The sequence below is a fragment of the Mycobacterium sp. genome (genome assembly GCF_035633495.1).
GTDB lineage: Bacteria > Actinomycetota > Actinomycetes > Mycobacteriales > Mycobacteriaceae > Mycobacterium.
In genome coordinates this window covers 1-57,671 of the sequence record NZ_DASQEU010000079.1, presented here as the reverse complement: position 1 = coordinate 57,671, position 57,671 = coordinate 1, and the positions used below count along the sequence as shown (strand labels likewise).

Annotated in this window: 46 protein-coding genes and 3 pseudogenes (1 of these 49 running past the window's edge); 18 read left to right on the top strand and 31 right to left on the bottom strand. The window is 67.8% G+C overall.

Translation table 11 applies throughout. The annotated features are described in order from the left end of the window. The 3 genes in view from VET27_RS12755 to VET27_RS12745 are tightly spaced (at most 51 nt apart) and all read left to right on the top strand, a layout consistent with a single transcriptional unit that may run on beyond the window. Positions 1-3,020, top strand: partial view of an arabinosyltransferase domain-containing protein gene (locus tag VET27_RS12755; protein WP_526518581.1) — the 3' portion only. It extends 262 nt beyond the left edge of the window; only the last 3,020 of its 3,282 coding nucleotides appear in the window; its start codon lies beyond the left edge, outside the window; its stop codon occupies positions 3,018-3,020. Positions 3,021-3,071: 51 nt separating this feature from the next. Further along, entirely contained in the window at positions 3,072-6,350 is a 3,279-nt protein-coding gene (locus tag VET27_RS12750; RefSeq protein WP_526518579.1) for an arabinosyltransferase domain-containing protein, read from the top strand. Positions 6,351-6,379: 29 nt separating this feature from the next. Further along, entirely contained in the window at positions 6,380-9,520 is a 3,141-nt protein-coding gene (locus VET27_RS12745) for an arabinosyltransferase domain-containing protein (RefSeq protein ID WP_526518635.1), read from the top strand. Between the two features lie 18 nt (positions 9,521-9,538). On the opposite strand, the gene VET27_RS12740 is transcribed toward VET27_RS12745, so the two are convergent. Genes VET27_RS12740 through VET27_RS12730 form a run of 3 tightly spaced genes read right to left on the bottom strand, consistent with a single transcriptional unit; the run spans position 9,539 to position 11,412 of the window. Beyond that, positions 9,539-10,540, bottom strand: coding sequence for a DUF4331 family protein (locus tag VET27_RS12740; RefSeq protein WP_526518577.1), 1,002 nt, complete (start codon positions 10,538-10,540; stop codon positions 9,539-9,541). A gap of 15 nt (positions 10,541-10,555) precedes the next feature. Then, positions 10,556-11,005 (bottom strand): RDD family protein, encoded by a 450-nt coding sequence (locus VET27_RS12735; protein WP_526518575.1) that lies wholly within the window; start codon positions 11,003-11,005, stop codon positions 10,556-10,558. Then, complete coding sequence (locus VET27_RS12730) at positions 11,002-11,412, bottom strand: hypothetical protein (protein WP_526518573.1); 411 nt, start codon at positions 11,410-11,412, stop codon at positions 11,002-11,004. The genes VET27_RS12735 and VET27_RS12730 overlap by 4 nt, the downstream gene beginning before the upstream one ends. Positions 11,413-11,434: 22 nt before the next feature. On the opposite strand from VET27_RS12730, the gene VET27_RS12725 reads away from it, so the two are divergent. Continuing rightward, the gene (locus VET27_RS12725) at positions 11,435-12,313 is read left to right on the top strand and encodes an MBL fold metallo-hydrolase (RefSeq protein ID WP_526518571.1); all 879 of its coding nucleotides are present in this window, start codon (positions 11,435-11,437) and stop codon (positions 12,311-12,313) included. 89 nt (positions 12,314-12,402) lie between these two features. On the opposite strand, the gene VET27_RS12720 is transcribed toward VET27_RS12725, so the two are convergent. The 13 genes from VET27_RS12720 to glf all read right to left on the bottom strand — a co-directional run bounded on the left by VET27_RS12720 (position 12,403) and on the right by glf (position 33,102). Further along, the gene (locus tag VET27_RS12720) at positions 12,403-13,977 is read right to left on the bottom strand and encodes an acyl-CoA carboxylase subunit beta (RefSeq protein WP_526518569.1); all 1,575 of its coding nucleotides are present in this window, start codon (positions 13,975-13,977) and stop codon (positions 12,403-12,405) included. Continuing rightward, positions 13,974-19,349 carry a polyketide synthase Pks13 gene (gene pks13 / locus VET27_RS12715; RefSeq protein WP_526518566.1) on the bottom strand — a complete coding sequence of 1,792 codons (5,376 nt, stop codon included), beginning with the start codon at positions 19,347-19,349 and terminating at the stop codon, positions 13,974-13,976. The genes VET27_RS12720 and pks13 overlap by 4 nt, the downstream gene beginning before the upstream one ends. Positions 19,350-19,405: 56 nt before the next feature. Next, positions 19,406-21,295 (bottom strand): long-chain-fatty-acid--AMP ligase FadD32, encoded by a 1,890-nt coding sequence (gene fadD32, locus VET27_RS12710; RefSeq protein WP_526518564.1) that lies wholly within the window; start codon positions 21,293-21,295, stop codon positions 19,406-19,408. Between the two features lie 234 nt (positions 21,296-21,529). Then, positions 21,530-22,543 carry a carboxylesterase Culp6 gene (gene culp6, locus VET27_RS12705; protein ID WP_526518562.1) on the bottom strand — a complete coding sequence of 338 codons (1,014 nt, stop codon included), beginning with the start codon at positions 22,541-22,543 and terminating at the stop codon, positions 21,530-21,532. A 19-nt stretch (positions 22,544-22,562) separates the two neighbouring features. Further along, a complete protein-coding gene (locus VET27_RS12700; protein ID WP_526518560.1) occupies positions 22,563-22,952 on the bottom strand; it encodes a DUF732 domain-containing protein in 390 nt (129 codons plus the stop codon). 140 nt (positions 22,953-23,092) lie between these two features. Continuing rightward, on the bottom strand, positions 23,093-23,983 hold the full coding sequence (locus VET27_RS12695) for an alpha/beta hydrolase (RefSeq protein ID WP_526518558.1): 891 nt from the start codon (positions 23,981-23,983) through the stop codon (positions 23,093-23,095). 166 nt (positions 23,984-24,149) lie between these two features. After that, positions 24,150-25,133, bottom strand: a complete 984-nt coding sequence (locus VET27_RS12690; protein WP_526518556.1) for an alpha/beta hydrolase — start codon at positions 25,131-25,133, stop codon at positions 24,150-24,152. A gap of 117 nt (positions 25,134-25,250) precedes the next feature. Further along, a complete protein-coding gene (locus VET27_RS12685) occupies positions 25,251-26,246 on the bottom strand; it encodes an alpha/beta hydrolase (RefSeq protein ID WP_526518632.1) in 996 nt (331 codons plus the stop codon). A 234-nt stretch (positions 26,247-26,480) separates the two neighbouring features. Beyond that, positions 26,481-28,454, bottom strand: coding sequence for a terminal beta-(1->2)-arabinofuranosyltransferase (gene aftB, locus VET27_RS12680; RefSeq protein ID WP_526518554.1), 1,974 nt, complete (start codon positions 28,452-28,454; stop codon positions 26,481-26,483). 16 nt (positions 28,455-28,470) lie between these two features. After that, positions 28,471-29,385, bottom strand: coding sequence for a decaprenyl-phosphate phosphoribosyltransferase (locus VET27_RS12675; protein ID WP_526518552.1), 915 nt, complete (start codon positions 29,383-29,385; stop codon positions 28,471-28,473). Beyond that, positions 29,382-29,921, bottom strand: coding sequence for a phosphatase PAP2 family protein (locus VET27_RS12670; protein WP_526518550.1), 540 nt, complete (start codon positions 29,919-29,921; stop codon positions 29,382-29,384). Before VET27_RS12670 ends, VET27_RS12675 begins: the two co-directional genes overlap by 4 nt. Next, positions 29,918-31,861: a glycosyltransferase family 2 protein gene (locus tag VET27_RS12665; RefSeq protein WP_526518548.1), complete on the bottom strand. Its 1,944-nt coding sequence runs from the start codon at positions 31,859-31,861 to the stop codon at positions 29,918-29,920. The genes VET27_RS12670 and VET27_RS12665 overlap by 4 nt, the downstream gene beginning before the upstream one ends. Continuing rightward, the gene (glf, locus tag VET27_RS12660; protein WP_526518545.1) at positions 31,861-33,102 is read right to left on the bottom strand and encodes a UDP-galactopyranose mutase; all 1,242 of its coding nucleotides are present in this window, start codon (positions 33,100-33,102) and stop codon (positions 31,861-31,863) included. Before glf ends, VET27_RS12665 begins: the two co-directional genes overlap by 1 nt. Before the next feature lie 213 nt (positions 33,103-33,315). Here glf and VET27_RS12655 point away from each other — a divergent pair, with 213 nt between their 5' ends. After that, positions 33,316-34,194 (top strand): hypothetical protein, encoded by an 879-nt coding sequence (locus VET27_RS12655; RefSeq protein ID WP_526518543.1) that lies wholly within the window; start codon positions 33,316-33,318, stop codon positions 34,192-34,194. A 186-nt stretch (positions 34,195-34,380) separates the two neighbouring features. After that, entirely contained in the window at positions 34,381-35,946 is a 1,566-nt protein-coding gene (locus VET27_RS12650; protein ID WP_526518630.1) for an N-acetylmuramoyl-L-alanine amidase, read from the top strand. A 7-nt stretch (positions 35,947-35,953) separates the two neighbouring features. On the opposite strand, the gene VET27_RS12645 is transcribed toward VET27_RS12650, so the two are convergent. From VET27_RS12645 to VET27_RS12635, 3 genes are read right to left on the bottom strand one after another with little or no spacing between them, the layout of a single operon-like run. Further along, positions 35,954-36,766, bottom strand: a complete 813-nt coding sequence (locus VET27_RS12645; RefSeq protein WP_526518541.1) for a Cof-type HAD-IIB family hydrolase — start codon at positions 36,764-36,766, stop codon at positions 35,954-35,956. Next, positions 36,766-37,512 carry a lysophospholipid acyltransferase family protein gene (locus VET27_RS12640; RefSeq protein ID WP_526518538.1) on the bottom strand — a complete coding sequence of 249 codons (747 nt, stop codon included), beginning with the start codon at positions 37,510-37,512 and terminating at the stop codon, positions 36,766-36,768. Before VET27_RS12640 ends, VET27_RS12645 begins: the two co-directional genes overlap by 1 nt. Positions 37,513-37,519: 7 nt before the next feature. Next, complete coding sequence (locus VET27_RS12635) at positions 37,520-38,299, bottom strand: lysophospholipid acyltransferase family protein (protein WP_526518536.1); 780 nt, start codon at positions 38,297-38,299, stop codon at positions 37,520-37,522. 128 nt (positions 38,300-38,427) lie between these two features. Between VET27_RS12635 and VET27_RS12630 the strand changes: the two genes are divergently transcribed. Together VET27_RS12630 and VET27_RS12625 are read left to right on the top strand one after the other, a co-directional pair. After that, positions 38,428-39,972 carry a Rieske 2Fe-2S domain-containing protein gene (locus VET27_RS12630; RefSeq protein ID WP_526518534.1) on the top strand — a complete coding sequence of 515 codons (1,545 nt, stop codon included), beginning with the start codon at positions 38,428-38,430 and terminating at the stop codon, positions 39,970-39,972. Positions 39,973-40,035: 63 nt separating this feature from the next. Then, a complete protein-coding gene (locus tag VET27_RS12625; protein WP_526518532.1) occupies positions 40,036-40,368 on the top strand; it encodes a hypothetical protein in 333 nt (110 codons plus the stop codon). On the opposite strand, the gene VET27_RS12620 is transcribed toward VET27_RS12625, so the two are convergent. From VET27_RS12620 to serS, 3 genes are read right to left on the bottom strand one after another with little or no spacing between them, the layout of a single operon-like run. Continuing rightward, positions 40,365-41,357, bottom strand: coding sequence for an MOSC domain-containing protein (locus VET27_RS12620; protein WP_526518530.1), 993 nt, complete (start codon positions 41,355-41,357; stop codon positions 40,365-40,367). The genes VET27_RS12625 and VET27_RS12620 overlap by 4 nt on opposite strands. A gap of 8 nt (positions 41,358-41,365) precedes the next feature. Then, positions 41,366-42,172 carry a DUF5718 family protein gene (locus VET27_RS12615; protein ID WP_526518628.1) on the bottom strand — a complete coding sequence of 269 codons (807 nt, stop codon included), beginning with the start codon at positions 42,170-42,172 and terminating at the stop codon, positions 41,366-41,368. A gap of 11 nt (positions 42,173-42,183) precedes the next feature. Then, positions 42,184-43,437, bottom strand: coding sequence for a serine--tRNA ligase (gene serS, locus VET27_RS12610; RefSeq protein ID WP_526518528.1), 1,254 nt, complete (start codon positions 43,435-43,437; stop codon positions 42,184-42,186). A 147-nt stretch (positions 43,438-43,584) separates the two neighbouring features. Here serS and VET27_RS12605 point away from each other — a divergent pair, with 147 nt between their 5' ends. The 3 genes from VET27_RS12605 to VET27_RS12595 all read left to right on the top strand — a co-directional run bounded on the left by VET27_RS12605 (position 43,585) and on the right by VET27_RS12595 (position 45,622). Beyond that, complete coding sequence (locus tag VET27_RS12605; RefSeq protein ID WP_526518526.1) at positions 43,585-45,006, top strand: septum formation family protein; 1,422 nt, start codon at positions 43,585-43,587, stop codon at positions 45,004-45,006. A gap of 9 nt (positions 45,007-45,015) precedes the next feature. Further along, the gene (locus VET27_RS12600; RefSeq protein ID WP_526518524.1) at positions 45,016-45,366 is read left to right on the top strand and encodes a metallopeptidase family protein; all 351 of its coding nucleotides are present in this window, start codon (positions 45,016-45,018) and stop codon (positions 45,364-45,366) included. Between the two features lie 64 nt (positions 45,367-45,430). Further along, positions 45,431-45,622 carry a hypothetical protein gene (locus VET27_RS12595; protein WP_526518522.1) on the top strand — a complete coding sequence of 64 codons (192 nt, stop codon included), beginning with the start codon at positions 45,431-45,433 and terminating at the stop codon, positions 45,620-45,622. 6 nt (positions 45,623-45,628) lie between these two features. Here the strand turns inward: VET27_RS12595 and VET27_RS12590 are convergent, their stop codons facing one another. Beyond that, positions 45,629-46,309: a histidine phosphatase family protein gene (locus VET27_RS12590; RefSeq protein WP_526518520.1), complete on the bottom strand. Its 681-nt coding sequence runs from the start codon at positions 46,307-46,309 to the stop codon at positions 45,629-45,631. Then, positions 46,306-47,250, bottom strand: coding sequence for a prephenate dehydratase (pheA, locus tag VET27_RS12585; protein WP_526518518.1), 945 nt, complete (start codon positions 47,248-47,250; stop codon positions 46,306-46,308). The genes VET27_RS12590 and pheA overlap by 4 nt, the downstream gene beginning before the upstream one ends. A 116-nt stretch (positions 47,251-47,366) precedes the next feature. On the opposite strand from pheA, the pseudogene VET27_RS12580 reads away from it, so the two are divergent. The 3 genes and pseudogenes from VET27_RS12580 to VET27_RS12570 all read left to right on the top strand — a co-directional run bounded on the left by VET27_RS12580 (position 47,367) and on the right by VET27_RS12570 (position 50,221). After that, positions 47,367-48,149 (top strand): annotated as a pseudogene (locus VET27_RS12580) (DUF2470 domain-containing protein). Positions 48,150-48,179: 30 nt separating this feature from the next. Continuing rightward, positions 48,180-48,950, top strand: coding sequence for a CPBP family intramembrane glutamic endopeptidase (locus tag VET27_RS12575; protein ID WP_526518516.1), 771 nt, complete (start codon positions 48,180-48,182; stop codon positions 48,948-48,950). Between the two features lie 41 nt (positions 48,951-48,991). After that, positions 48,992-50,221: an LCP family protein gene (locus VET27_RS12570; RefSeq protein ID WP_526518514.1), complete on the top strand. Its 1,230-nt coding sequence runs from the start codon at positions 48,992-48,994 to the stop codon at positions 50,219-50,221. Positions 50,222-50,230: 9 nt separating this feature from the next. On the opposite strand, the gene VET27_RS12565 is transcribed toward VET27_RS12570, so the two are convergent. From VET27_RS12565 to VET27_RS12555, 3 genes are read right to left on the bottom strand one after another with little or no spacing between them, the layout of a single operon-like run. Then, complete coding sequence (locus VET27_RS12565; RefSeq protein WP_526518512.1) at positions 50,231-51,067, bottom strand: glycerophosphodiester phosphodiesterase; 837 nt, start codon at positions 51,065-51,067, stop codon at positions 50,231-50,233. Between the two features lie 4 nt (positions 51,068-51,071). Next, complete coding sequence (locus VET27_RS12560; protein WP_526518510.1) at positions 51,072-52,145, bottom strand: DUF4328 domain-containing protein; 1,074 nt, start codon at positions 52,143-52,145, stop codon at positions 51,072-51,074. 19 nt (positions 52,146-52,164) lie between these two features. Then, complete coding sequence (locus tag VET27_RS12555) at positions 52,165-52,506, bottom strand: rhodanese-like domain-containing protein (RefSeq protein ID WP_526518508.1); 342 nt, start codon at positions 52,504-52,506, stop codon at positions 52,165-52,167. Positions 52,507-52,937: 431 nt separating this feature from the next. Here VET27_RS12555 and VET27_RS12550 point away from each other — a divergent pair, with 431 nt between their 5' ends. Continuing rightward, the gene (locus VET27_RS12550; RefSeq protein WP_526518506.1) at positions 52,938-53,093 is read left to right on the top strand and encodes a hypothetical protein; all 156 of its coding nucleotides are present in this window, start codon (positions 52,938-52,940) and stop codon (positions 53,091-53,093) included. 80 nt (positions 53,094-53,173) lie between these two features. Here the strand turns inward: VET27_RS12550 and sodN are convergent, their stop codons facing one another. Further along, positions 53,174-53,596 carry a superoxide dismutase, Ni gene (gene sodN, locus VET27_RS12545; protein WP_526518504.1) on the bottom strand — a complete coding sequence of 141 codons (423 nt, stop codon included), beginning with the start codon at positions 53,594-53,596 and terminating at the stop codon, positions 53,174-53,176. Positions 53,597-53,681: 85 nt separating this feature from the next. On the opposite strand from sodN, the pseudogene VET27_RS12540 reads away from it, so the two are divergent. The 3 genes and pseudogenes from VET27_RS12540 to VET27_RS12530 form a co-directional block, all read left to right on the top strand. After that, a pseudogene (locus VET27_RS12540) lies at positions 53,682-53,948 on the top strand (S26 family signal peptidase); the annotation flags it as partial. Between the two features lie 151 nt (positions 53,949-54,099). Next, complete coding sequence (locus tag VET27_RS12535; protein ID WP_526518502.1) at positions 54,100-54,633, top strand: peptidase; 534 nt, start codon at positions 54,100-54,102, stop codon at positions 54,631-54,633. A 566-nt stretch (positions 54,634-55,199) separates the two neighbouring features. Beyond that, a complete protein-coding gene (locus VET27_RS12530) occupies positions 55,200-55,598 on the top strand; it encodes a transcriptional regulator (protein ID WP_526518500.1) in 399 nt (132 codons plus the stop codon). A 60-nt stretch (positions 55,599-55,658) separates the two neighbouring features. Here the strand turns inward: VET27_RS12530 and VET27_RS12525 are convergent, their stop codons facing one another. From VET27_RS12525 to VET27_RS12515, 3 genes and pseudogenes are all read right to left on the bottom strand, one after another. Next, a complete protein-coding gene (locus tag VET27_RS12525; protein WP_526518498.1) occupies positions 55,659-56,783 on the bottom strand; it encodes a hypothetical protein in 1,125 nt (374 codons plus the stop codon). Beyond that, positions 56,780-57,268 carry an ImmA/IrrE family metallo-endopeptidase gene (locus tag VET27_RS12520; RefSeq protein ID WP_526518496.1) on the bottom strand — a complete coding sequence of 163 codons (489 nt, stop codon included), beginning with the start codon at positions 57,266-57,268 and terminating at the stop codon, positions 56,780-56,782. The genes VET27_RS12525 and VET27_RS12520 overlap by 4 nt, the downstream gene beginning before the upstream one ends. A gap of 63 nt (positions 57,269-57,331) precedes the next feature. Then, positions 57,332-57,671: pseudogene (locus tag VET27_RS12515) on the bottom strand (hypothetical protein); the annotation flags it as partial.

Sequence of the window (57,671 nt, the reverse complement as noted above, 5' to 3'; positions counted from 1 at the left end):
TCCCGTGTCGCGCCGCCGCGGGCCTAGTCGGTCCCGAGAACGCGAACCGCACCGTCCTGCTGTCCACCGTCCCCAAGCAGGCGCCCAAGGCCGTCGACCGCGGCCTGCTGATCGAGCGCGTCGGCGGAGACCTGCTCGTCATCGTGCGCAACACCCCGGTCGTGAGCGCTCCGCTGACCGAAGTGCTCAGCCCGGCCTGTCAACGGTTGACGTTCACCGCCCACGCCGACAAGGTGACCGGCGAGTTCGTCGGCCTCGTCGACGGGCCCGATGCAGAAGGGCGAGCCAAGCCCGGTGACCCGCTCAGAGGCGAGCGTGGCGGCTACGACTTCCGGCCCCAGATCGTCGGCGTCTTCACCGACCTCTCCGGGCCGGCGCCACCCGGCCTCCAATTCTCGGCCACCGTCGACTCCCGCTACAGCACCTCGCCGACGCTGCTGAAGCTGCTGGTGATGATCGTCGGGATCGCGATGACCGTCGTCGCACTCGGCGCGCTGCACGTCCTCGACACGGCCGACGGCATGAAACACCGACGGTTCCTTCCGCCGCGGTGGTGGTCGATGAAGCCGTTGGACGGCATCGTGACCGCAGTGCTGCTGTGGTGGCACTTCGTCGGCGCCAACACCTCCGACGACGGTTACATCCTGACCATGGCGCGGGTGTCCGAACACGCGGGCTACATGGCCAACTACTACCGCTGGTTCGGCACGCCGGAGGCGCCGTTCGGCTGGTACTACGACCTGCTCGCGATGTGGGCGCACGTCAGCACCGCGAGCGTCTGGGTGCGACTGCCCACCCTGCTGATGGCACTGGCGTGCTGGTGGGTGATCAGCCGCGAGGTCATCCCGCGACTCGGGCACGCGGTGAAGACCAGCCGGGTCGCGGCATGGACGGCCGCGGGGATGTTCCTGGCCTTCTGGTTGCCGCTCAACAACGGGCTGCGACCCGAACCGATCATCGCCCTGGGGATCCTGCTCACCTGGTGCTCGGTCGAACGCGGCGTCGCCACCAGCAGGCTGTTGCCGGTCGCGATCGCGATCATCATCGGTGCCCTGACCCTGTTCTCCGGACCGACCGGCATCGCTGCGGCCGGCGCCCTCCTCGTCGCCATCGGACCACTGAAAACGATTGTGGCGGCACATACTTCGCGATTCGGATACCTTGCGCTGCTCGCGCCGATCCTGGCCGCGGGCACCGTGACCATCTTCCTGATCTTCCGCGAACAGACGCTCACCAGCGAGGTCCAGGCCAGCGCGTTCAAGTCCGCCGTCGGCCCCAGCCTGGCCTGGTTCGACGAGCACATCCGGTACGAACGCCTGTTCATGGCCAGCCCCGACGGCTCGGTGGCCCGCCGCTTCGCCGTCCTCTCCCTGCTTCTCGCATTGGCCGTATCGGTGGCAATGTCGTTGCGCAAGGGACGCATTCCCGGGACAGCCTCGGGGCCGAGCCGCCGCATCATCGGCATCACGATCATTTCGTTCCTCGCGATGATGTTCACCCCGACGAAGTGGACACACCACTTCGGCGTCTTCGCGGGCCTCGCCGGATCCCTCGGCGCACTGGCCGCCGTCGCCGTCGGCGCCGCGGCCATGAAGTCCCGCCGCAACCGCACGATCTTCGCGGCCACGGTGCTGTTCATGACCGCCTTCTCGTTCGCCAGCGTGAACGGTTGGTGGTACGTCTCGAACTTCGGTGTGCCATGGTCGAATGAGTTCCCGCAGTACGAGTTCGGCTTCACCACGATCCTGCTGGGCATGGCCGTCGTCGCTCTGCTGGTGGCGGCGTGGTTGCATTTCGCCAACAGGGGAAGCACGCCGCCAAGCAAACCGCGCCGCTGGTCGCGAGTCGCGCAGGCGCCCTTGACGATCGCCGTGTGGGCGCTGGTGATCTTCGAGGTGGTGTCGCTGACCGTCGCGATGATCGGGCAATACCCGGCATGGACGGTCGGCCGGTCCAACCTCGAGGCGCTGGCGGGCAAGACCTGCGGGCTGGCCACCGACGTGCTGGTCGAGCAGGACCCCAACGCGGGCATGCTGAAGCCGGTCAGCGCCCCGGTCGGCAGCGCACTCGGCGCTGCCATGGCGCAAGGCTTCAATCCCAACGGAATTCCCGCCGACCTGTCGGCGGACCCCGTCACGGAGCCACAGGGCAGCGGCAACTTCGCCGACACCGACGGCTCGGTCGTCACAGGCAGCGAGCCGGGCACCGAGGGTGGTACCACCGCCGCCGCGGGCGTCAACGGCTCACGTGCGCGACTGCCGTACAACCTGAACCCCGCCACCACGCCCATCATGGGCAGCTGGCGTCCCGGCACGCAGCAGCCCGCCCAGCTGCGGTCCGCCTGGTACCGACTGCCGCCACGCGATCAGGCCGGGCCGCTGCTGGTGGTCACCGCCGCCGGACGGTTCGATCCCGGCGAGGTCGTCGTCCAGTGGGCGACCGACGAGCAGGCGACCAAGGGACAGTCCGGTGGCAGCGTCGGATTCGGCGACGTCGGCGCCGTCCCGGCGTGGCGGACCCTGCGCGTTCCCCTCAGCGCAATCCCGTCCGAGGCCACGCAGATCCGGCTCCTCGCATCCGACGAGGACCTGGCGCCACAGCACTGGATCGCCGTCACCCCGCCCCGCATCCCGCAGTTGCAGACGCTGCAGGACGTCGTCGGCTCGAAGGACCCCGTGCTGCTGGACTGGCTGGTCGGCCTGGCCTTCCCGTGTCAGCGCCCCTTCGGCCACCAGAACGGCGTCACCGAGGTACCCAAGTGGCGGATCCTGCCGGACCGCTTCGGGGCCGAGGCCAACTCGCCCGTCATGGACTACCTCGGCGGCGGCCCGCTGGGCATCACCGAACTCTTGGTGCGCGCCGAGCCGGTGCCCACCTATCTGAAGGACGACTGGTTCCGCGACTGGGGCGCACTGCAGAAGCTGATTCCCTGGTACCCCAACGCCCAACCGGCGCGCCTGGACCTCGGGACCGCCACACGCAGCGGGCTTTGGACGCCCGGACCATTGCGACTCAGCTGACGCCGCATGGCGACGCAGCGCACACGAGGTCGTCGCATAGCATCGAGCCTCGTGCCCGCCAGGACCGTTCGACTCGTCGCGATCATCGCGGGAGTCATCGGACTCCTCCTCTGCGCACTCACCCCGCTACTGCCCGTCAAACAGACGACGGCCGCCATCCTTTGGCCTCAGGGAGTGGGGCCCGACGGGCTGATCACCGACGTGACGGCTCCGCTGGTGTCCGGCGCACCGCTGGCGCTCGACGCCACCATCCCCTGCCAGGCGGTCTCGACGCTCCCCGCCGCGGGCGGCATCGTCCTGTCGACCATCCCGGACGGCGGCATCGACGCCGGTCGCAACGGCCTGTTCGTGCGGGCCACCGCCGACAGCGTCATCGTCGCGTTCCGTGACTCCGTGGCCGCCGTCGCCCCGCGCCGGGCCGTCAACACCGGTGCGTGCAGTTCGCTGCACGTCTGGGCCGACGTCGGCGGCGTCGGCGCGGACTTCGTCGGCATCCCCGGAGCCACCGGCACGTTGGCGCCGGAGAAGAAGCCTCAGGTGGCGGGTGTCTTCACCGATTTGAAGGTCGCCGTCCAACCCGAGCTGTCCGCCCGCATCGACGTCGATACCCGCTTCGTCACCGCACCCACCGCCCTGAAGACGGCGCTCATGGTGCTCGGCGTGCTGGCCACCATTGCGTCGATCGTGGCGCTGGCCGTCATGGACCGGCGCGTGGGCCGACGGGTACCCGGCGCGTGGCGCAGGTTCTGGCGCGTCGGGCTGGCGACCTGGCTGGCCGACGGCGCCGTCGTCGGCACCCTGCTCCTGTGGCACGTCGTCGGCGCCATCTCGTCGGATGACGGCTACAACCTCACCATCGCGCGCGTGGCCGGTGACGCGGGCTACGTCGCCAACTACTACCGGTACTTCGGGGCCTCGGAGGCGCCGTTCGACTGGTACCAGTCGGTGCTCGCGCACTTCGCCGCCGTCAGCACCGCGGGTGTTTGGATGCGCCTGCCCGCGCTGCTCGCCGGTTTGGCCACCTGGGTGCTGCTGAGTCGCTGGGTGCTCCCGCGGCTGGGCAGGCGGCTGGCGGTCAACCGCGTCGCGGTCTGGACCGGGGCTGCGGTGTTCCTGGCCAGTTGGCTGCCGTTCAACAACGGCCTGCGGCCCGAACCGCTGATCGCCTTCGGCGTGCTCGCGACGTGGGTGCTCGTCGAGTACTCGATCGGCGCCCGCCGGTTGTGGCCCGCGGCCGTCGCGATCATCGTCGCGATGTTCAGCGTGACACTGGCCCCGCAGGGCCTGATCGCGATCGCGCCACTGCTGGTCGGCGCGCGGGCCATCTACCGGATCACTCGCGACCGGAGCACCGGCGAGAACGGGGTCGGACTCCTTGCGCCCCTCACCGCCTTTGCCGCGTCGCTGTCGATGGTCTTCGTCATCGTCTTCCGCGACCAGACTCTGGCCACCGTCGCCGAGTCCGCGCGGATCAAGTACACCGTCGGCCCGACGATCTCCTGGTACCAGGAGTTCCTCCGCTACTACTTCCTCACCGTCGAGGACAGCGTCGACGGATCCCTCACGCGACGCTTCTCGGTGCTGGTCCTGCTGCTGTGCCTCTTCGGTCTGTTGGCGGTCATCATGCGTCGCGGCAGCCTGCCCGGCATGGTTACCGCCTCGGTCTGGCGCCTCATCGGAACGACGGCCATCGGGCTGCTCCTGCTGACGTTCACGCCGACCAAGTGGGCCGTGCAGTTCGGCGCGTTCGCCGGGCTCGGCGGCGCGCTCGGCGCGGTCACGGCCTTCACGTTCTCCCGCGTCGGACTGCACAGTCGACGCAACCTCGCGCTCTACGTCACCGCGCTGCTGTTCGTCCTCGCGTGGGCGACCTCGGGCATCAACGGCTGGTTCTACGTCGGCAACTACGGCGTGCCGTGGTTCGACAAGCAGCCGGTGATCGCCGGACAGCCGGTGACGTCGATGTTCCTGGTGCTGGCGATCGCGACCGGCCTGCTGGCCGGCTGGCTGCACTTCCGCATGGACTACACGGGGCACACCGAGGTCGAGAACACTCGCCGGAATCGCGTGCTGGCCTCTACCCCGCTGCTGGTGATGGCGACGTTGATGGTGCTCCTCGAGGTCGGCTCGATGATGAAGGGCGCGGCTGCCCGCTACCCCAACTACACCACCGCCACCGCCAACCTCGCCGCGATCACGTCCGGCCTCAGTTCCACCAGCTGCGCCATGGCCGACGACGTTCTCGTCGAAGCAGACCCGAATGCCGGCCTCCTGCAACCGGTTTCGGGCCAGCAGTTCGGACCTGACGGACCGCTCGGCGGAACGGACCCGCAGGGGTTCACCCCCAACGGCGTCAGCGACAGCCTTCTGCCACCCGAGCCCGTGACCGCCAACCCCGGAACCGTGAACTCCCCGGGATCGTCGGACAAGCCGAACGTCGGCATCGGCTTCTCGGCGGGCACCGGTGGTGGCTACGGCCCCGAGGGCGTCAACGGCTCGCGGGTGTTCCTGCCGTTCGGGCTCGACCCCGCACGCACCCCGGTGATGGGCAGCTACGACGAGAACACCGCAGCGGCCAAGGCCAGGTCGGCCTGGTACGAACTGCCACCCCGCACGCCGGACCGGCCATTGGTCACCGTCGCCGCCGCAGGCGCCATCTGGTCCACCGACGAGGAGGGCGAGTTCACCTACGGCCAGTCACTGAAACTGCAATGGGGCGTGCGCAACCCGGACGGCAGCTTCCGTGCGTTGGCTCTAGCGGAGCCTATCGACCCGTTGGTTCCGCAGCGGGCGTGGCGCAACCTGCGCTTCCCGCTGACCGCGGCCCCGCCGGAGGCCAACGTGGCCCGCATCGTCGCCGACGATCCGAACCTGTCCACCGACCAGTGGTTCGCGTTCACCGCACCGCGCGTCCCCGTGCTGCAGAGTGCAAGTGAGTACCTCGGCACGACGACACCGGTGCTCATGGACATCGCCACCGCCGCGAACTTCCCCTGCCAACGTCCGGCAACCCAACACCTCGGCATCGCCGAACTCCCCGACTACCGAATCCTGCCCAACGCCAAGCAGGTCGTCGCCTCGTCCAACCAATGGCAGTCCGCGGACGACGGCGGGCCCTTCCTCTTCATCCAAGCGCTGCTGCGCACGTCCACGATTCCGACGTACCTGAGCGGGGACTGGTACCGCGACTGGGGTTCGATCGAGCGTTACGACCGGATAGTGTCCGCGGCGGCCGCTCCCGACGTCACCGTCGACCAGGGCACCGCGACTGTTCTGGGCTGGACGCGTCGCGGCCCAATCCGCGCCCTGCCACTGGAGACGGACTCGTGACGACAGTGAGGACCACCCGGTGGGTGGCGATGATCGCCGGCCTCATCGGCTTCGTGCTGTCGGTCCTGACGCCCCTGTTGCCGGTCGTGCAGACCACCGCGACGCTGAACTGGCCGCAGGCCGGGCAGGTCGACAACGTCACCGCGCCGCTGATCACGCTGACGCCGGTCACCATGTCGGCCACCGTGCCGTGCGACGTCGTCAGGCAGATGCCGCCCGCCGGCGGACTGGTGCTCGGGACCGCGCCCGCCGACACCGAGGATGCGGCGCTCAACGCGCTGTTCGTCAACGTCACCAGCACGCGCGTCGACATAACCGACCGCAACGTCGTGGTGGCCAGCGTGCCGCGAGCCCAGGTGGCTTCGCCCCGGTGTGAGCGCATCGACATCGTCTCGGCGGAGTCCGGGACGTTCGCGACGTTCGTCGGTCTCACCGGTCCGGACGGCAAGGAACTGCGCACCGGATTCGCCGACCCCAACCTGCGGCCGAACTTCGTCGGCGTCTTCTCCGACCTGACCGGGCCTGCCCCGCAAGGACTCTCGCTATCGGTGACGATCGACACCCGCTTCACCACCAAGCCCACGGCGGTGAAGCTCGGCGCGATGCTGCTGGCCATGATCGCCACCGTCATCGCGCTCGTCGCCCTGTGGCGGCTCGACCAGCTCGACGGTAGGCGCATGCAGCGGGTGATCCCGTCGCGCTGGCGCACCTTCACGGCCACGGACGTCGTCGTGGTCGGCGGGTTCCTACTCTGGCACGTCATCGGCGCGAACTCGTCGGACGACGGCTACATCCTGCAGATGGCCCGCGTCGCCGACCGTGCGGGCTACATGTCCAACTACTTCCGCTGGTTCGGCAGCCCCGAGGATCCGTTCGGCTGGTTCTACAACGTGCTCGCCCTGATGACCCACGTCAGCGATGCCAGCATCTGGATGCGGTTGCCCGACTTGATCTGTGCACTGGTGTGCTGGCTGCTGCTGTCCCGCGAGGTGCTGCCCCGGCTCGGCCCGGCCGTGTCGTCGAGTCGCTCCGCGATGTGGGCCGCAGGCCTGGTCCTGATGGCGGCGTGGATGCCGTTCAACAACGGACTGCGACCCGAGGGCCAGATCGCCACCGGTGCGCTCATCACCTACGTGCTCATCGAGCGGGCGATCATCTCCGGTCGGCTGACGCCGGCCGCCCTGGCGATCGTCTCCGCCGCCTTCACGCTCGGCATCCAGCCGACTGGCCTCATCGCGGTCGCCGCGCTGCTGGCCGGCGGCCGTCCACTGCTGCGCATCCTGGTGCGCAGGCACCGCGTCGTCGGCATCTGGCCGCTCGTGCTGCCACTCCTGGCCGCCGGAGCCATCATCCTCACCGTCGTGTTCGCCGACCAGACGTTGGCAACGGTGTTGGAGGCCACCAGGATTCGCACGGCCATCGGCCCGAGCCAGGCGTGGTACACCGAGAACCTGCGCTACTACTACCTGATCCTGCCGACCGTCGACGGCTCGCTGTCGCGCCGCTTCGGCTTCCTCATCACGGCGATCTCGCTGTTCGCGTCGCTGTTCATCATGTTGCGGCGCGGGCGAGTTCCCGGCGTCGCCCGCGGCCCCGTGTGGCGGCTCGTCGGCATCATCTTCGGCACCATGTTCTTCCTGATGTTCACCCCGACCAAGTGGGTTCACCACTTCGGGCTGTTCGCCGCCGTCGGCGCGGCGATGGCGGCGGTCGCCACCGTGCTGGTGTCGCCGGTGGTGCTGCGTTCGGCACGCAACCGGATGGCGTTCACCGCCGGCGTGCTCTTCGTAATCGCGCTGACCTTCTCGAGCACCAACGGCTGGTGGTACGTCTCGAGTTACGGCGTCCCGTTCAACAACGCGTTGCCGAAGATCGGCGGCGTGACCGTCAGCAGCATCTTCTTCGCGCTGTTCGGCGTCGCCGCGCTGTGGGCGTTCTGGCTGCACTTCGCGCGCGACCGCACCGAGAGCAAGCTGGTGCGCCTCGTGACCGCAGCACCGATCCCGATCACCGCCGGCTTCATGGTCGTGGTGTTCGTCGCGTCGATGCTCGCGGGCGTGGTGCGGCAGTACCCGACCTACTCGAACGCGTCGTCCAACCTCGAGGCGCTGGTCGGCGGCTGCGGTCTGGCTGACGACGTGCTCGTCGAACCGGACACCAATGCGGGCTTCCTGGCACCACTACCGGGTGATTACGGGCCACTCGGCCCACTCGGCGGGGTCGGCGCAGTCGGGTTCACCGCCAACGGCGTGCCGGAACACATCGTCGCCGAAGCGATTCGAAACGACCTGCCGACACCGGGCAACGACTACGACTGGGATGCGCCGGTCAAGCTGATGACACCCGGGGTCAACTCCTCGACCGTCCCGCTGCCCTACGGGCTGGACCCCAAGCGCGTGCCACTGGCGGGCAGCTACCTGAGTGGCCCCGCCCAGCAGCAGAGCCGCCTGATCTCCGCGTGGTACCAACTGCCTGCTGCCGACGACGCCCATCCCCTGGTCGTCGTCACCGCCGCGGGCAGCGTCACCGGCAACAGCGTGTTCAACGGCCGCACCGAGGGCCAGTCCGTCGAGTTGGAGTACGCGCGACCGGGACCGGACGGCGCACCGGTCGCGGCAGGCCGCGTCTTGCCCTACGACCTCGGGCCGATCCCTTCGTGGCGCAATCTGCGTTTCGACCGCTCGCAGATACCGACGGACGCCACGGCCGTGCGTATCGTCGCCGAGGACCTGTCGCTGACGCCAGGCGAGTGGATCGCGGTCACCCCGCCGCGGGTCCCCGAGCTGAAGTCCGTCCAGCAGTACGTCGGCTCGGAGCAACCGGTGCTGATGGACTGGGCCGTCGGCCTCGCCTTCCCGTGCCAGCAGCCGATGCTGCACGCCAACGGCGTCACCGAGGTGCCGAAGTTCCGCATCACGCCCGACTACAACGCCAAGCGCAAGGACACCGACACCTGGCAGGACGGCGTCAACGGCGGCCTGCTCGGCATCAGCGACCTGCTGCTGCGGCAGAACGTGATGGCCACGTACCTGTCACACGACTGGGGCCGCGACTGGGGCTCGCTGCGCAAGTTCGACACCGTCGTCGATGCCCAGCAGGCGCAGATCGACCTGGGTACGGCGACACGCAGCGGGCTGTACTCGCCGGGCAAGATCCGCATCGAGCCCTAGGGCTACCTCCGCCGAAAGTCAGTGCGGCGTACCGAGATAGGGGAAGACGTCGAGGGTGTCAGTGTGCGGGCTCAGCCCGGTCGGCGGAATGTCACCCTTGGACAGGAAGCTTAGGCGGTAGTCGATCACGTCGTCGGTGAACACACGGCCGTTGGGGTACTTCGCGGGCTTCGACGGGTCGAACGTCAGCATGTCCGGCAGCGTGCCCTCCTCGTCGATCGCCGTGACCGCCTCCTCGTCCGAGTAGCCGCCGGTGTGGCCCATCAGATGGATGAACTGCCCGATCCAGCGCTCGCGGTCACCGATCGGCTCGCTGGCGTTGTACTCCTCCTTGGTCTCGTCGGTGTTGAAGAAGCTGCTGACCGACGGATGTCCAGCCCGGTCGACGTGCAACAGTTCCCCGTCGCGGCGCAGACTGCAGCGGCCCCAGATCCTGATGCCGGGGTCCGCTCCCAGGAAGGCGGTCGGCAGCTCGAGCACGATGGAGAACACGTTCGCCGTCGTATTGGAGTCAACGCCCGTCCACGGTGCGTCACCGGCCGCGTGCAGGGCGGTGAAGTTCCGCCCGCCCGAGGTGTCGAAGAGTTTCTTGATGCCGTCGAAGTCGAAGAAGAACGCGTCACTGCGCGCGCCCGCGAAGAACGTGAACTCCTCCGACGTCGCGATGGTCGGCGTCGGTCCGAACGAAACGTCGACCCCGCCGAAGATCCTCTCGCCCACGGCTTCCGGTTCCTCGGCTTCCTCGCCGACGGCCATGAACACGTCGACCGTCTGGCGGCCGTCCACGGGTGTGGAGAACACGTAGCTGAACGCGATGTCATTGCGCAGATCACCGTCGTTGTCGATCGCCAGGCGGTAGATGGCGTCGGGGTGCAGCGCGTCGGCGTTCGGGTTGGCGTTCAGGATCAGCACCGTGCGGGTGGGATCCGCCGGGGACTGGAAGGCATACAGGTCGCAGAGGTCCAGCCGCTGGTCGCCCAGCGGTGGCCCGAGACTCAATCCGGTGAAGTGGTTCGACATGTCATGATCAAACTCCTAAACGGGCCGCGCGTACACCACCCGGGTGCGCAGCACGACGTCCTGCACCGAACGGCGCTGCTTGTCGACGGCGACGAGTGCCAGCCCGACCGGGAAGACCACACACGCGACGGCACGCAGCACGGCCACGAGCAGCGACACCCGACTCGATTGTCGACCCACCACGCGCAGTCCCATCACCACGGCGCCGGCCGTGCAGCCGGAGGTGACCCAGCAACCGGCCAGATACAGCACCGCAACCGCGAACATCACCGTCGTCGAGAAGAAGACGCTGGGCGCCGGAAAGCGGAAGGCCGAGGGCTGCAGCATCAGTTGCGTCAAGGCCACCCCGAGGTAGAGGATCCCGACGATCGCGCCCGCCACGACCAGGTCGATGAGGGCGGCCACGCCCCTGCTGACGATCCCGGCGACCTCCAGGTCCGCGGGGTCGTGCCACTGACGGCTCAACTCGGCGCCTGATTGCGTCCGAGCATGCGGTCGACGAAGCCGGCCACCGCGTCGTCGGCGCGGTGGCCCTGGGTGCGGACGTCGGTCATGACCTCCGCGGTCACGGAGTTCGTCGATTCGCGGATGATCGCGGGCAGATCGACGCCATCGATGATCTCGTTGGCCAACCCGATGAGGTCGATACGGGCGATGATCGCGTCGATGTCGATCTCGGCGGCGATCGCGTCGACGTCCACCCGTTCGCGCACCAGGGCGGTCAGATCGATCTCGTCGAGGACGAGCCCCACCACCTGCGAGCCCACCGCCGACACCATCGCTCGGAGCTGCTCGACACCGGAGTCGACGCCGCGTCGCAGCGGGCCACCCACCACGGGCAACGCCTCGAGGAGCTTGAGCAGGTCAGGCACCTCCGCATCGTAGTGTCGACGCATGACCGACCGCATCAAGCTGGGCAACGCGACCGTCACCCGCGTCCTCGAGTGGGAGTTCGACGTCGGCACCGGTCTGTTCGCCGAGACTCCGCCGGAGGCGTGGCAGGACAACGCCGACCTCCTCGTCCCGACGTTCTACGACCCGGCCACCGGCCGGTGGCGGGTCGTCATGCAGAGCTGGGTGATCGACGTCGACGGGCTGACCGTCGTGGTCGACACGGGCGTCGGCAACGACCGTGACCGCCCACACATTCCGACGCTTTCGGGGCTGAGCACCGACTTCCTCGGCGCGCTGAGTCGGGCGGGCGTGGACCCCGGCGAGGTCGACGTCGTCGTCAACACGCATCTGCACACCGACCACGTGGGCTGGAACACCACACTCGTCGACGGCGAATGGGTGCCGACGTTCCCCAACGCGCGCTATCTGATTCCCGAAGCCGACTACCGCTTCTTCGCTCCCGACGGACCCGGCGCGTCGGAGGGGGCGCGAATCGTGCTCGCCGACAGCGTGTTTCCGATCGCGGATCAGATGGAGCTGTGGTCAGACGACCTTCAGCTCAGCGAGTCGCTCCGACTTCGCCCGGCTGCCGGACACACCCCGGGGTCGTCGGTGTTGTGGCTCGACGCGGGCAAGCCCACCGTCTTCGTCGGCGATCTGACGCACTGCCCCATCCAGATTCCGCGACCTGGGGACCCGTGCGGGTTCGACGTGGATTCGGCGGCCGCGGCGGTGACCCGGAGGCGGGTGTTCACCGAGGCGTCGCGTTCACGGGCCGTGGTCGTTCCGGCGCACTACCCGGGACACGGCGGGGCGACGCTGGTGGCCCGCGGCGACCGGTTCGAGGTCGACGACTGGCTGGAGTTCGCGTCGATCTAGGACAGAATCGCTCAGCGAACGTGCGCGTTGTCGGCTTTCGAACGGCGTGTCGCGGAGCAGACACGCACGCTCGCGGAGGAGGGGTGGGGCTAGATCGGGATCAGGCCGTGCTTGCGTTGCACGCGCTGAATCTGCTTGTCCCGCAACAGTCGCATGGCACTGCGCAGGTGCAACCGGGTCTGGTGGGGCTCGATGACCGCGTCGATGTAACCCCGCTCGGCGGCGATGTACGGGATCGCCAGATTCAGGTTGTAGCCCTCGATGAAGTCGGCCTTGATCTTCTGCACCTCGGGCGCCGTGGGATCGGGGAACCGCTTCACCAGTAACTGCGCCGCGCCGTCGGCACCGATCACCGCGATGCGCGCGGTCGGCCACGCGAAGTTCATGTCGGCCGTCAACTGCTTGGAACCCATCACCGCGTACGCGCCGCCGTAGGACTTGCGCACGGTGATGGTCACCTTCGGCACGTCGGCCTCGACGACGGAGTACAGGAACCGGCCGCCGCGCTTGATGATGCCGTTGCGCTCCTGCTCGACGCCGACCATGAACCCCGGGGTGTCGACGACGAAGACCAGAGGGATGTTGAACGAGTCGTTGAACCGCACGAAGCGCGCGGCCTTGTCCGACTCCTCGTTGTCGATGGCACCCGAGTTGTACATCGGCTGGTTGGCGACCACACCGACGGTATGCCCGTCGACGCGGGCGTAGCCGGTGATGATCGCCTGGCCCGCCTGGGCGGCAACGTCGAAGAAGTCGCCGTCGTCGAAGATCCGGAGCAGGATCTCGTGCATGTCGTAACCCATGTTGTCGGCGTCCGGCACGATCGCGTCGAGTTCAAGATCGTGCGGGGTGACCTCGGGTTCGAGTCCGGGGTTGACGATCGGCGCCGTGTCGAAGGTGTTGGGCGGCAGGAAGGTCAGGTAGTCGCGGACGTACTGGAAGGCCGCCTTCTCGTCCTCGACGACCTGGTGGATGTTGCCGTACTTGGCCTGGTAGTCGGCACCGCCGAGTTCGTCGAGTGACACGTCCTCACCGGTGACGTCCTTGATGACGTCGGGCCCGGTGACGAACATGTAGCCCTGATCGCGGACCGCGACGACGAGGTCGGTCTGGATCGGCGAATAGACCGCGCCGCCAGCGCACTTGCCGAGGATGATCGAGATCTGCGGCACCAGACCCGACAACAGCTCGTGACGACGGCCCAGCTCGGCGTACCACGCCAATGACGTTGCGGCGTCCTGGATGCGGGCGCCGCCCGAGTCGTTGATGCCGATGATCGGGCAGCCGACCATGGCGACCCACTCCATCAAGCGGGCGACCTTGCGGCCGAACATCTCTCCGACGGTCCCCTGAAACACCGTCTGGTCATGGCTGAACACGCCGACGGGCCGACCGTTGATCGTGGCGTGGCCGGTGACCACGCCGTCGCCGAAGATCGCGGTCGGATCACCCGGCGTCTTCGCCAGCGCGCCGATTTCGAAGAAGCTGCCGGGGTCGATCAGATCGTAGATGCGTGCGCGGGCGCTCGGAAGGCCCTTCTTGTCACGCTTGGCGACGGCCTTGTCTCCACCGGGCTCCTTGGCCAGCTCCAGCTTCTCGCGAAGTTCGGCCAGCTTCTCGGCGGTCGTGTGGGCACGGGTCGGTGCGAGGGCCTCTTCAGTCACGTCGCCTGCTTCTCCTTCTGGGCCAGCACGTCGGCTTCGATGCGGTTGATCGCCTCGCTCATGTGCGCGCCGACCTTCGCAATGTACGGCTCGTCGATCGCCTGGATGTGCTCGCCCCCGATGGCCACCACCTCGAGGTCGGACACGAATTCACTCCAGCCACCGTCGGGCTGGCGGACGGCGTAGCGCGGCTCGAACTTGATCGCGTCGTCGTGGTAGCGGTCGGCCATGTAGAGGGTGACGTGACCGTCGTACGGCTCGATCACCGCGGTGTCGATGGCACGGTTGTCCAGATACGACGTGCGCTGATGCTCGACGATCCCGCCGGGGATCTGCACGCCCGCGTCCCTCACCGCGTCCAGCACGAACTGCACCTGGCCCGCGTCGTCGAGCCCCTCCAGCTCCTCGTACGGGATCTCGGGGATCTCGACGTTGAACGTCTTCTGCGCGAACTCCGCGTACCGGTCCCAGCGCTTGCGGGTCTCCTCCTTGGTCTGCGGAACCTCCTCGCCCGCACGGACCGTGTCGATGAGCCCGACGAACTGCACGTCGGCGCCTGCCTGCTTGAGCCCGATGGCACAGGCGTACGCCAGCACGCCACCCAGCGACCAACCGGTCAGGACGAACGGCTTCCGTGCCCCTTCTCCCGTCGCTCCGCTCGTCCAGCCGTTGAGCTCGAGCAGCTTCGGCACGTACTGCGCGGCGCGCTCCTGGATGGTGCCCTCGACGCGCTCCAACCCGTACATCGGCGTGCTGGCGGGCAATCGCTTGAGCAGGGGTTCGTAGACCACCGTCGAGCCACCCGCGGCGTGGAACACGTAGACGGGCACCTCTTCGTCGGACTCCGCCTTGCGGATCGTCCGTACGAAGCCGTCGAGCTCGCCTGTTTCGAGGAACTCCCGCACCGTGGTCGCGAGCTCCTCGATGGTCTGCGCCTTCTTGACGTCCTCGGCCGTGATGGTGCCCTCGGCGCGCTCGGTCAGACGCTGCGCCATATTCTGCGCCTCGTCGTCGGACAGTGACAGCAGCGGGTTGAAGATGCCGCCGGGAGACTTGCCGGTGACGATCGCCCAGGTGGCGAAGGTGACCCGCTCGGCGGCATCACGCGGCGGCACGTCGGAGTTCAGCGCGTCGGCGAGGGCCTGCTGGTTGAGCACCTGCGCGGCGCCGGCCAGGTTCGGCGTCTTCGTCTCAGCCGCGGGCCCGGCAGGGTTGGTGGGCGGCGGCGGTGGCGGCGGGGGAACGCTCTCGGCAGGCGCATCCGCCTCGGCCGCCTTCTTGGCGAGCATCTCCTCGAGCTCGGCCACCGTCGTCGCCCCGCCCATCAGCTCGGCCTGGGCCGCGGCGATCTCCTCGTCGGTCTGCGTCTTCTGGACGTCCGCTAGTTCCTGAACCTCGTCCCGGTGCTCGATCGCGTACTCGATCAGCTTCTCGACGGCGTACAGGTTGGCGTCGCGCACCGCGGTCAACTGAATCGGCGGCAGGTCGAAGTCGTATTCGACGCGGTTCTTGATGCGGACGGCCATCAGCGAGTCGAGGCCCAGTTCGATGAGCGGCACCTCCCACGGCAGGTCCTCGGGCTCGTAGCCCATGGCGCTGCCGACGATCGTGCCCAAACGCTGGGCGATGGGCTCGCCGGACTCGGGTGACCACTTCGCAAAGGCCGCACCGAGATTCGCGCCTATGGTCAGGTTGTCACTCAGGATCGCGGCGTCATCATCGGACTCGTCGATCACCTGCGCGACGGGCACCGCCTCGGCGCTCACCGGGGACGCCGCGAGGGCAGCACCGGCGCCGACCGCGGTGGGCAGCGCAGTCGCCTGACCGGCGCGCGTCACGATGGCGTCGTACACCAGGGTGAACGACTCGTCGATGCGCGCGTGCACCTGAACCGTCGCACCACCGGGGTGCCGCGTCAGCGTCGTCACCAGCCGGGCATCGTCGGCCGGCACGGCGCGCTGCTCGTAGGCCGTCAGCTTGGCATCCGGAAGGACCACTGCCGCTGCGGCTTTCACCAACGCAGCCAGGTCGGTCGCACCGCGAGGGGCGTACTCCCAGACGTGGCGGCCGTCGGGCATCGCGACGTGCGTGCCCGGCAGAATGGTGGAGCCGTCAGCCGAGAACCGGACGTCGAGCCAGTGCGGCTTGCGCCGGAACTTGGTCGGCGGAATGTCGGCGTAGTCGGACGCGTCCGACGCGCGGGAGAACAGCGTGCGGAAGTCCAGATCGTGGCCGTGCACGAACAGCTGCGCCATGGCCGTGGCCATCGAGTCGACCTCGTCCTGCTTGCGCGCCAGCGTCGCGATCAGCTGCGCGTCGTGGAGTCCCGCCGATGCCGTCGTGAGCCCAACCTGCATGAGCGCCACGGGATTCGGCGCCAACTCCAGGAACGTCGTGTGGCCGTTGTCGACCGCGTTGCGGATGCCGTGCGTGAAGTACACGCTGTGGCGCAACCCCTTCTTCCAGTAGTCGACGCCGTGGATCGGCTCGCTACCCGCGCGGATGAAGCCACCCTCGTGGACGGTGGAGAAGTACGGGGTCTGCAACGGCAGCGCCTCGATGCCCTGCAACTCGGCCGCGAGCTCGCCGAGCAGCGGATCCATCTGCTGGGTGTGGCTGGCGCCCTTCGTCTGGAACTTGCGGGCGAACTTGCCCTCGGATTCCGCCCTGGCGATGATCGCGTCGACCTGCTCGGGTGGACCACCGATGACCGTCTGCGTCGGCGCCGCGTACACGCAGACCTCGAGGTCGGGGTAGTCGGAGAACACTCCTCTGATCTCGTCGGCGGAGTACTCGACGAGCGCCATCAGGCGGATGTACTCGCCGAACAGCATGGACTCGCCCTCACCCATCAGGTGGGCACGCGAGCAGATGGTGCGGGTGGCGTCGACGAGCGACAGGCCGCCGGAGAAGTAGGCCGCCGCCGCCTCGCCGAGCGACTGCCCAACGAGCGCAGCGGGTTTCGCACCGTGCGCCTTCAGCAGCTCACCGAGCGCGACCTGGATCGCGAAGATCACTGTCTGGGTGGTTTCGATGCCGTAGTCCTGGGAGTCGTCGAGGATCAGCTCGACGACGGAGTACCCGAGCTCGTCCTGCACCAGGGCGTCGACCTTGTTGATCCACTCGGCGAAGATCTCGTCGCGCAGGTACAGGCTCTTGCCCATCTTCCGGTGCTGCGCACCGAAGCCGGCCAGCACCCACACCGGTCCTCCTGCGACGGGGCCGTCCGCGGCCAGCACCAGCGGGGTCTGCTTGCCATCGGCCAACGCGCGGAGGCCCTTGACCGCCTCGTCGTGATCGTGGGCGAGCACCACGGCGCGGGACCGGCCGTGGTTGCGCCTGCTCAACGACCGGCCGATCGCCTCGAGCGACGACGCCCGACCCTCCGGACCGTCGATCCACTCGGCCAGCTCGGCGGCCGTGGCGCGCTTGCGCGAGGTCAGGAAGCCCGAAACCGCAAGCGGGACAAGTGGTTTGGTGGGTTCGGCCGACTCCGCAGAGTCCAATTCCTCGCGGGCGACCTCGAGCAGGCGCAGCGCCTCGTCGGTCAGGCCGGGCAGCTCGGGCTCGGCGTCGTCGGACGAAGCACTCGGCACGCCGTACTCGTCGTCGTCATCGTCATCGTCGACGAACTCGCCGTACTCGTCCATCCGCACGCCGCCGACGTACACGGCTTCGGACGCGGCGGACTTCACGGGCTCGGACTCGGGGGCGGGTTCCGGCTCGACGAGATCACTGGGAAGGACTTCGCGCACCACCAGGTGGGCGTTGGCGCCACCGAAGCCGAACCCCGACACTCCGGCGATTGCGTGGCCGCTGTAGCGCGGCCAGTCGGTCACGGTGTCGTTGACCTTGATGTGGATCTTCTCGAAGTCGATGTACGGGTTGGGCCCGGTGTAGTTGATCGACGGGGGCAGCTTGTCGTTCTTCAGCGAGAGCGCGACCTTGGCCAGACTGGCCGCACCCGCGGCCGACTCCAGGTGTCCCACATTGGACTTCACCGCGCCGAGCAAGGCGGGCTTGTCGGCGGCGCGACCCTTGCCGACGACGCGACCGAGCGCGTCGGCCTCGATCGGGTCACCGAGGATGGTGCCGGTGCCGTGGGCTTCCACGTAGTCGACGCTGCGCGGGTCGATGCCCGCATCCTTGTAGGCCTTGCGCAGCACCTCGGCCTGGGCGTCCGGGTTCGGCGCGAGCAGTCCGTTGGACCGCCCGTCGTGGTTGACCGCGCTGCCCGCGATCACGGCGATGATCTCGTCACCGTCGCGGCGGGCGTCGGCCACGCGCTTGAGCACCAGCATGCCGCCGCCCTCGGAGCGGGCGTAGCCGTCGGCGTCCTGCGAGAACGACTTGATCCGGCCGTCGGGTGCCAGCACCCCACCGACCTCGTCGAAGCCGACCGTGACCATCGGGGTGATGAGCGCGTTCACTCCGCCGGCGAGCACCACGTCGACGTCCCCCGCGCGCAGCGCCTTGACACCCTCGTGCACGGCCACCAATGACGACGAGCAGGCCGTGTCGATCGCCATCGACGGACCGCGGAAGTCGTAGAAGTACGAAACCCGGTTGGCGATGATCGAACTCGCGGTGCCGGTGATCGCGTAGGGGTGCGCGACCGCGGGGTCCGACACACTGAGCATGCTGTAGTCGTTCGTGGAGCTGCCGACGTACACGCCGACGCTGCCGCCGCGCAGGCTCGACGCGGGAATCCTGGCGTTCTCCAACGCTTCCCAGGTGAGCTCCAGGGCCATCCGCTGCTGCGGATCGACGTTGTCGGCCTCCATCTTCGACAGTGCGAAGAACTCGGCGTCGAAGCCCTTGATGTCCGTCAGGTAGCCGCCGCGGGTGCGCGCCTTGGCGACCCGCTCGGCGATCCGCGGCTCGCCGAGGAACTCCTCCCACCGGCCCTCGGGCAGGTCGGTGATGGCGTCGCGTCCCTCGAGCAGCGCCTGCCACATCTCGTCGGGGGTGTTCAGGTCGCCGGGGAACCGGGTGCCGATGCCCACGATCGCGATGTCGTCGACCTCGCGGGTGCGCGACCAGTCCTCGTCGCCGGTGTCGACCTCGTTGTCCTCGGGCTCGCCCTCGACGATCACCGTCGCCAGCGACTCGATGGTGGGATGCCGGAACGCGACGATAGCCGTCAGCGTGACACCAGTGAGGTCCTCGATGTCGCTCGCCATCGCGACGGCGTCACGCGACGAGAGGCCCAGCTCGACCATGGGAGCGGACTCGTCGATGGAGTCGGCGGCCTGCCCGGTGGCGTCGGCAATCCAGTTGCGCAGGTACTCCCGCAGTTCGGCGACGGTCTTGTCGGTGCGGGCCGGCCGGTCCTCGGGGGTGGGCTGCGAATTGTCTTCGGTGTCAGGCATGTTCACTTTGCTCTTCCGCCGCCGTGCGGCCTGGTTCGACGGATCGACCCGGCGGGTCAGTCCGTCTGGTCGGGGAACGCGTTCGCAATCTTTCCGCTGCGCAGGCTGTTGTCGAGATATGCCGCGCGGCAGGCACGACGACCGATCTTGCCGCTCGACGTACGGGGAATCGCGCCCGCGGGCGTCAGCAGGACGTCGCGCACGGTGACACCGTGCCGGACCGCGATGGCGGCACGGATCTCGTCCGCCACCGGTGCCAGGTCCATCTTGTTGGCGCCCGCCGCACGCTCGGCGACGATCACCAGTTGCTCGGAGGTGTCCTGCGGGTCGCGTTTGAGACCGGCGTGCGCGTTGTCGAACACGTCGTCGGGCAGCTGATTGGCAGGCACCGAGAACGCCGCGACGAAGCCGGTGCGCAGCGCCTTGCTGGCCTCCTGTGCCGAGTACTCGAGATCCTGCGGATAGTGGTTGCGGCCGTCGATGATCACCAGGTCCTTGACGCGACCCGTGATGTAAAGGTCGCCGTCGTAGAACGCGCCGTAGTCACCGGTGCGCACCCACGTGGCGTCGTCGGTCGCCCCCTCGGCGTGGGACGGGTTGGTCCTGGACTTCAGGATGTTCTGGAACGTCTCGACCGTCTCGGCCGGCCTGTTCCAGTAGCCGGTGCCCATGTTCGGACCGCTGATCCACACCTCACCGATCTGCCCGTCGGGCAACTCGGTGGCGGTTTCCGCGTCGACGATGGTGGCCCACTCGGACACGCCCACCTTGCCCGCGGAAGCCTGCGCGACGGCCGACGGCGCGTCCTCGGGGACCTCGACGAAGCGGTGCGCGTTCAGCTCGTCGCGGTCGACGTAGACGACCTTCGGCGGCTCGTTCGTCGGGGTGGTCGACACTAACAGGGTGGCCTCGGCCAGACCGTACGACGGCTTGATGGCCTTCGGGTTGAAGCCGAACGGGTTGAACGCCTCGTTGAAGCGGGCCACGGTAGCTGCGGAGATGGGCTCGCTGCCGTTGAGGACTGCCTTCACGTTCGACAGGTCCATCGGCGGCTCGCCGTCCCTGGGCACGCCACGGGCCGCGGCGTGGTCGAAGGCGAAGTTCGGCGCCACGGAGATGACACCGCCGGTGTCGTCGTCCTTGCGGGCCATCTCCCGGATCCACCGGCCCGGCCTGCGCACGAACGCGGCGGGCGTCATGAAGGTGATGTAGTGACCGACCACCGGCGGGATCATCGCCGTCACGAGGCCCATGTCGTGGAAGAACGGCAGCCAGGTGACGCCGCGGTCACCCTCGTCGCCACCGATGCCCTCGATGACCTGGACGATGTTGGTGGCCAGGTTCAGGTGGGTGATCTGGACCCCGGTCGGGATGCGGGTCGAGCCCGACGTGTACTGCAGGTACGCGATGGTGTCGTGGGTGACGTCCTCCTGCACCCAGGTGGCGCCGACGTCGTCGGGCACCGCGTCCACGGCGATGACGCGGGGACGCTCCTTGGCAGGCCGGGTGCGGAAGAACTTCCGCACCCCCTCGGCGGAGTCGGTGGTGGTCAGGATCGCGGTCGGTTGGCAGTCGTCCAGCACGGCGTGCAGCCGGCCGACGTGTCCGGGCTCGGCCGGGTCGAACAACGGGACCGCGATCCGGCCCGCGTACAGGACGCCGAAGAAGCCGACGAGGTAGTCCAGGTTCTGCGGGCACAGGATGGCGACGCGGTCACCCGGCTGAGTGACCTGCTGCAACCGGGCGCCGACCGCCTTGTTGCGGGCGCTGAAGTCGCGCCAGCCCAGGTTTCGCGCGACGCCGTCGCGTTCGGTGGAGAAGTCGATGAACTGGTATGCGAGATTGTCGCCGCGCACCTTCGCCCACTTCTCGACGTGCCGGACCAGGTTGCCATTGTCGGGAAACCTGATCAGGCCGTTCTTCAAGAACGGGTTGTGGAATCCCATTTCACACTCTCCTGTCGACGCCGATCCCGCCTCCAAGAACGGACGAGGCCAAACCTCAAGATCGTACCGGGGCGCGGCGGTCTGCTTCCGGACCAACTGCGCGTGGCACCTCACCGCGTTTCTGGGGCGAGCGTTCTTACTTTTCTCTTAATGTTAGGTGACCTTCTAGCAGAGGCCAAATCCGCGACGGCCGCGGGCCACACCCACCGCGGCCCAGCAAACGATGGCCGCAATTCATCCGTGTTTGGGGTGTGGTGCGTTGTCGATGACGCCCCGCGCCCATGCTTCCGTCCACTGCGTCGCCGTCTGGCCGTCGAGGTTCCAGAACTCCGGGGTGCTGTACAAGGCGTGCACCGGTTGACCCGCGCCTCCGCTGAGGACCTCCAACGTCTTTGGCAGGTTGACGATCGAGAAGGCGCCCTCCGGCGCCGAGCAGATCAGGTCACCCGTCCCGCAGATCTGATTCGTCCGGTCGTTGAGCGTGCCGAAGCCACCGGGCCGCGGCCCGCTCATCGTCAGACCGAGTGCCGACAGGGTCGGCACCTCCTGCAAAGTGATCTCGGCGCCCTGCCCGGCCGGGTTGGGACCGATGTCCTGCCCCACTGCGTCCTGCCTGCGCCCGTCGGCGATCAACGTCACGCCGAGGACCAGATCCGCGTCGACGGGACCACGGCCGTTGCCGATGTCGCTGGCGATGTCGCCCCCGATGACGGCGCCCTGCGAGAACCCGACGATCACGTAGCTCGTCAGCGGGCAGCGATTGTTCATGTCGGTCAACGCCTGGATCGCCGCTCTCGTCCCCTCGGTGCGGCTGTCGTTGTAGGACATCTGCTTGTCCGCCGAGAACGGATTGTGGAACTGCGCCGTGTACGGAACCGTGTACAGGGCCACCCGGTCCTCGCCGAACGCCTGGCGCAGCGGGTTCGTGACGTTCAGCAGCAGCGCGATCGGGAACTGCGTCGGATTGACGGGATCGAGTTGGGGCGACGACTCCCAGGTGCCGGGAATCGACAACACCATCACGTCCGCGCAGCTGGCGTCCTGAAACTCAGGCCGCGGCTTCTGGCCAGGCGTCGTCGCCCCGGTCGGAGGCTGCGCGGTCGGCGGCACGGCGCTGGGGGGCAGCGGTTCCGGCGCCCTCATGACGATCCATAGTCCGACGACGACGAGGCCGACCAGCACCGCCACCGCCCCGGCGGCAGTCAGGGCGAGAACGACGTGGCGCTTGCGTCGGCGAGTGGTGGCCATGAAGTGGGGAGGTCTCCTACTAGCAGAGTGTGTCGGTAGCGATGCGAATGTAGTCGGCGGTCGCGGCGTTGACCTGCCCGGCGGGTGCCGCCACCGACTCGCCGTACGAGTCCCTGACGTCACCGCGCACCATCGGCAGGACGAAGTCCCACACCACCTGGTCGCTGTGGTTGGCGGCCCGAGCCTGACACACGTACGAACCGATGCTCAAAGCCGACAGCTCACTCGACGGCTTCACGCCCGATCCGATCAGCGCGTCGAGGAATGAGCGCTGCGCCGGTGTGACCACCAACTCGGGCTCCTCACCCGGCTCCGCGGCCGGGGGCTCGGCGAAGGTCTGCGCGCTGGCGCCCGCCGCGGTGGTCTCCGACGGTGGCATGCCGATGGTTGCCAAGACGTCGTCGCCCATGCCACAACCACTGACCATCAATGCCGCGCAGGCCATCGCGGCGCTTGCCGTTCGCGGTCTGCAAAGGTGCACGCCTCCAAGGTACCGGCTGAGATCACCGGACCCTGGGAGGCGTTTGCTGAATCGGCGCTCGCGGGCGCCTATCTGATGGCGGCGACCAGGTCACCGGACATGGCGGCCAGCTGTGGACCCCAGCTGCCCCAGTCGTGCTGACCCGAGGTCGGGAAGTCGAAGTGCGCGTTGTGGCCGCCGACGGCGCGGTAGTGCTGATAGAAGGTGCGGTTGCTGCCGGCGGCCTGGTCGCAGTAGCCGATCATCGCGACCGGGTCGGTGCACTTCAACGCCGCCGGGCTGTAGACCCACAGCCGAGTGTTGTTGTCGACCAACAGCTGTACGTGGACGTCGGGGTCATGCCACTTCCAGCGGCCGAGCTGCGCCGCACCCCACATGGCTTGGGTGTTGACGCCGCCGTACTGCGCCATCCCGGCGGTGATGGCGCCGTTCAGTGCGGTCGCCGATGGGGTCAGGAAGCCCGACAGCGAGCCGGCGTAGCGGAACCGATCCGGGTGGAAGGTGGCCATCATCAAGGCGCCCGTGCCGCCCTGGGAGGCGCCTACGACGCCGTGCCCGTTGGGTGCCAGGCCCTTGTTCGCGGCAAGCCAGTCCGGCAACTCCTGGGACAGGAAAGTGTCCCACTGCCTGCCGCCGTCGGCCTCCCAGTTGGTGTACAGGGTGAAGGCGCCGCTGGCGGGCGCGACCACCGAGATGCCCTTGCCGGCCAGGGTGTTCATCGCGTTGCCCGCGGTCACCCAGTTGCTGACCGGATCGCCCGCGTTGAAGGCGTCCAGCAGGAACACGGCGTGCGGGCCACCGGCCTGGAAGGCGACCGGGATGTCACGGCCCATCGCCGCCGAGGGAACCATCAGGTACTCGACGCCGTCGGCCTTCGCGATGTGGGGGCTTGCCATCCACAGACCGACGGCCAGAGCCAGGGCGAACGTCGTTCGGAAGAGCGTCGAGAGCAGCCTCATACCCACCTCACCAATCTGTTGATCACCTGAGCGCCCGCCCGCCCGGGTCTCCGCGGAACGTAAGCAGCAACGTTTAGTGAATCACATCACGACGGCGGGCCGCGCCGGAAACGAACGACGGCGGCGACCCCCGAGGGGATCGCCGCCGCCTATCCATCGCTTTTTGCTACGCCGCGGGAACGGCGTTCAGGACACGCTGGATGTCCGGCTTCATCTGCTGAAGCTGCTGACCCCAGTAGCCCCAGTCGTGCGTTCCGCTTTCGGGGAAGTTGAACACGCCGTTGGTGCCGCCGGCAGCCAGGTAGTTCTGCTGGAACGTCTTGTTGGTACGCAGCGTGAAACTCTCGAGGAACTTGGCGGGCAGGTTGTTTCCGCCCAGCCCGCTCGGGGTGCCGTCGCCGCAGTAGATCCAGATGCGGGTGCCGTTGGCGACCAGCGTCGCCATGTTCACCATCGGGTCGTTGTACTTCCACGCCGGATCGGTCTCGGCGGGGCCCCACATGTCATCCGCCTTGTAGCCGCCCGCGTCACCCATCGAGGTGTTCACCAGACCGGGCCACCAACCCTCGGAGAGGTTCAGGAAGCCCGACAGAGAAGCCGCGTACTGGAACTGCCCCGGGTGGTGGATCGCCAGGGTCAGCGCTGCCGAACCGGCCATCGACAGGCCTACGGCCGCGGTGCGGGTCGAGTCGACGCCGTTGTTGGCCGCGAGGTACGCGGGCAGCTCGGACGTCAGGAACGTTTCCCACTTGTACGTCGAGCAGACGCCGGTCTTCTTGCTGCAGGCCGGCTTGTACCAGTCGCTGTAGAAGCTCGACTGACCGCCGACGGGCATGACCACCGAGAGACCCGAGCCGTTGTACCACTCGAACGCCGCGGTGTTGATGTCCCAACCGTTGAAGTCGTCCTGCGCACGGAGACCGTCGAGCATGTAGACGCCGGGCGAGTTCGGCCCGCCGCTCTGGAACTGGATCTTGATGTCCTTGCCCATGCCCGCAGACGGAACCATCAGGTACTCGACCGGAAGGCCCGGCTTCGAGAATGCCCCTGCTGTCGCCGAGCCTCCGACGACGCCAACCAGTCCCGACAGCGTCCCCGCCGCCAGGGCCGCGACCGCGAAGCGGCGCGCCATCTTCCCTACGAAACTCATGCTTGTATAGATCCCATCTGTTCGAATGCCGCACGACAGACGCGCTGCGTGCGGATGTAGTCAACCACACGCAGGAGTGATAGCTCTCTCCTGCGAGTGTCCTGCCTGGTCACCGACTCAGCCATTGAGTGTGGCAATCAGGTCGGGCTTGAGGGCCTGCAGCTGCTGACCCCAGTAAGCCCACGAATGGTTCCCCTCGGGTGGGAAGACGAACGTGGCATTGGTGCCACCTGCCTTGGCGTACTTCTCCTGGAAGCGCTTGTTGCTGTTGATGGCGAGCGATTCCAAGCTGTTGGCGTTGAACGACTGGCCGGGATCGACGTTCTCGTCGAGGGGGCCACCCCCGGGGGCGCAGTAGACCCACAGTCGCGTGCCGTTGGCGACGAAGCGGTCCACCTGCAGCACGGGATCGTTGCGCTTCCACGCCGAATCCCACGGCGGGCCCCACATGTTGTCCACGTTGTAACCGCCGGCATCGAGCATCGCGACCCGGATCGACTGCTTCATGAAGAGCGTCGACGGGTTGAGGAACCCCGAGAGCGACGCTGCGAAGCTGAACTGTGCGGGGTGATACGCCGACAGGATCAGTCCTGCGCCACCTGCCATCGACAGGCCGACGATGCCGTTGCCGGTTGGCGACACCTGCTTGGTGGACGCGAGGTACGACGGGAGTTCCCGGGTCAGGAACGTCTCCCATTTATAGGTATAGGTCTGGTCGTTGAAACTCGACGGTGAATACCAGTCGGTGTAGAAGCTGGACTCGCCGCCGACGGGCATGACCACGGCGACGCCCGACTGGTTGAACCACTCGAACGCAGGCGTGTTGATGTCCCAGCCGTTGAAGTCGTCCTGGGCGCGCAATCCGTCGAGGAGGTACACCGCCTTGCTCGGCGACGTGGCAACCGCGGTCGCGGGGACCGCCGGGGTGGCGGGGGCTGCCGGCGCGGGCGCCGGGGCAACTGCGGGCTGAAACTGGACGCGAACGCTGTGGCCCATCGCCGCGGAGTAGACGTCGAGATACTCGACGGGCAGGCCTTCGCGGGAGAACGCGGAAGCCGCCGGAGTTCCGCCCGAGACGTCGCCGATCGTCGTCATGGCGGGCAGCGACAACATCACGGCAAGCGCCACGACCGCGCGCCGGAGTCCGGGACTCGTGGCGCCGGGGCGCGTCATCATCCACATCGGTCGCACTCAACCATCCAATTTCGTATGTCCGGTGCCGCTGATCGGCGGTTTCCGTGGCACAGCACATGGCAAGCGTTGAACCTCGACTGCTTATCGCCTGAACGTGGCCTCAGCGTTACCAAAGCAGAAGAACCCGTTGGCAAACAAGTCCCGTGGGCTTGGTCACGGTCCCGTCGCGGGCAGGCCGGTGTACGGCGGCGCCTTCGTCGGCGGGGGCTGGAGGCCGCATCGTGCCAGCTCATAGAGCGGCACGCGGTCGATCCGATACTTCGTGAACTGCCATGCGTGAAGCACGTTGGAGGTGAAGCGTTTCAGCCCCAATGGGTCCCGCACCGAGCTGAGCATGGCCTCGGTCTCCGGACAGGTCAGCGCGACCTTGGCCTGTGACACCCAGTCCTCGTCGAGGTAGGGCGGAATGTAGGGCCGCTCGGGCAGGAACGGCCCCTCGGCCACCGCCCAGTCGGGGAACAGGTTCTTGTCGTGACCGATGCGGGCGTCCTCCAGTCGCGCGGTGTGCGCGGCCAGCGGGTTGGCCAGCCCGATCTGGTCGATGACCCGGACGTCGAGGCCGACGTTCATGCCGAGCATCCCAAGGTTGGTGAAGAACACCGTGTGGGGGCCGCGGCGCTGCTTCTCGGTGAGCGGAGGTTCACCGGGCGGCGGGGGTGGAGGCGGGATCGCGGGCACGACGTCCCACTGGTCGTAGTTGCCCGCCGGAAGCAGAAGAGCGCCTTCCGGGGTGTTGTCGATGGCCTCGATGACGGCGCGCATTCTCGGGTAGTCGAGGTAGTCCGCGGCCGTCAGCGGATGCGCGTGCCCCGTCGCCTGCGCGTAGAAGCGCCGTTCGTCGACGATGCCGGAGTACGTCACCCGGGTCGCGTCGGCACCGAGACCCGGCGAGTTCGCCGCCCACAGCGACCAGCCGACGACCGCCAGCCAGAACACCGCGGTCGCGCCTGCCAGCAGATAACCCGGACCGCGGACCGCCCGCATCCCGGACGGAAGCACGACGGGGATGACCGAGATCGGCGCGAGCAGACAGAACAACGGCGTCAACAGCACGCGGCCGTGCATGAAGTCGCCACCCTGACGGATCCAGTAGAGGGCCTGCAGCAGACCGCTCGCGAGCATGAACACCACGACGGCCGTTGGACTTTGGACGATGCCCGCCCATCGCCCACGACTAACGGTGACCGGACCGCGTTTGCGCCACAGCAGACTCCGGACGCCCAGCAGAAGTAAACCGAGGCCAGCGAGGAGGACCAGTGGCACCCACAGGAAATACGGCTGGTTGAAGTTGGTGAGGTAGACGAAACCCTGCGACCACTTGGAACCCGACGCGTCCTTGGCGACGGCGGTACCAGGGACGAGAAGCCCGTAGTACCCCATCCGGAACACCTGGTAGAGGACGGGCAGCAGGCCGCCCGCGACGACGATGAGGAGCCGCCGACGCCAGCCGCGCGCCGCGACGAGCATCATCACCAGGGCGAGTCCGCCGATCAGTGCCAGCTCCGGACGGACCAACACGCTGAGGCCTGCGACGAACGCCAGTACCCCTTCGAACGCTCGGCCCGTGGCGTTGCCGGGGGGCTCGTTCGGCGCGGACCGATTGACCCTGGGCGCTTGCGACCAGCACACCATCATCCACCAGAGCAGGCCGAGATAGGCCAGTACCAAACCGTTTTCGAGCCCCGACGTAGCGAAGTCGCGAGCAGGGGGAATCGCGATGTAGACGAGCGCACCCGCGGGAAGCAGCAGCGCCCGCCTGCCACGCAACCCCGGCGCGTAGAGGCGGCCGGTGCCCAGCATCACGAACACGACACCTGAAATGCTGAGCGTCAATGCCAGCGTCAACGCCACGTACTCGAGCTTCAGCGGACCGCCGATCCACGCGCCCAGGGTGACGAGGTACGTCCACACCGTCGACGTGTTGGCCTCTACCCGCTCGCCCGCGTTGAAGACGGGACCGTTACCCGCCAACAGGTTGCGCACGGTGCGCAGGACGATCAGACCATCGTCGGCGATCCACCTGCGCTGCCAGGCGCCCCAGGTGAACAAACCCCCGACCACCACCACGCTGAGCCAGAGGCTGATCCGCACGGTGGCGGTGAAGCGAAATGCCGGCCAGCGCGCCATGCGGCGCTTCAGCCCCTCAGCTGAAGTAGGCCGCTGCACAGACGCTTCCGATCCACGCCACGGCAAGCAACTGCAGCACGCGGTCGCGCAGCGCGATGTCCTCCGGTTCGCCTGCGAGTCCGCCGTCGACGTCCACGGCGTAGCGCAGGATCGCGATGGTGAACGGGATCATCGACACGGCGTACAACGAGCCGCCCGCCGTGCGGTCGCGCTCGAACGCCCACAGCCCGTAGCAGAGCACGACGGCCGTGGCCGACAGCGTCCAGACGAAGCGCAGATAGGTGCTGGTGTAGCTCTCCAGCGACTTGCGGATCTTCGCGCCGGTACGCTCGGCGAGGCGAAGCTCGGCGTACCGCTTGCCTGCTGCCATGAAGAGCGAGCCGAACGCCATGACGAGCAGGAACCACTGTGACAGTGGGATGTTCGCGGCGACGCCGCCGGCGATCGCCCGGATGAGGAAACCCGACGACACGATGCAGATGTCGAGCACCGCCTGATGCTTCAGGCCGAAGCAGTAGGCCATCTGCACCGCGATGTAGATGCCCATCACCAACGCCAGATTCGGCGAGACGTACCACGCGAGGCCCAGCGAGACGGCACCGAGTACCACCGCGAGGCCGTACGCCAGCGTGACGGGAACCACCCCCGCCGCGATCGGCCGGAAGCGCTTGGTGGGATGCGCGCGGTCGGCTTCGACGTCACGGGCGTCGTTGATCAGATAGACGCACGACGCCGCGAGACTGAACGCCACGAACGCGATCAGGACGTTGACGCCGTCGTGGAAGTCGAATCGGACGTCGCGTCCCAGCGCCGCCACCGGGGCCGCGAGCACGAGCAGGTTCTTCACCCACTGGCGTGGCCGGATCGCCTTGACGACGCCGGTGACGAGATTCTTGGGCGGTCCCGCCACCGGGGGCGCTTCTTCACTCATGCGGGCTCACCTGTCTCCTTCCGGTCCGCTCGATCGCCGATGGCGCCGACCGTCTTGGCCACGACGGCACCGACTACCACGCCAGCGAGCACGTCCGTCGGGTAGTGCACGCCGAGTACCAAGCGGGACAACGCCATCGGCGGCACCAAGACCCATGGCAGTGGGAGTCCCGTCGCGCGGGCCAGCAGAATCGAGGCGGCGGTGGTCGACGTCGCGTGCGCAGAAGGGAAACTCAGCCGGCTCGGCGTCGAGACGTTGACGGCGATGGACGGGTGATGCGGGCGTTCCCGCTTCACCACACGCTTGATGACGACCGCGCACGCATGGGCGACGAACGCACCGATGCCGGCGGTCAGCCAGACCCGCCGACGTCGTGGCTGCAGCAGCGCCCCGACTACAGACACCCCGACCCAGCCGGCACTGTGCTCGCCGAAGAGCGACAACGCACGCGCGCCAGGCAGTACGCCCGGGCGCCCGGTGAGGGTCGACTGCACGGCGACCAGTGCCGCATCCTCGCCACGCAGGGTCTCGGTCACCGGGAGGCTTCTGCGGGGGACGTCTGGGAGGGCATCAGGACGGTCTCCCACTTCTGCTTGCTGGTCAGCACGGGCAACGCGTCGCGATACACGCGCCGCATCTTGTTGAACTTCCGTGCGAGCGCAACGTGTTGCCGCAGTGAGGTTTTCAGGAGCGCGAACATCTTCGCACGGTCCCGCTGCCGGTACACGACACCGCGTCCGTCGGCCGTAGTGACCGTGACGCCGTCGACCTTGCAGAGCAGGAACCAGCGGGCGTCCTGCATGGCGACGTTGAGCTGCGGCCGCTCGTGATGCCCGCGGTCTTCCCTGCGGAGCTGGTGCAGCACACCGCGCCCGAGCCGAAGTCCGATGGCGGGCAACGAGACCGGCGGCTTGTGCACCTTCCGCCTGCCCGACGGGGGGGGCAGAGAGGTGGCACCGGGCAGCACGACCGCGTCGGGAAACTGCTCGCGCATCTTGCGCACGTCGGGCAGCGCACTCTCGAGGATCGAGAAGATGTGCTCTGGTCCTGCGAGGAAGTCGGCGATCGCGCGGTTCTGGATCGCCACGGTCGAATACTCAAGGCACAGAAGATGTTTGAATGTCGCTCTAAGAGAGCTTCCCAGTAGGCGGTTGAGCTTGCCGTCCCAGTGAATGGCGGCCACCACCAACCGGTTCCGCAGGTGGAAGTAGGCCTGCCAGTCGATGGCGTCGTCCTTGTCGCTCCACGCCATGTGCCAGATCGCGGTGCCGGGCATCGTCACGGTGCCGTACCCGTGCTCGGCGGCGCGCAGACCATAGTCGGCGTCGTCCCACTTGATGAAGAGCGGTAACGGCTGACCGAGCTCCTCGGCGACGGCACGCGGGATCATGCACATCCACCAGCCGTTGTAGTCGACGTCGATGCGACGGTGCAGTTCCCTGCTTCGCTTGTCCTCGTCGGCCAGCGGGAACTTGGCGAAGTCGTGGTCGTATTCGGTGTTGGGCGCGTTGGTCCACATGAAGTTGTCGCGGTTGACCACCTCACCCATCACGTGCAGATGACTCGGCTCCTGCAGGTTGAGCATCTGGCCGCCGATCAGCGTCGGCATCTTGGCGAATCGGTTGAGCGCCAGGGCGCGCAGGATCGAATCCGGCTCGATGCGGATGTCGTCGTCCATGAACAGGATCTGTTCGCAGTCAGTGTTCTTCAGCGCCTCGTACATCACCCGGCTGTAGCCACCGGAGCCGCCCAGGTTGGGCTGGTTGTGAATGGACAACCGGCCCTCGAGCGGTGCGGCGGCGGCAGCGAAGTCGGGGTGGTCGCGGGCCTTCCTGGTGCCCTGATCGGTGACGATGACCGCACCGATCACCTCGTCGACCAAGGGATCGGACGTCAGCGCGGCAAGGGCATTCACACAATCCGACGGCCGGTTGAAGGTCGGGATGCCGACGGCGACGTTGGCCCGACTCGGCGCGGGCTGCGGCGCGTACCAGCCCGCGCTGTGCAGCGTCACCTTGGTGTCGGTGGTCACGTCGAACCAGATCCAGCCGCCGTCCTCGAACGCGTCGAGTCCGATCTCGAACTCGGCGAAGGTGGGCGATGCCGAGTCGGCACTGCCGACCGCGCTGCCTCCCACCGTGATTCGCGCACCAGTGGCCTTGGAACGGTAAACGTCGACGCGCGCGCTGCCGGTCAGCTCGACGCGCAACACCACCGATTCCAGGATGGACCAACGACGCCAGTAACTGGCGGGGAAGGCGTTGAAGTACGTCGCGAACGACACTTCGGAATCGGCGCCGATCTCCAACTTGGTGCGGGTCGGAGCATGAGCCCGCCGCGCGTTGGTGCTCGACTCCTCGATGTAGAGCTTGCGGACGTCCAGCGGCTCACCGGGGCGGGGCAGGATGATGCGGGACAGCAGGCTGACCGCCTTGGACTGTCCGGCGTCGAGCGCGCCCGAGGGAATGTCACTCATCATGTGCTGCTTTCTGTTCCCGGATCGCTGAGCGGCGCACCGTCGCGCAGGTGCGGCGCCAGCGTGTTGTCGTACATGTTCAGCGCACTGGCGATCGCCATGTGCATGTCGAGGTATTGGTAGGTGCCGAGCCGTCCCCCGAACAGCACCTCCGCCGACGCGGTCTCCGCCTTGGCTCGCGAGCGGTACGTGGCGAGCAGATCGCGATCGGCCTCGGTGTTGATCGGATAGTAGGGCTCGTCCTCGGCGTCGGCGAACCGCGAGTACTCACGCATGATGACGGTCTTGTCCGTCGGGTAGGCGCGCTCGGGATGGAAGTGCCGAAATTCGTGGATGCGGGTGTACGACACGTCGAGGTCGTTGTAGTTCATGACGGGGGTGCCTTGAAAATCCCCGCAGCCGCGGACGACCTCGAGCTCGAAGTCCAGCGTGCGCCAGCCCAGCCGCCCCTCGGCGTAGTCGAAGTAGCGGTCCAACGGGCCGGTGTACACCACGGGCGCGTCGGGGTTGGCCGCGCGGAGCTCGTCGCGCACGTCGAACCAGTCGGTGTTCAGCCTCACCTCGATGCGATCGTCGGCGGCCATGTTCTCGAGCCAGGCGGTGTAGCCACCGACCGGCAGACCTTCGTACGTGTCGTTGAAGTAGCGGTTGTCGAAGGTGTAGCGCACCGGTAGCCGGGCGATGTTGGCGGCGGGCAGGTCCTTCGGGTCGGTCTGCCACTGCTTGGCCGTATAGCCCTTGACGAACGCCTCGTACAGCGGCCGGCCGATCAGGGAGATGGCCTTCTCCTCGAGGTTCGCCGCGTCTGAGGTGGAGATCTCGGCGGCCTGCTCGGCGATCAGCGCGCGCGCCTCGTCCGGTGTGAAGTACCTGCCGAAGAATTGCGACACCAGGCCAAGGCCCATCGGGAACTGGTAGGACTGCCCGTCGTGCATCGCGAAGACGCGGTGCTGGTAGCCCGTGAACTCGGTGAACTGCCCGACGTAGTCCCACACCCGCTGGTTGGACGTGTGGAAGAGGTGCGCACCGTACTTGTGGACCTCGATGCCGGTCTCCGGCTCCGGTTCGGAGTAGGCGTTTCCGCCGATGTGGGGCCTGCGCTCGATCACGAGAATGCGCTTGTCCAGCTGCGTGGCCACGCGTTCGGCGATCGTCAGGCCGAAGAATCCGGAGCCGACGACGATGAGGTCGAAGCGGCCGGCGGGCCGAAGCGCAGCGACCTGGGAGGGGGGAGCTGTCATCGGCAGCAAGGGTATCCGACGGGAAGGTCGCAGCCCGAATGCATGGTCGGCCGGTCGCTACGCCATGGCAGGTCGCAATTCGCTCACGATTCCGCATCGTCACCCTAGACACACCAGTCTCAGCCGTACCATCGAACGCGTTGCATCAGAACAGCTGTAGTCCAGAAACCCGCAGTCCAGAAACACGGTCCAAGAAACACTGAGGAGACTTCCGTGCCTAACCGTCGTCGACGCAAGCTCTCGACAGCCATGAGCGCAGTCGCCGCCCTGGCCGTCGCAAGTCCAGTTGTAGTTGTCGCATTGTCCGACCTGTCCACCACCAATGAAGCGGCACCACAACACCGCGAGTTCGTCCAGGCCGCCCTCGTCACCGACCTGCCCAACGAGCTGCTCGGAGCGCTGTCCCAGGGGCTTTCGCAGTTCGGCGTCAACCTGCCGCCGCTGCCGACCGGGCTCCTGACGGGATCCGGCGCACCGGCGGCGACGACCCTGACCAGCCCCGGTCTTGCCAGCACGGGGCTGACGGCTCCGGGTCTCACGGCTCCGGGTCTCACGGCTCCCGGCTTGACGGCGCCGGGACTCACGACGCCCGGCCTCACTACGCCAGGTCTCACCACCCCCGGCCTCACGACACCGGGTCTCACCACCCCCGGGCTGACGACGCCCGCTCTCGGGGACGCCGGGCTGGCGAATCCGGCACTCACCAATGCGGCGCTGACCAGCCCCACCGGAGCATTGCCCGGGCTGACCACGCCTGCGGCCAACACCGGCCTGGGCCTGGGCGTGCCCGGCGCAGGTGAGATCCCGATCGCCAATCCCATCGGGCTCGACCCGGCCTCGGGTACCTACCCGATCCTCGGTGGCGATCCGTCGCTCGGCCTCGGCGTGCCCGCGGCGACCACCGGCGGTAGCGGAGGTTTGCTCAGCGATCTCAGTAGCGCCGCCCAGACCCTCGGCGCCGGACAGGCGATCGACTTGCTCAAGGGCATGGTCATGCCGATGATCACGGGAGCAATCCAGAAGGGTGCAGCAGCGGCTCCCGCGGCAGCAGCAGCTCCCGCGGCGGCTGCCGCAGCGATTCCAGGCGCCTAGATCCTGCGACGAAACGGCACCGCAGAAGCCATCAACGGGCTCTGCGGTGCCGTTGCGCGGCAGAAGTGCTCCCGACACACCGTGTCGAAACACTGGTAACACCTGACGCATACGTAACATCGGGCCGTGCCGTGTCGCCGCCAGTTGCCGTCGCTGCTCTTCTCTGCCGTCGCGGCGACGGCAGTGATGTTGCCGCTGGCCATGTACGGCATGCCCAGCGCGCCCGACCGGACACCGCTTGCCACGACCCCGCTCATCGTCGAACGTCCACTCACCGGTGTCGGCGGCGGCGAGACCATTCGCGAACTGCACCAGGCCACCCCATTCGCGATGGTGGCGCTCACCGCCGATGATCTCGGCGGGACGTCCGCCCGCGTCCGCGCCAAGAAGGCCGATGGTTCGTGGGGACCGTGGTACGAGGCGGAGACGCTTGAGGGCGTCGGCCCCGATGGCGCGGTTCGCGGCACCGAACCCGTCTTCGTCGGCCACACCACCGACGTCCAGATCGCGGTCAACCGGCAGAACACCGGCCCAACCGTGAGCGCCCCCGTGTCGACGCCTCCGCCGGCCGGGCCGAAACGAGATCTCGGGTACATCCCAGCCAACGTCGAGCAGCCACTGAGCCAGGACCTCAAGGCCGTCCTGATCACCCCGCCGCAGGCACCCGTGGACATCTCGTCGCTCCCACCGGAGGCAGCCACCCCCCCGGGTGTTCCACCCGCCATCATCGGGCGGACGCAGTGGGGTGCCGCCGAGTCTCAGGTATGCGGAAACCCGGTGTACGACCACGGTGTACGCGCCGGCATCGTCCACCACACCGCAGGCAGCAACGACTACACCCCCGAGGACTCCGCGGGAATCGTCCGCTCGATCTTCGAGTACCACACCCGCACCCTCGGCTGGTGCGACATCGCCTACAACGCGCTCGTCGACAAGTACGGCCAGGTGTTCGAGGGCCGTGCGGGCGGCATCGACCGTCCCGTCGAAGGCGCACACACCGGCGGCTTCAACGCCGACACCTGGGGCGTGGCGATGCTCGGCAACTTCGACGACGTGCCGCCGACGCCCATTCAGCTGCGCACCACGGGCCGGCTGCTCGGCTGGCGCCTCGGCTTCGACCACGTCGACCCGATGGGCACCGTCGTCCTCACCTCGGCGGGCGGTTCGTTCACGAAGTTCGCCAGGGGCGCGGCCATTCCGCTACCGACGATCTTCACGCACCGCGACGTCGGGAACACCGAATGCCCCGGCAATGCCGCCTATGCGGCCATGCCCCTGCTGCGCGACACCGCCGCCCACTTCAACACCCCCATCGGGCCCAGGGACCTGGCCGACACGCTGCGCGGCGGTGGGATCTTCCTGAAATGGGCGTCGATGGGGGGCGAGGCCAGCCCGCTGGGTGCGCCGCAGACCCCGGAGACGCCCGGCGACGGCGCGTCCCGCTACGTGACGTTCGACAAGGGAGCGCTCTACTGGTCGCCCGACAGCGGTGCGGAGCCCGTCACCGGATCCATCTACGAGGCATGGGGAAAGCTGGGCTTCGAACGGGGCGCGCTGGGCCTGCCGACCAGCGGCGAGATCCAGGAGCCGCAGTGGATCGTGCAGAACTTCCAGCACGGCACGCTGAACTTCGACCGTCAGAACGGGACGGTCACCCGCGTCATCGACGGCGTCGCTCTCGAGATTCCGCTGGATCAGGGCGACTCCCCCATCCAGCTCGAGCGTTTCACACCCATCGACGACAGAAGCTGACGGGAAACTAGAGCCACCAGCGTTCGAGGACGCGCGCCAGCCCGTCGTCCGAGTTGGGCGTCGTGACCTCGTCGGCCGCTGCCTTCGCCTCGGGGTGTGCATTGCCCATCGCCACCCCGAGACCGGCCCAGAGCAGCATCGGGATGTCGTTGGGCATGTCTCCGAAGGCGACGACGTCCCCGGCCGTAATGCCCAGCGGTCTGGCGACCTCGTCGACACCGGTCGCCTTGCTCACGCCGAGCGGCACCACCTCGATCAGACCGTTGTTCGTCGAGTAGGTCAGGTCACCCTCGATGCCGACGTGTGGGGCCAGCGCGGCCGCCATGTCGGCACTCCGTGCGCCGGCCTTGCGGATCAACAGCTTGACCGCAGGCGCACCCAGCACGTCCTCGAGCGACACCTCGGTGTTGTCGGGATTGAGCCAGGCGTGCTCGTATCCGGGTGAGCTCAGGAACTGCGGGGTCGCGGCGTCGTGCGCACTCCGGCCGACGCGCTCCACCGCGAGTCCGGCCCCGGGAATGACGCGCGTCGCCACCTCGGCCAGCTGAGCGAGCACCTCGACGGACAGCGTCTGGGCGGACAGGATGCGATCGGTGGCCGAGTCGTACACCACGGCACCGTTCGCGCACACCGCCATGGGCGCGAAGCCGAGGGCGTCCACGACCGGGGCGATCCAGCGGGGTGGCCGTCCCGTCGCGAGTACGAACTGCGTGCCCGCGTCGACGGCGGCCAGGACGGCGGCCTTGGTGCGGGGTGTGACGAGCTCGTCTTCGTCGAGCAGGGTGCCGTCGACGTCGGTGGCGATGAGGGTGGGCAGCACTAGTGGTTCTCCGACTCGTTGCGGGCGCGTTCGGCGAGTTCGGCTTCTTCGCGTGCCCTGGCCTCTTCCATGGTCGGGGCACTGCCGCCGAGCCAGCGGGGCACCCAGTAGGCGCCCCGTGGGTGATCGTAGGACTGCTGAACCACGTGAAGCAGTTCGGTCATCTCCGCGCGGAGCTCGTCCGTCAACTCCACCGCGGTGCCGGTCGGCGGCAGGGCTGCGCCCACCGCGACGGTGATCGGAATCTTCTTGCGGCCCAGGTTCTTCGGGTGGTCCTTGGTCCAGATGCGATGGGCGCCCCAGACGACGAGGGGAACGGTCGGCACCTGCGCCTCCAGCGCCATCCGCGAAGCCCCGGTCTTGAACTCCTTCAGCTCGAAGCTCCGGCTGATGGTGGCCTCGGGGTACACGCCGACGATCTCGCCTTCGCGTAGTCGCGCGACGGCCACGGCACGGGCGTCGGCGCCCGCCCGCCGGTCCACCGGGATGGTCTTCGTGTGCCTGATCAGGAAGTCGACGGCCTTCACCCTCTGCATCTCGGCCTTGATCATGAAGCGCAGGCGCCGCCCACGGAACATCGCGGCGAGTGCGGCGGGGAGGAAGTCGAGATAACCGGTGTGGTTGATGGCGATCACCGCGCCGCCGGCGGCTGGGATGTTGTCCAGGCCCCGGTAGGTGATCTGCGTGCCGGTGGCTCGCACCACCGTCCTGGCCGCGATCTCCAGCGCTCGGAAGACCGGTTCCATGCCACCACTACCCCGAGGACTCGTCCGGTTCGGATCGTGATGCCATCCGGCGCCTGGCCTTCTCGGCAGCCTCCTCGGCGTCCATCCGATCGGCTTCTGCGAGCGTCGGTGCACCGCCGCCGATCCGGCGCGGCACCCAGAACTCGCCTGCCGGGTGCTGCCCGTAGGCGACCTGAGCCCGCTCGAGGAGGTGCTGCATGCGCGAGTGCAGCAGCGCCGTCAACTCGGCCGCAGGCAACGTGGGCATGATGGGCTCACCGACCGTCACGGAGATGGGCACCTTGGGCCGCAGCATCTTTCGCGGATGCCCCTTGGTCCAGATGCGCTGGGCCCCCCATACGATGTGCGGGACGATCGGCACGTCCGCGGCAATCGCCATGCGCGCGGCACCCGACTTGAACTCCTTGATCTCGAAGCTTCTGCTGATCGTCGCCTCGGGGTAGACGCCGACGAACTCGCCTTCCTTGAGCTTCTGGCAGGCCTCGGCGAAGGAGGCCGCGCCGCTGTCGCGGTCCACCGGAATGTGGCGCAGGCTGCGCATGATGGGACCGGTGATCTTGCTGTCGAAGACTTCGCGCTTGGCCATGAAGCGCACCTTGCGGCCGCGGCCCTGCTTGAAGGCGGGCAGTCCCGCGAAGGTGAAGTCGAAGTAGCTGGTGTGGTTGATCGCAATGACGGCACCGCCCGTGACGGGTAGGTTCTCCACACCGGCGACGGTGAACGTCAGCCCCTGCAGCCGAAACACACAGCGGGCGAGGTTGATGATAGTTCCGTAAACCGGCTCCACGACCGCTAGCCTAGTGCTGCCACCTCGCGGACCGGATGGAAAGGTCGCGCTCGAGGAGCGCCGTACGAGTGGACCCGCGCGCCCCGGGTAGGATCGATCCGGCGCATACCCCGCAGGGAAGGCAATACGTGCAGGTCACAAGTGTCGGACATGCAGGCTTCCGGATCGACACCACCGCCGGGAGCATCCTCTGCGATCCGTGGGTCAACCCCGCCTACTTCGCGTCGTGGTTTCCCTTCCCGGACAACAGTCAGTTGGACTGGGACGGCTTGGGCGACTGCGACTACCTCTACGTCAGCCATCTGCACAAGGACCACTTCGATCCGGCGCTTCTGTCGGCCCACGTCAACAAGGACGCCGTCGTCCTGCTGCCGGACTACCCGGTGCCCGACCTGCGCCGCGCGCTGGAGGCACTTGGCTTCCACCGGTTCTTCGAGACCACCAACTCGGTGAAGCACCGCGTCACCGGGCCGAAGGGTGATCTCGACGTGATGATCATCGCGCTGCGCGCACCGGTCGACGGACCCATCGGTGATTCCGGACTGGTGGTCTCGGACGGAGAAACGGTCGCGTTCAACATGAACGATTCGCGCCCCGTTGATCTTGAAGTGCTGGAGTCGGCTTTCGGGCACGTCGATGTGCACATGCTGCAGTACTCCGGTGCGATCTGGTACCCGATGGTCTACGACATGCCCGACCGGGCCAAGGAGGCGTTCGGCATCCAGAAGCGCCAGCGTCAGATGGACCGCTGCCGGCAGTACATCGCGCAGGTCGACGCCACCTGGGTGGTCCCGTCGGCCGGCCCGCCGTGCTTTCTCGATCCTGCGCTCCGCGACCTCAACGACGACCACGGCGACCGGGCCAACATCTTTCCCGACCAGGTCGTCTTCCTCGACCAGATGCGCACCCACGGACGCGACGGCGGCCTGTTGATGATCCCCGGCTCCGCAGCGGATCTCACCGGCTCGCAGCTGAATTCGCGCACCCACCCGCTCGCCGACCCGGAGACGATCTTCACGACCGGCAAGGCCGCCTACATCGAGGAGTACGCGCAGCGGATGGCTCCGATGCTGGCCGCCGAAAAGGCCACCTGGGCCCCCGCCGCAGGCGAATCACTGCTGGAACCGCTACGAGCCAAGTTCGAGCCGATCATGTCGCAGAGCGACCAGATCTGCGACGGCATCGGCTACCCCGTCGCACTCCGGATGGGCCCGGAAACGGTAGTGCTGGACTTCCCGAAACGGGTTGTGCGCGAGGCGATTTCGGACGAGAAGTTCCGCTACGGCTTCGAGATCGCCCCCGAGTTGGTTCGCACGGTGCTGCGCGATGACGAGCCGGATTGGGTCAACACGATCTTCCTCTCGACGCGCTTCAAGGCGTGGCGCGTGGGTGGCTACAACGAGTATCTGTACACGTTCTTCAAGTGCCTGACCGACGAGCGCATCGCTTATGCGGACGGTTGGTTCGCCGAAGCCCACGACGACTCTGCGTCGATCACGTTGGACGGCTGGGAGATCCAGCGCCGGTGCCCGCACCTCAAGGCCGACCTGTCGAAGTTCGGCGTCATCGACGGCACGACGTTGACGTGCAACCTGCACGGCTGGTCGTGGAATCTGACCAACGGCCGGTGCCTGACGTCCAAGGGGCACGAGCTCAGGAGCGCCAAGGCGTGAGCCAGCCCGAAGACGATCGCGAGTGAGGAACGAGCGAGGACCGGAGCTAGCGGGAGTCGGGCCATGAACACGCACCCGACGTACGACGACGGCCTGATTCAGCTGGACCGTCAGGCGATCACGTTGCGCCGCTACCACTTTCCGTCGGGTACCTCGAAGGTCATCCCGCTGCGGACGGTGCGCGGATACCGGGCGGAGTCGCTGGGCCTGGTGCTCAACCGCTTTCGGATCTGGGGCAGTTCGGATCTGCGCCGCTGGCTCCCGCTGGACATCTGGCGCCCGATCAAGTCGACGCTGGTGACCCTCGACGTCGCCGGCACCCGCCCCAGTCCTGCCTTCACGCCATTGCGGGCCAAGGAGTTCATCGCCGTCCTCGACGAGTTGCTGGGCGATTAGCCCCTCGCGCGCAGCACGGTTGCCTCGAGCAGTCGCTGCACCTGACGTGTCGCGGCCTTGCTCGCCGCCGTCAACACCCGCCGGCTGGAACTCGGTGGCGCAGCGGTCTCGATCGACACCGTGTCGCCGACACGTAGCAGACCGGGTCGCGCCACGTCGGCGTACACCCCGAGGAAGCGATCGGTGCGGACGACCAGCCGGCGCGTGAGTCCACGGTCTAGGTCGATGCCGGGCTGCGGCCTGGTGGGCACGACGCAGCGGATCGTCGGGATCGTGACGCGCAGTGTGGCCGAGCCGATCTCGACGTCGCCGCCCACCCACGCCGACTCGGGAAACTCTCCGTCGGGTTGATCGACGTCGACGAGGACGTTGGGCCGGAACCGTCGCACGTCATACGGTTCGTCGCTCGCCGACAGAGACGTCAGACTCGTCGAGCTCATCAGGTGAAGGGGCCCAAGATCGACGAAAGTGCCTGGCGGCGTGGAGAACCGCGCCAGTGTCAGGATCTGCTTGGCCGTGAACATCGTGGTATCGGGCAGGGCCTCGGACTCAGACAGACCGAAGTCGCGGCGCACCTCCGCCGCCGAGAAGTTGGCCTTGGACTGCTGCAGCGACAGGCGGTGCCTGCTGGTGTCGTCCAGCGGTGGCAGCGCGGTCAACCGAACCTCGCGGCCAACGAACTCGGAGAGCAACCGGTGCACCGCGGGGTCCGAACTGGAGCACTCGACGCCGTCGGGGAAGGTGATCGTGACCTCGGGCACGTTGCCGGGGCCCGCGTCGGCCGCCGGCTCGGTGACGTAGGCGGCCGAACAGCCGAGCAGCTTGGGCAGGCGCCGCGCCGAAGCGGTGACGTCGTTCTCCACGTCGCGGACCGCCCACAGCCGGTCGGCATGCACACCGCGTCGGTCGACGCGCGCCGCATCGACCCGGTGTCCACCCATCGACTTAACCGGGAACCGCCACAGTTGGGATACCGCAACGCCAGCCATCGGACCTCCTAGCGGGACGAAACCACTTGGCGCAGTTCGGAGAAAGCGTCGGACGCGGTGTCGTACACGCGCACGATCGCCTCGTCACCGGGCAGCAGAAAGGTCGATTCACCGAGTTCGGTGTAGCGCGTCGCGCCGATGCCGATCAACACGTTGGACGGATGCCCGGCCGCGACCATCAGCGCCCCGACGTCCTCGAGTGGGGTCTCGGCCGAACCCTTCTGGTTGGCCAGACGCTCGGTGATCCAGTCAAGCAGGACTTCGCCGTAGTAGGAGTATCCGAGCAGCGGACTGTCCACGCCGTAGTCACGTTCCTCGCCGTCGGCGGTGCGCAGGTGGCACACCAGCCGCAACGTCGACGTGGGCCCGTCGGGCGTCAGATCGCCGATGTCGAAGAACTGCGCCGCCACGCCCTTGGACGCCGCGCCCCAGTTCTTCTTGTGGCTGATCTTCGGGGCGTTGGGACGTCGGATCGAGCAGTCGTTGAACGCACCGAGCGCGAACGGTTGCAGCGACACCACGGTGTCCCCCTGCCAGGTCACGTGACAGGCCAGTCCGACCTCCGGCTCGATCTGCAGATTGAGCGGGGTGTCGCTGTCGGGGAGCAGGATCGAGTCGTGCGACAGCGGGAACTCGCCGAGGAACGTATCCGAACCCGGTGCGTACCAGGGGAAGATGCCCTTCGGTGCTGTTCCCTCGCTGGTCACGTTGACGAAATCGGCGGCCTCGCCGGCCTGCTCGAGGTGGCCGGCGAAGTTGCCTGCCACGCCGAAGCCGAACCACGTCCGCAGCGCGTCGTCGTCGAGTTCGATCATCGTGGGTTCCGTCACGGTTCGAGCACCGACCTTCCGACGTAGGGCACTAGTGCCTCCGGGACCCGGACGCTGCCGTCCGGTTGCTGGTGATTCTCCAGGATGGCGACCAGCCAACGCGTCGTGGCCAACGTGCCGTTGAGCGTCGCCGCGATCTGCGGCTTGCCGTTGTCGTCGCGGTAGCGGGTGGACAGGCGTCGCGCCTGAAACGTGGTGCAGTTCGACGTCGACGTCAACTCCCGGTATGTCCCCTGCGTGGGGACCCAGGCCTCGCAGTCGAACTTGCGGGCCGCCGACGAGCCCAAGTCGCCTGCCGCCGTGTCGATCACCCGATAGGGCACCTCGATCTGCGCGAGCATCTGACGCTCGAGGCCCAGCAGTCGCTGGTGCTCGGCCTCGGCGTCCTCCGGCTTGCAGTAGACGAAGGCCTCGATCTTGTCGAACTGGTGCACGCGGATGATGCCGCGGGTGTCCTTCCCGTAGCTGCCCGCCTCGCGCCGGAAGCACGACGACCACCCTGCATAGAATCGCGGCCCGTCGGACAGGTCGATGATCTCGTCGGCGTGGTAACCGGCCAGCGGCACCTCCGACGTGCCGACCAGGTACATGTCGTCGGCCTCGAGTTTGTAGACCTCGTCGGCGTGCGCACCGAGGAACCCGGTGCCGGACATCACCTCGGGACGCACCAGCACGGGCGGGATGAGGAGGGTGGCGCCGTTCTCGGTCGCGAGCTTGACGGCGAGTTGCATCAGGCCCAGTTGCAGCAGCGCGCCGAAACCGGTGAGGAAGTAGAAGCGTGAGCCGGACACCTTGGCGCCGCGCTGCATGTCGATCAGCCCGAGCGACTCGCCGATCTCGAGATGGTCCTTGGGGTCGTCGATCGCGGGCGGCTCGCCCACGACGTCGAGCACCACGAAGTCGTCCTCTCCTCCTGCCGGGACACCCTCGATGACGACGTTCGAGATCGCCATGTGCGCCGCCGTGAACGTAGACTCGGCCGCGGCCTGCTCCGTTTCGGCGGCCTTGACGCCCTCTGCGAGTTCCTTGGCACGAGCCAGCAGGGCGGGCCGTTCGTCGGCGGACGCCGCGGCGACGCTCCTGCTCGCCGCCTTCTGCTCGGCCCGCAGACCGTCGGCCGTGGAGATCGCGGAACGCCTCGTCGCATCGGCATCCAGCAGCACGTCGACGAGGGCGGGGTCCTCGCCCCGCGCCCGTTGCGACGCACGGACCCGGGCGGGATCGTCACGCAGCAGCTTGAGGTCGATCACGAGGAAAACCCTACGTTCGGCCCGTCGGTCGCGGGGCACCCGGGCTTGGGAATGACGACGGATTCACCGGCAAACACGGGCGCCGGGGCACAACCACATAACGTTACAACTGCATCTCTTGTCACGAGGCTTGGCGCGCCTGTCACAATGGACCCGATGTTGGATGCACCCACCACCTCTGAACTGGGTACGACCCAGGCGGCAGGCGACGCTGAGAAGCCGCCGGGCCGCCCGGTGTGGTGGCACAGTCTGCAGGCCGCCCCGACCCGCCGCGCACTGCTGCTGACGGCGCTCGGTGGTCTTCTCATCGCCGGTGTCATCACCGCGCTCCCCGGTGGCGGACACCCCGGGCTTCCGATCGGACTCAACGCCGGCTCGACGGCTCTGGGCGGCGGCCCGCGCGGCAACGACACCTTCGACCAAGCCGTCAGCGGTACCTGCCTGAACTGGCCCGAGCAGGTGCCCGACGCCGCGCAGATCGTCGACTGCAAGGACGAGCACCGCTTCGAGGTCGCCGAGACCATCGACATGAGGACGTTCCCCGGTACCGAGTACGGCCCCGACGCCGCGCCGCCATCCGAGGCCCGCATCAAGCAGATCAGCCAGGAACAGTGCCAGGCCGCGGCACGTCAGTACCTCGGCGCGAAGTACGACCCCAACGGCCGTTTCAGCGTCAGCCTGGTCTGGTCTGGTGACAAGGCGTGGCGCCAGGCAGACGAGCGGCGCATGCTGTGCGGCCTTCAACTGGCCGGCCCGGACAATCACCAACTGGCGTTCGCAGGCAAGGTCGCCGACATCGACCAGTCGAAGATCTGGCCCGCCGGAACGTGTCTCGGCATCGACCCGGCCGCCAACCAGCCGACGGACATTCCCGTGGACTGTGCGAAGCCGCACGCCATGGAGGTCACCGGGTCGGTCAACCTGGCCGGGAAGTTCCCCGGTCCGGTACCACCCGACGGCGACCAGGACCAGTTCGTCAAGGATTCGTGCACGCAGATGACCGACGCCTACCTGGCACCGATCGCACTGCGGAAGACCACCCTGACGCTGATCTACAGCACGATCTCGCTGCCAAGTTGGACCGCGGGGAGCAAGCAGGTGTCCTGCAGCATCGGCGCGACGCTGGGCAACGGCGGGTGGTCGACCCTCCTCAACAGCGCCAAGGGGCCGCTGCTGATCAACGGTCAGCCGCCCGTCGCCGTGCCGGACATCCCGGAGGAACGGCTGGACATGCCGCCGATCCCGCTGCCGCCGGTCGACACGTCGTCCCAGGTGTCGTCGCAGATTGACCTCAGCGATCAAAGTGACCAGAGCAGTCAGGGAACCAACCACCTGCCGGGCCAGCAGCAGGTCGGGCCGACGCAGACCCAGAGCACGTCGGCACCCACCTCCTCCGGGGCGACGCCACCGCCGCAGGGCAACACGTTCCTGAACGGCCCTCCGCCGCCACCGGGGCCGCCGGCAGACGGTCAGGGGCCGCCGCAGGACGGCGCAGCACCGCCGCCGCCAGCAGGCGATCCGGCCGCCGTGCCGCCCCCGCCCGCACCGGTGCTGCCCGGCCCGCCTTAGTAGCCGCCGATGGCCGTTCGGATGAGCCCGCAACGGTTCGACGAGTTGGTGTCCGACGCCCTGGACCAGATCCCGCCCGAGCTTGCCAAGGCGATCGACAACGTCGTCGTTCTCGTCGAAGACCGCCACCCCGACGAACCAGACCTCCTGGGGCTGTACGAGGGCATCGCCCTGACCGAGCGCGACTCGACGTACTTCGGTTCGCTGCCGGACACCATCACCATCTACCGCCACGCGCTGCTCGACATCTGCGAGACCGACCGTGACGTGGTCGACGAGGTCACCGTGACCGTGATCCACGAGATCGCCCACCACTTCGGGATCGACGACGAGCGGCTCCACGAACTCGGCTGGGCGTGACCCGGGCACCAAAACCCCGCGCGGCAACTGTGATTCGTCGGTGGGCGGTGCTAGAAACGGATTCATGACCGGTGTGTGTCGCGAGTGCCGTGAGGGCCTCGAACACTGTCATGGCACCGTCGTCCACCACGCCTCGTCCGCCATCGAGTGCACCGATGACTGCGCCACCCCCGACGGTTTGCACGCGTTCAGCATCGATTGCGACGCCGTCGGGTGCGCGTGTGCGGAGACCATCGCCGCCTGGGCAGCGTCTTGAGCTGACTCAGCCCATCGGGTCGACGGGATGCAAAGCTTCCTCGTCGGGGTGCTCGACCGGTTCGAACGGAGGCGTCAGCGCCGCCCACTGAACACAGCTCCACCGGCCGTCGGTGATCGGGCTCAGCACCACGCACTCCGTGTTGGCGAGATGGTGCTCGAGTGCGAAGCCGGGGTCGACCCCCGCCAGCACAGACCCCACCAATCGGATCGCGGCGCCGTGGCTGACCACCACCACGTCGCCCGTCCACGCATGGTCGTCGAGGTACCGCAGCCGCAGTTGCGTCACCACCGGCAGGTATCGTTCGAGCACCTGCTGGCCGCTCTCACCGCCGGGGAGTGGGATCTCCAGCTCCCTTGCCTGCCAGAGGCGGTAGGTGGAGTTGAACTCGTCGTGAGCCTGGTCGTCGTTCCGGTTCTCCAGATCGCCGACCTGAACCTCGTGGATGCCGTCCAACTCCACGGTGCTCAACCGGAGGTGCTCGCCGATCTTCGCCGCCGTCTCGGCCGCACGCAACGCCGTGGAATGCGCGACCAGCCCTACGGGGTGCTCCCAGTCGCGGCCGAACGTCCGCGCCTGCTCGTGGCCCAACTCCGTGAGCGCCGCACCGGGCGGCCGGGTGTCCAGCCGACGGGCGACGTTGCCGTGCGACTGTCCGTGGCGGACGAGTACCAGTCGACCGGTCATCGGGCGCGCCCCTCTCGCAGTCCGGCCAGCCATTCGGCGGCCTCGTCTGTCACCGGCGGCCTTGCCCCGATGGGACCACCGTCCGCCGCGCCGATCGACCAGGAACCCAGATACCGCACATCGGCACAACGTCGATGCAACGCCCGAAGTGCCTCGGCGACCGGATCGTCATCGATGTGCCCGACGCAGTCGAGGAAGAAGACGTAGGTACCCAATTCGATTCGAGTGGGCCGGGATTCGATCCGGGTGAGGTCGATGTCACGGATCGCGAACTCGGTCATCGCCGAGACCAGCGCGCCCGGAACGTTGTCGAGCCGCAGGACGACCGACGTGCGGTCGGTCCCGGTGCGGGCCGGAGGCGGTGCTGGCCGGCCGACGAGGACGAATCTGGTTCTGGCGTTGGCCTCGTCGACGACGCCGTCGGCCAGTGTGACCAGGCCCAGGCGCTGCGCGGCGAGCGCCGTGCTGACGCCCGCATCGGCCCGCCCCTCCGCGACGTCATGAGCGGCGGCGGCGTTTGACGTGGTGGGCACCGTGTGTGCGTCGGGGAGGTGTTCGGCCAGCCACCGCTTCACCTGTGCCGCGGCGACGGGGAAGGCCGCGATCGTCTCGACGCTCGTCGCCTGGGTGCCGGCGCGGACGGCGATGCTGAAGGCGACGTCGAGGGTGAGCTCGGCGAAGATCTGCAACGGTGCGCCCACCGCGAGGCTGTCCATCGTCGGGACGACGGAGCCATCGATCGAGTTCTCGATCGGCGCGCAGGCGTAGTCGGCGGCGCCAGCGCGGACGGCGGCGAGCGCACCCTCGGCGCTGTCGCACGGCAGTGGGGTGAGCTCGGAGTCCCCTGCCGACGCGCCGGGTATCACGCCACCGGCCGCCATCTGCAACAACGCCGCTTCGGTGAAGGTCCCTTCCGGACCTAGGTAGGCGACGCGTGACACGGCTCAACACTATCGGCTCGGCCAGGGTCGCCCTCGGAGGCATTTGCCTCAGCCTTGCGGGATTCAGTGAGGCTAGCCTAAATTAGGGTTACCTCACTCGACGAAGGGCGGACGCGATGATCGACGCGACGGCAGGAACGTCCCTAGCGGTCCCCACGACTGCCGAGCGGATCCGTGGCGCCCTGCGCGCGTGGCAGGGGCGCCATGCTGGCCATGGAGGGCCTGGAGCCCGCCCCGACGCCGTTGCATCACCTGCTCGACGACGGATCGTTCGCCATCACGGTGCCCGCGGACGGATTGGTGGCCGCCATGGTCCTGACCGCGGGCGCGGCCGGCGTCCACGCGGTGCTGGAGATGACCGACGACGCGCCGCTGCCGCTGCGCGAACCGGTGCGCTCCCTGGTGTGGATCAGTGGCGGGCCTACTCGACCTGATCGCCGCAAAGAGCCCGAACTGCCGCTCTGCTGCGGGTGAATACCGGCACCGAGCAGGCGGCCGGCGGCGACACCCCGTATGCCCTGGTTCGCCTCGAGATCGACTCCGTCGTGGTCGCCGACTCCACCGGCGCGGAGTCCGTCGGCGTCGGCACCCTGCTCGACGCCCAGCCGGACCCCTTCTGCGCCCTGGAGTCCGGCTGGCTGCAGCATCTCGAGTCGTCGCACCGCGACGTGGTCGACCGCCTGGCCAACCGACTCCCGTCGCCACTGCGGCGCGGCCGGGTGCGCCCGCTCGGGCTCGACCGCTATGGCGTCCAGCTCCGCGTCCAGTCGGAGGATGGCGACCACGACGTGCGGCTGCCGTTCACCAAGCCCGTCGACGACGTCACGGGACTCAGCCAGGCCATCCGCATGCTGATGGGGTGCCCCTTCCTCAACGGGGTGCGCGCCCGTCGCATCTAGCCATCCTCGGCAGGCGGCTACCGTAGCTCCGTGACTGGGCCGACCGACGAGCTAATGCCCGATCCACGCAAACGGGCCATCCGGCTCGAAGTCGCGGTCGTCCTCGCCGTGACCTTCGGGCTCTCCGCGTACACGGCCCTCGTCAGCCTGACCGAAGCGGTCATCCTCGGCCTCTCCGGCCAGAAGGTGGCACTCAACCGCAAGCTCTCCCCCATCGACCTGATCAATCTGGCACTCAATCTGGCGTCGGTGGTCCAGCTCGTCGCCTGGGGACTGCTAGGCGTATACCTGTTGTGGCGCAGCGGTTTCGGCCCCAGTCGCATCGGACTCGGACGGTTCCGCTGGCGTTCGGATCTGCTCGGTGGCCTGGGCCTCGCGGCTCTCATCGGCATACCCGGCCTCGGCCTCTACGTCGCGGGTCGGGCCCTGGGCATCGGGGTGGCCGTCGTGCCGTCCGAGCTCGGCGACACGTGGTGGCGCATCCCCCTGCTGCTGGCGGTGGCCTTCGCGAACGGCTGGGCCGAGGAGGTCATCGTCGTCGCGTTCCTCATGACGCGGCTGCGACAACTCGGCATGTCCCCCGTCGTCGTGCTGGTGGCCTCCAGCCTGCTGCGGGGCGCCTACCACCTGTATCAGGGGTTCGGTGCGGGCGTCGGCAACGTGGTGATGGGCCTCGTCTTCGGCTACGCGTGGCAACGCACGGGACGCCTGTGGCCGCTGATCGTGGCACACGGCCTCATCGACGCCGTCGCCTACGTGGGCTACGCGCTGCTCGCCGGGCACCTCGGCTGGCTTGATTGATCGCGGCCGATCGAGCCCCTTCCTGCACGTACATTCATCCTGTGACCGAGTACCGGCCGCCCTTCCCAGGGCCCGACCCGCGGCGCCCCCGGCCGCCTCAGGAACCGTCACAGGTCATCCGGCGCGACCCCAACCACCGGCCCCCGCCCCCGGTGCGGCCGCCGGATGCCACCCAGCCGATCGCTCCGCAGCGGGTACCGGCACGACCGCCGCCACCGCCGCCACCGAGGTACCGACCACCACCCCCACCCGCGAACCGCCCTCCACCTCCGCGTAGTCCGCCACCCCAGGCCCGCGCCCCGAAACCCAAGCGGAAGCGGCGCTGGGGACGCATCCTGGTCGCCCTTCTGCTCGTCGTCGTGTTGGCGATCGTCGGCACCGGGTTGTGGATCGACACCTCGCTGCACCGCATCCCGGCGCTCACCGCTCTTCCCGACCGGCCGCCTGCCGGCAGCGGGACCACTTGGCTGCTGGTGGGGTCGGACAGCCGTCAGGACCTGACTGAAGAGCAGCAGGCCGAACTCGCCACCGGAGGCGACGTCGGCAACGGTCGTACCGACACGATTCTGCTGGTCCACGTCCCCGGCCTCGGGTCGGACGTCCCGACCACGATGGTCTCCATCCCACGCGATTCCTACCTCCCGATACCCGGGCACGGCGAGGACAAGGTCAACGCTGCATTCGCACTGGATGGTGCGCCCCTGCTGGCGCAGACGGTCGAACAGGCGACGGGCCTAAGACTCGACCACTACGCCGAGATCGGCTTCGACGGGTTCGCCGTCATGGTCGACGCGGTGGGAGGCGTCACGATGTGCCCACCGGAGCCGATCAGCGACCCGCTGGCGGGCATCGATCTCCCCGCCGGATGTCAGAAGCTGGACGGTCGCAGCGCGCTGGGCTACGTCCGGACGCGGGCGACGCCCCGCGCCGATCTCGATCGGATGACCAACCAGCGGCAGTTCATGGCGACTCTGATGCGCCGCGCCGCCAGCCCTGCAGTCTTCCTGAACCCGCTGCGCTGGTATCCGATGACCCACGCGGCATCGGGCGCCGTGACCGTCGACGAGGGCGCCCACGTCTGGGATCTGGCCCGACTGGCGTGGGCGCTCCATGGAACCGTGGTCACCACCACGGTCCCGATCGGCGAGTTCAACAGCGGTGACTCGGGTTCCGTCGTCTTGTGGAACACCGATGCGGCCACTCGCCTCTTCCATGCGCTGGCGACCGATACCGCGGTGCCGCAGGACGTGCTCGACGCCAGCGGCACCTAGGGCGAACCCCTAGCCGTCCGGCTGGTCGAGCCCCGCCTCCGTCAGCCCGTGCTGCAGCCAGTCCTTGGTGCGGCCCGGATGGTTCGTGGCCACCCATGCCACGCCGACGTCGCGGCAGTAACGGACGTCTTCGTAGTGGTCCACCGTCCAGCAGTACAGGGCCCTGCCGTGGGCGGCCGCCCGGTCGACGAGTTCGGGGTGCTCGCGCAGCGTGGCGATCGACGGTCCCACTGCGGTGGCGCCGACGGTCGTCGCAGCGCTGCCGCCCAGATACCGGGACGTGTCACCGAGCAGCACCGTGGGCAACATGGGCGCCGCGCGGCGGATCCGCCACACCGCAGCCGCCGAGAAGGAGATCACGACCGCACGGGCCAGGTCCGCCGACGCCGGTGAGGCGATGCCGTACCTGTGCAGCAGGGCGAGCACCTTGCTCTCCACCAACGCGCCGTAGCGCACGGGATGCTTGGTCTCAATGAAGATCTTGACCGGCCGATGCCAATCGAGGACCAGCGAGATGAGGTCATCGAGGGTGAGCAGACCGGTGTCACCGTGACTGCCGTCTGCCCGCCAGCTCGAATGCCAAGTGCCGTAGTCCAATTCACGCAACTCGGCAAGTGTCATCTCGCTGACCAGGCCGGTGCCGTTCGACGTACGGTCGATGCGCCGATCGTGGACGCACACCAAGTGGCCGTCGCGTGTCAGGCGCACGTCGCACTCGACGCCGTCGGCACCCTCGCGCAGCGCGAGATCGTAGGCGGCGATCGTGTGCTCGGGGCGCTTTGCCGACGCCCCGCGGTGCGCCACCACGAACGGGTGGCCGCCGAGTGCTCCGTCGGCCGAAGTCATGAACCTATGCTGCCGGTTCTTCCCGGTCGGACTCAACTCGAGGCGACGATTCCGGCTCGGCGTCGCGTGGCTCGGGGTCCCGTGGTTCGGCGTCCTGCGGTGCCGTCCCATGGCTCCGCGGTTCCTCGGTGACGATGACCCACCGCTTGACCGGCCGATCGACGGCTTGATGCTCGAAGGCGCGGTACATCTTCGCGGCCAACAACAGCGCGGCAAGCGCCGTCAGGTAGGCGATGATGACGGCGACCGTGTTGTTGGCGATGTCCTGCGCGTCACGCGTGAAACTGGTGACGAAGGCGAACACCGACACGAGGAAGCTCATCCACCATGCGCACCACCACACGACGATGGGGGTGCGCAGCCACGTCACGCGACCTTCGACCCTGGCCAGTTCAATCACGAACACCGGCGCCCAGAAGAGATTGACCAACGGCAGCAGGCAGCCCAACCACAGCTGCCATGCCGGGCGCGGATCCGGCATCTCGTGACGCGCGAAGGCGACCGCCCGCCGGGCGATCAGCCAGTTGGTCAGCACCACCGTGGTGGCGATCAACGCAAAGAAGGCCAACACGCTGGCTGCGACACCCGCCCACGTCGCCACCCCCGCGACGATCGGGTTGAGCAGAGTCGAGCGGTTGTAGAGCAACAGCGCGTAGTTGGCGAGGTGAACCACCACGGCGAACGCGAGCGCGATCATCGTGATCAGCACCGTGGCCTGCACCATCCGCGTCGACACCCTCGGCGGTTCGACCTCCTGTGTCGGCGCGGCCGCGTCGAAATGGTCCTGAAGACCCCATCTCGGGATGACCGAGTATCGGGGCGTCGGCCCCAGTGGGCGACGCACACGGCGGGGCGGCGGCGCTGCTCCTGGCCGCACCGCGATCCAGTAGTAACCGGTCGGGAGGCGTGGCGGGGCACCACCGGCCCCCGGCTGAGAGACGTTGGAGGGCCGGGCCGACCACTGGGGTTCGGGCTCCGCCGACGGAGCGAGCAGCGAGCCCTGGCAGCGCGGGCACCAGACACGCTGACGGTCGCGCACGTTCCATCGCGTGGCGCACCGTGAACAGACCTGGATCACGCAATCAGCCTACGGTCCGTCAGACCGTGCCCGCAGCGCCGTCGTCGGTGACGACCGTCCGTCCGGCCTCCGTCCAGGCCAGCATGCCCCCTGCCACGTTGATCGGTTCGTATCCGTTGCGGGCGAGATACTGCGCCACCCGTTGCGATCGACCGCCTGCGTGACACACCACGTACAGCGTGGCATCCATGTCGATCTCTCCGATGCGGGCGGGAACGTCGCCCATCGGGATGTGCTGCGCGCCCTCGGCGTGGCCGCGCTGCCACTCGTCGTCCTCGCGGACGTCGAGCAACACCACTGATTGATCGAACGTCGCGGGGATGTCGGTGATCTGAGCTTCCCCGACTTCGCCGTCACTCACTGCCTAGCCACCTCGTCGTCATTGCTTGCCATCGGCCTTCCGTCGACGTCCCGCTCACGGGACCCGCACTCCATGCTGGCACGGCGGCTCCAGCAATCGACCACCTATCCACAGTTTCCATGAGTTCATCCACAGGCACGAAACTGCGAAAAAGCCTCTGAACCGGTGAATGTGTCGTTTACCTGGAACCGACTGGGGATAACGCTGTGGTCGCATCGCCAAGTGATCAACAGGTTTCCCGGCGGCGAGCGAAAAGCGTCGTCGGGCCTAACCATTCAAGACCCGCCGGGTCCGACACCGACGCCGCCTCGACTCGCGCCGTGACCCCGTTTTTCGCAGATCCAGAAAGGGACTATGATCGCGATCACCACGATTGGTTGTGACACATCTCACGGTGGACAAGGTTTGATCGCGCAGGTCAGGAGCTGTTGATGGCATCGCATCCGCTGGGGCCCGGGGCCGTACCGCCTTCCGAATGGAACACCTCCTCCTACGTCTATACGCACAGCCAACTGATGGCTTGCCTGCGAGCAGGGTTGATCGCGCTGGTCCTGCTCGGTGTCCTCGCCCTCATCATTCTGACCTGAACCCCTAGTTCCGTTCGCTTCGACGACGAAGGCCGGTTCCGCGCAAGTGCGGAACCGGCCTTCGTCGTGAGCGGCGTGAATCAGGCGGGCGGGTAGACCCCCATGCCCTTGGCCTTCTCGGTCTGCCAGAAGATGTCGGAGATCTCGTCGATGGTCGCGAGCAGCTTCTCGGCGACGGCGACGTCAGTCGACTTCTTGACGTCGCCGGCACCGTGAACGCCATCCCAGAACAGCTGGTGCAGGTTCGGGAACTGCTCGAAGTGTTCCTTGGTGAAGAAGTCCGCCCACAACACCATCAGGTGATGCTTGACCTCTTCGGCACGCTGCTCCTTGATGAGGATGGCACGGGTGCGGAAATGATCGTCGTCCGAGTCGTGGAACTTCTGAAGCGTCTTCAGGCACGAGAGCGCCTCGATCTTGGCCTGGGCTGGGTCGTAGACACCGCAGTACAGGTCGCAGTGGGCGTGGGCGGGGGTTGCGTTGGTGAAGAGTCGAAGAAGCATGGGCCTAACTTACCCTCATGCCATGGCAGGCAACCATCCTTCGCGACGCTCGCCATTGCGCCGATTCGCGGTCGTGGAGGATTCGATGCGCCCCACGCTTCGGCCCGGCGACGGGCTACTCGCGCTGCGCTTCGGCCGTGCTCGACGTGGCCAGGTACGGGTGTTCGCAGACCCGACACTGCCCTCGCGATGGCTCGTAAAGCGCGTCGGCGACGTGCGGGGCGCCGGTCGCGATGCGACGTTCGAAGCCCGTTCCGACAATCTCCACGCCCCCGGCGTCGTTGACTCTCGACGGTTCGGCTGGGTACCCGTCGCGAGCTCCTACCGCGTGGTGTGGACGGTCTCCGCACGGCGCGACGGCCGCGGCGGCCTGCTCAGCCGTGTATCCATTGTATTACTGGCAGTCGTGTCCTCTTGCGTGCTAACCCGTGCCTACCGCATCCTGTCGGAATCGACCCACAGCCGTGTCGGGCGGCACCAATGCGCACCGATCGGAGGCGAGGATGGACACCGGATCCCATGGAGCCGTCGAAGTCGCACCCTTCCACTCAGGTGGATCACTCAAGGGTTTCGTCGTCTCGGGCCGGTGGCCCGACTCGACGAAGGAATGGGCACAGCTGCTGATGGTCGCCGTCCGGGTGGCCTCACTTCCCGGGTTGCTCTCGACGTCGACGATCTTCGGAGTCCGTGAGGAACTCCCCGACGAGCCCGCGCCGGGCACGGTCGGCCTCGTCATGGCCGAGGGCACCGTGGTCGGCGAGTCGGCCATTCCGCCGGGCTACTTCGCACGACGGCAACCGCCCGCCTTGTTGATGCTGCACCCGCCGTCGGAGACGATGCCGTCACTGCCGGAATGCGTGGGTGCGGCGTCGGGGTGCGTGCTACTCCCCGGCCTGCCGCACCTCGGTCTCGACCATCGCGCCGCCTGGGTGGAAGCAGAGTCCGACGGCACGATCACCTCGATGGTCAGCCGGGTGGGCGTCGACCCGATCACTCATCCCGATACCGCCGTCCTCGCCATGCTGCTGGCGGCGTGAGAGTCGTCTCCACCGCCGAGCGCCGCTGAGGATCGGGCCGCCCCGGGTCGCGGGGTCGTGACACGCCCACGGCGCAGCCCCGAATGCCCCGCTCGTGCTCGATTCGTCGTCGACATCCGGCGACCTACCCATTGGCTACTGTCACCCGCACGAAGGACACCGCCAAGTCCGCTCGCTCCGCTCGCTCATTGACGTGCGCGAAAGGAGCCTCGACAGCTACCGGTCGCCGAGACATCTCACTTCTTGAGCAAATTGCCGATGTCGTCGTGCCCGGACCGTTGGCAGATTGCCGGGCGGCACGAAGGGAGCCGTTGGAGTGGATGCGCGAGCCCCAGAAGAACCGGGCAAAACAACTCGAGCGTTATTATTAGCTTAGCGGTGCTGCACTCCGGCGACGTCCACGCTGACGATAATCGCTGCTAGACGACACAGCGATGGGCAGTGACGTGGGGTATGACGGACTTTTCGGCGGTTTGCACTTGGCTGTCAGCAGAACTCTCGCTACGATGATCAGCAAATACGACGCCAAGGATGACCGCTCGTAACGCTAAGTGGAGGACAGACCGATGAGCATGACTTTTTCCGCCAGGCTGAACCGCCTGTTCGACACCGTTTACCCGCCGGGACGCGGCCCGCACACCTCGGCCGAGGTCATTGCCGCGCTCAAGTCCGAGGGCATCACGATGTCGGCGCCGTACCTGTCGCAACTGCGTTCAGGCAACCGCACCAACCCATCGTTGGCCACCATGGCCGCGCTTGCCAACTTCTTCCGCATCAAGCCGGCGTACTTCACCGACGACGAGTACTACGAGAAGCTCGACAAGGAGCTGACCTGGCTGGCCAGCATGCGCGACGAGGGCATCCGCCGTATTGCGGCGCGCACCGTCGGGCTGTCCCCGGAGGCCCAGCAGGACCTCGTGCAGAAGGTCGACGAGCTTCGTCGTCAAGAGCACCTCGACGTTTAGCCCAGTCGGGCACAGAGCCGACTGCGTTGCGGCGTCCCGCGAATAGACGAAGCGACTCAGTCAGGACGCCGCAACGCTGGCTTTGTTCTCGAGTGTCCGATACTGATTGGCGATGGCGAGGATCCACTCGCGATCTGAATACGACGGCGGTTGGCCTAGCCAATGTGGACCCGGGAACTTGGCATCTGCCGAGTCCCGGTCGGTGCCGCGGCCGGCGTGAATCCACTTAGCGATGCGAAGCGACTGTTCCTCTGGCGGCACGGTTGGCGACTCGTCGTAGTCCATTTCCGTCGACCCCACGGCCTCACCGCCCCCGAGCGCGCGAGTGGCCTCCAGGTACAACGCATCCGAGATCAGCGACATCTGCTCGGCCACGCGGAACAGCAGCGGTCCGCGCGGGCGGACTCCGATTCCGACGTTGGGATGCCTGCGACTCAACTCCTCCAGCAGCGGCTGGATGACCCGCAGTTCGCGCCTCGCGCCGAACCAGTCCTCGACGCTGGGCAACAATGATCCGCTGGCCACGACGAGCATGGCGCATCCCAGCAGCGTCGCCGCGGCGCCGACGCCGATGAAGCTCGTGGTGCCGACGGCTCTCAACAGGAAGAACGCGGTGGCCAGCACGATCAGCACGACGCCGGTCGTGAACACGAACAGGGCGCGGCCGCGGCGCGTGCGGTTGGAGTGGCGCACACCCGCCCACGCCACGAGTGTCAGCGCGAGCATGACGTAGAGCAGCGGCAGGAGCCACGACAGCGTCATCGCACCCGACCCGAGATTGCGCCGCAGGTACTCCTGGGGCGCCATCTCCGGCTGCTGGGGTGAGGTGAAGAACGCGGCCAGTGTCAGCAGCGCGATGAGGGCCGCCACCCCGTACTGGATCATGGCGATGCGCCGGATCGTCGTCGGCTTGCGTTCGGAGGCCGCCGACGTGATCATCACGCAACTGCCGGCGGCACAGGAGATCAAGGCCACCTGGCTCAACACCGTGGAGACGTTCGGCCACCGGACCAACGTGTCGATCAACAGCGTCAGGGGCTGCCAGTTGAGCGCGGCCACCATTCCGAGGCTGCCCAGCGCCAAGATCATCGCCGCGCTGACGAGCGACTGCTTGTTGACGAGTGCCCAGCCGATGCGCAGGCCAGTTGCCAATCCGAGGAGACCGGCGATCACCCAAATGATCAACCAAACGCCTCTCCGAGGCGCACCTGCACGATGGACGCGCGATCGGACGGCAAGCGTCCCAGCCGATAGATGAGCAGGGCGGCGAAGTCCTCGGCCTCCTGCTCGAGGTCCTCACCGCTGGGGCCCATGCAGCCGGTCCGCTGGTTGAGCATGTACCCGATGAGGTCGGAGCTGGCGAAATCGGTCAGGTCTCTCGCGGCCTCGACCACGGAGATGCCCTCGTGGCCGAGCACCAGGTGGCCGAGTTCGTGGGCCAGGGTCCGGTCCCCAGCGGGCAGTCCCTGCTGGATGAGGAAGACGTCGCGGTCGGCGTGCTGCCGCCACTGACCGCACACCCCCGGCGGGAGCTCGGCCATCTTGAGCTCGATCGGTCTACCGCGGTCCTCCGCGACGGATTGCACGAGACGTGCGAGCGATACCTCACCGCGTCGCGGTGCGAGATCGAGGACCTCACTGACGGCGCGTGTGACACGACGGGCTGGCATACAAAACCCCCTCTCGATGAGTCCACTATCCCCGTCCTTCCACGCTGAAGCCGACTATTCCGATCAACCCATGAAGCGCGCCGCGCCGTTGACCCGAACGGCGTGCCCCGCGCGGGCCTGCCGGTACCCCACTAAGCCACCGGCACCGGTGAGCACGAGGATGCCCATGACGCCCGGTAACGCCACCGCGGCCATCTGCCCAACACCGGCGGTGCGCAGGTAGTCGCCGTACCCGGCACGGTACGACGCAGGCACCGAGCCGTTGCTCGCCCCGTACGCGGGCGGGTTCTGCGCTCCGGCCTTGGGCGGCTGGCTCTTGTTCTGCGGGCTGCCCGACGTCCGCGGTGCCGAGGGCGGCCCCGGCCTTGAGGCGATGCCCGGACCACCCGCGCCGCCTGCGCCG

What these genes read in the sequence shown, in the direction of transcription:
- VET27_RS12745 (WP_526518635.1), top strand. Translation starts at nt 6,380, where the DNA reads ATGATCGCCGGCCTCATCGGCTTCGTGCTGTCGGTCCTGACGCCCCTG.
- VET27_RS12740 (WP_526518577.1), bottom strand. Translation starts at nt 10,540, where the DNA reads ATGTCGAACCACTTCACCGGATTGAGTCTCGGGCCACCGCTGGGCGAC.
- VET27_RS12725 (WP_526518571.1), top strand. Translation starts at nt 11,435, where the DNA reads ATGACCGACCGCATCAAGCTGGGCAACGCGACCGTCACCCGCGTCCTC.
- pks13 (WP_526518566.1), bottom strand. Translation starts at nt 19,349, where the DNA reads ATGCCTGACACCGAAGACAATTCGCAGCCCACCCCCGAGGACCGGCCG.
- fadD32 (WP_526518564.1), bottom strand. Translation starts at nt 21,295, where the DNA reads ATGGGATTCCACAACCCGTTCTTGAAGAACGGCCTGATCAGGTTTCCC.
- culp6 (WP_526518562.1), bottom strand. Translation starts at nt 22,543, where the DNA reads ATGGCCACCACTCGCCGACGCAAGCGCCACGTCGTTCTCGCCCTGACT.
- VET27_RS12700 (WP_526518560.1), bottom strand. Translation starts at nt 22,952, where the DNA reads ATGGGCGACGACGTCTTGGCAACCATCGGCATGCCACCGTCGGAGACC.
- VET27_RS12695 (WP_526518558.1), bottom strand. Translation starts at nt 23,983, where the DNA reads ATGAGGCTGCTCTCGACGCTCTTCCGAACGACGTTCGCCCTGGCTCTG.
- VET27_RS12690 (WP_526518556.1), bottom strand. Translation starts at nt 25,133, where the DNA reads ATGAGTTTCGTAGGGAAGATGGCGCGCCGCTTCGCGGTCGCGGCCCTG.
- VET27_RS12685 (WP_526518632.1), bottom strand. Translation starts at nt 26,246, where the DNA reads ATGTTGTCGCTGCCCGCCATGACGACGATCGGCGACGTCTCGGGCGGA.
- aftB (WP_526518554.1), bottom strand. Translation starts at nt 28,454, where the DNA reads ATGGCGCGCTGGCCGGCATTTCGCTTCACCGCCACCGTGCGGATCAGC.
- VET27_RS12675 (WP_526518552.1), bottom strand. Translation starts at nt 29,385, where the DNA reads ATGAGTGAAGAAGCGCCCCCGGTGGCGGGACCGCCCAAGAATCTCGTC.
- VET27_RS12665 (WP_526518548.1), bottom strand. Translation starts at nt 31,861, where the DNA reads ATGAGTGACATTCCCTCGGGCGCGCTCGACGCCGGACAGTCCAAGGCG.
- glf (WP_526518545.1), bottom strand. Translation starts at nt 33,102, where the DNA reads ATGACAGCTCCCCCCTCCCAGGTCGCTGCGCTTCGGCCCGCCGGCCGC.
- VET27_RS12650 (WP_526518630.1), top strand. Translation starts at nt 34,381, where the DNA reads ATGTTGCCGCTGGCCATGTACGGCATGCCCAGCGCGCCCGACCGGACA.
- VET27_RS12640 (WP_526518538.1), bottom strand. Translation starts at nt 37,512, where the DNA reads ATGGAACCGGTCTTCCGAGCGCTGGAGATCGCGGCCAGGACGGTGGTG.
- VET27_RS12625 (WP_526518532.1), top strand. Translation starts at nt 40,036, where the DNA reads ATGAACACGCACCCGACGTACGACGACGGCCTGATTCAGCTGGACCGT.
- VET27_RS12620 (WP_526518530.1), bottom strand. Translation starts at nt 41,357, where the DNA reads ATGGCTGGCGTTGCGGTATCCCAACTGTGGCGGTTCCCGGTTAAGTCG.
- VET27_RS12615 (WP_526518628.1), bottom strand. Translation starts at nt 42,172, where the DNA reads ATGATCGAACTCGACGACGACGCGCTGCGGACGTGGTTCGGCTTCGGC.
- VET27_RS12605 (WP_526518526.1), top strand. Translation starts at nt 43,585, where the DNA reads ATGGACCCGATGTTGGATGCACCCACCACCTCTGAACTGGGTACGACC.
- VET27_RS12600 (WP_526518524.1), top strand. Translation starts at nt 45,016, where the DNA reads ATGGCCGTTCGGATGAGCCCGCAACGGTTCGACGAGTTGGTGTCCGAC.
- VET27_RS12595 (WP_526518522.1), top strand. Translation starts at nt 45,431, where the DNA reads ATGACCGGTGTGTGTCGCGAGTGCCGTGAGGGCCTCGAACACTGTCAT.
- VET27_RS12590 (WP_526518520.1), bottom strand. Translation starts at nt 46,309, where the DNA reads ATGACCGGTCGACTGGTACTCGTCCGCCACGGACAGTCGCACGGCAAC.
- VET27_RS12565 (WP_526518512.1), bottom strand. Translation starts at nt 51,067, where the DNA reads ATGACTTCGGCCGACGGAGCACTCGGCGGCCACCCGTTCGTGGTGGCG.
- VET27_RS12550 (WP_526518506.1), top strand. Translation starts at nt 52,938, where the DNA reads ATGGCATCGCATCCGCTGGGGCCCGGGGCCGTACCGCCTTCCGAATGG.
- sodN (WP_526518504.1), bottom strand. Translation starts at nt 53,596, where the DNA reads ATGCTTCTTCGACTCTTCACCAACGCAACCCCCGCCCACGCCCACTGC.
- VET27_RS12535 (WP_526518502.1), top strand. Translation starts at nt 54,100, where the DNA reads ATGGACACCGGATCCCATGGAGCCGTCGAAGTCGCACCCTTCCACTCA.
- VET27_RS12530 (WP_526518500.1), top strand. Translation starts at nt 55,200, where the DNA reads ATGAGCATGACTTTTTCCGCCAGGCTGAACCGCCTGTTCGACACCGTT.
- VET27_RS12520 (WP_526518496.1), bottom strand. Translation starts at nt 57,268, where the DNA reads ATGCCAGCCCGTCGTGTCACACGCGCCGTCAGTGAGGTCCTCGATCTC.